This is a genomic window from Saccharopolyspora shandongensis (genome assembly GCF_900106995.1).
Lineage (GTDB): Bacteria > Actinomycetota > Actinomycetes > Mycobacteriales > Pseudonocardiaceae > Saccharopolyspora > Saccharopolyspora shandongensis.
On the sequence record NZ_FNOK01000030.1, the window covers coordinates 1 to 57671 of the forward strand.

General features: G+C 70.9%; 28 protein-coding genes and 1 pseudogene (1 of these 29 running past the window's edge). 20 read left to right on the forward strand and 9 right to left on the reverse strand.

Annotated elements, in window-relative coordinates:
• Nucleotides 1-378, forward strand: a pseudogene (locus BLW84_RS27220) (amino acid permease); the annotation flags it as partial.
• A gap of 58 nt (nt 379-436) precedes the next feature.
• On the opposite strand, the gene BLW84_RS27225 reads toward BLW84_RS27220, so the two are convergent.
• Both BLW84_RS27225 and BLW84_RS27230 read right to left on the reverse strand, forming a co-directional pair.
• Nucleotides 437-1546, reverse strand: a complete 1110-nt coding sequence (locus BLW84_RS27225; RefSeq protein ID WP_093270759.1) for an aldo/keto reductase — start codon at nt 1544-1546, stop codon at nt 437-439.
• Between the two features lie 38 nt (nt 1547-1584).
• On the reverse strand, nt 1585-1962 hold the full coding sequence (locus tag BLW84_RS27230) for a nuclear transport factor 2 family protein (protein WP_093270879.1): 378 nt from the start codon (nt 1960-1962) through the stop codon (nt 1585-1587).
• 133 nt (nt 1963-2095) lie between these two features.
• On the opposite strand from BLW84_RS27230, the gene BLW84_RS27235 reads away from it, so the two are divergent.
• The gene (locus tag BLW84_RS27235) at nt 2096-3058 is read left to right on the forward strand and encodes a quinone oxidoreductase family protein (RefSeq protein ID WP_093270762.1); all 963 of its coding nucleotides are present in this window, start codon (nt 2096-2098) and stop codon (nt 3056-3058) included.
• Nucleotides 3059-3142: 84 nt separating this feature from the next.
• Here BLW84_RS27235 and BLW84_RS27240 read toward each other — a convergent pair whose 3' ends face one another.
• The 4 genes from BLW84_RS27240 to BLW84_RS27255 all read right to left on the reverse strand — a co-directional run bounded on the left by BLW84_RS27240 (nt 3143) and on the right by BLW84_RS27255 (nt 7215).
• Complete coding sequence (locus BLW84_RS27240; protein ID WP_245761411.1) at nt 3143-3703, reverse strand: DUF6130 family protein; 561 nt, start codon at nt 3701-3703, stop codon at nt 3143-3145.
• Nucleotides 3704-4027: 324 nt separating this feature from the next.
• Nucleotides 4028-4621 carry a TetR/AcrR family transcriptional regulator gene (locus BLW84_RS27245; protein ID WP_093270882.1) on the reverse strand — a complete coding sequence of 198 codons (594 nt, stop codon included), beginning with the start codon at nt 4619-4621 and terminating at the stop codon, nt 4028-4030.
• Between the two features lie 120 nt (nt 4622-4741).
• Complete coding sequence (locus tag BLW84_RS27250; protein WP_093270768.1) at nt 4742-5446, reverse strand: alpha/beta fold hydrolase; 705 nt, start codon at nt 5444-5446, stop codon at nt 4742-4744.
• Nucleotides 5447-5577: 131 nt separating this feature from the next.
• Nucleotides 5578-7215: a DUF6351 family protein gene (locus BLW84_RS27255; RefSeq protein WP_093270771.1), complete on the reverse strand. Its 1638-nt coding sequence runs from the start codon at nt 7213-7215 to the stop codon at nt 5578-5580.
• Between the two features lie 418 nt (nt 7216-7633).
• Between BLW84_RS27255 and BLW84_RS27260 the strand changes: the two genes are divergently transcribed.
• Nucleotides 7634-10357: an ATP-binding protein gene (locus BLW84_RS27260; RefSeq protein WP_093270774.1), complete on the forward strand. Its 2724-nt coding sequence runs from the start codon at nt 7634-7636 to the stop codon at nt 10355-10357.
• Nucleotides 10358-10522: 165 nt separating this feature from the next.
• On the forward strand, nt 10523-11557 hold the full coding sequence (locus BLW84_RS27265; RefSeq protein WP_093270777.1) for an alpha/beta fold hydrolase: 1035 nt from the start codon (nt 10523-10525) through the stop codon (nt 11555-11557).
• A 177-nt stretch (nt 11558-11734) separates the two neighbouring features.
• Here BLW84_RS27265 and BLW84_RS27270 read toward each other — a convergent pair whose 3' ends face one another.
• Nucleotides 11735-12166, reverse strand: a complete 432-nt coding sequence (locus tag BLW84_RS27270) for an organic hydroperoxide resistance protein (protein WP_093270780.1) — start codon at nt 12164-12166, stop codon at nt 11735-11737.
• 287 nt (nt 12167-12453) lie between these two features.
• Nucleotides 12454-13209 carry an AfsR/SARP family transcriptional regulator gene (locus BLW84_RS27275; protein ID WP_093270783.1) on the reverse strand — a complete coding sequence of 252 codons (756 nt, stop codon included), beginning with the start codon at nt 13207-13209 and terminating at the stop codon, nt 12454-12456.
• A gap of 417 nt (nt 13210-13626) precedes the next feature.
• Here BLW84_RS27275 and BLW84_RS27280 point away from each other — a divergent pair, with 417 nt between their 5' ends.
• Both BLW84_RS27280 and BLW84_RS27285 read left to right on the forward strand, forming a co-directional pair.
• Nucleotides 13627-16095, forward strand: a complete 2469-nt coding sequence (locus BLW84_RS27280; protein ID WP_245761412.1) for an AfsR/SARP family transcriptional regulator — start codon at nt 13627-13629, stop codon at nt 16093-16095.
• Between the two features lie 527 nt (nt 16096-16622).
• The gene (locus BLW84_RS27285; RefSeq protein WP_093270786.1) at nt 16623-17414 is read left to right on the forward strand and encodes a helix-turn-helix transcriptional regulator; all 792 of its coding nucleotides are present in this window, start codon (nt 16623-16625) and stop codon (nt 17412-17414) included.
• A 142-nt stretch (nt 17415-17556) separates the two neighbouring features.
• On the opposite strand, the gene BLW84_RS27290 is transcribed toward BLW84_RS27285, so the two are convergent.
• A complete protein-coding gene (locus tag BLW84_RS27290) occupies nt 17557-18099 on the reverse strand; it encodes a TetR/AcrR family transcriptional regulator (protein ID WP_218157488.1) in 543 nt (180 codons plus the stop codon).
• 128 nt (nt 18100-18227) lie between these two features.
• Between BLW84_RS27290 and BLW84_RS27295 the strand changes: the two genes are divergently transcribed.
• From BLW84_RS27295 to BLW84_RS27360, 14 genes are all read left to right on the forward strand, one after another.
• Nucleotides 18228-19670: an aldehyde dehydrogenase gene (locus BLW84_RS27295; RefSeq protein ID WP_093270790.1), complete on the forward strand. Its 1443-nt coding sequence runs from the start codon at nt 18228-18230 to the stop codon at nt 19668-19670.
• The gene (locus tag BLW84_RS27300) at nt 19667-20809 is read left to right on the forward strand and encodes an aldo/keto reductase (RefSeq protein ID WP_245761413.1); all 1143 of its coding nucleotides are present in this window, start codon (nt 19667-19669) and stop codon (nt 20807-20809) included. Before BLW84_RS27295 ends, BLW84_RS27300 begins: the two co-directional genes overlap by 4 nt.
• A 328-nt stretch (nt 20810-21137) precedes the next feature.
• A complete protein-coding gene (locus tag BLW84_RS27305) occupies nt 21138-21452 on the forward strand; it encodes a WXG100 family type VII secretion target (RefSeq protein ID WP_281247454.1) in 315 nt (104 codons plus the stop codon).
• A gap of 33 nt (nt 21453-21485) precedes the next feature.
• Nucleotides 21486-21776 (forward strand): WXG100 family type VII secretion target, encoded by a 291-nt coding sequence (locus tag BLW84_RS27310; RefSeq protein WP_093270798.1) that lies wholly within the window; start codon nt 21486-21488, stop codon nt 21774-21776.
• 99 nt (nt 21777-21875) lie between these two features.
• Nucleotides 21876-22463 carry a hypothetical protein gene (locus BLW84_RS27315; RefSeq protein ID WP_093270801.1) on the forward strand — a complete coding sequence of 196 codons (588 nt, stop codon included), beginning with the start codon at nt 21876-21878 and terminating at the stop codon, nt 22461-22463.
• A gap of 87 nt (nt 22464-22550) precedes the next feature.
• Nucleotides 22551-25355, forward strand: coding sequence for a hypothetical protein (locus BLW84_RS27320; protein ID WP_093270804.1), 2805 nt, complete (start codon nt 22551-22553; stop codon nt 25353-25355).
• A gap of 37 nt (nt 25356-25392) precedes the next feature.
• Nucleotides 25393-29370, forward strand: a complete 3978-nt coding sequence (eccCa, locus tag BLW84_RS27325; RefSeq protein WP_093270807.1) for a type VII secretion protein EccCa — start codon at nt 25393-25395, stop codon at nt 29368-29370.
• Between the two features lie 37 nt (nt 29371-29407).
• A complete protein-coding gene (gene eccD, locus BLW84_RS27330) occupies nt 29408-30823 on the forward strand; it encodes a type VII secretion integral membrane protein EccD (RefSeq protein WP_093270809.1) in 1416 nt (471 codons plus the stop codon).
• Between the two features lie 7 nt (nt 30824-30830).
• The gene (eccB, locus tag BLW84_RS27335) at nt 30831-32168 is read left to right on the forward strand and encodes a type VII secretion protein EccB (protein ID WP_093270812.1); all 1338 of its coding nucleotides are present in this window, start codon (nt 30831-30833) and stop codon (nt 32166-32168) included.
• A gap of 5 nt (nt 32169-32173) precedes the next feature.
• Nucleotides 32174-34702 (forward strand): hypothetical protein, encoded by a 2529-nt coding sequence (locus BLW84_RS27340; protein WP_093270815.1) that lies wholly within the window; start codon nt 32174-32176, stop codon nt 34700-34702.
• Between the two features lie 16 nt (nt 34703-34718).
• Nucleotides 34719-38033 carry a right-handed parallel beta-helix repeat-containing protein gene (locus BLW84_RS27345; protein ID WP_093270887.1) on the forward strand — a complete coding sequence of 1105 codons (3315 nt, stop codon included), beginning with the start codon at nt 34719-34721 and terminating at the stop codon, nt 38031-38033.
• A 49-nt stretch (nt 38034-38082) separates the two neighbouring features.
• The gene (locus tag BLW84_RS27350) at nt 38083-38487 is read left to right on the forward strand and encodes a YbaB/EbfC family nucleoid-associated protein (RefSeq protein ID WP_093270817.1); all 405 of its coding nucleotides are present in this window, start codon (nt 38083-38085) and stop codon (nt 38485-38487) included.
• A gap of 7 nt (nt 38488-38494) precedes the next feature.
• Entirely contained in the window at nt 38495-38935 is a 441-nt protein-coding gene (locus BLW84_RS27355; RefSeq protein ID WP_093270820.1) for a hypothetical protein, read from the forward strand.
• A 96-nt stretch (nt 38936-39031) separates the two neighbouring features.
• Nucleotides 39032-57671: the beginning of a WXG100-like domain-containing protein gene (locus tag BLW84_RS27360; protein WP_143061119.1), read on the forward strand. The gene runs 25448 nt beyond the window's last position; 18640 of the gene's 44088 nt are visible here — the first part of the coding sequence; its start codon is at nt 39032-39034; the stop codon falls past the right edge of the window.

A 57671-nucleotide genomic window follows, 5' to 3' on the forward strand; every position in this document is an offset into this window, starting at 1 on the left:
CTCACAGGTGCGGTGTGCGTGCTCGGCGTCGGCCTCAACATCGTGGTGCCGGGTGATGCGTTCGAGATCGTGCTGAACTTCGCCGCGGTCGCCATCATCACCACCTGGTCCATGATCGTGTTGTGCCATCTGCTGTTCGTGCGCAAGGCGAAGTCGGGTGAGGTGGAGCGGCCGTCCTACCGGCTGCCGGGCGCGCCGGTCACGCAGATCGCGACTTTGGCGTTCCTGGCGTCGGTGGTGGTGCTGATGTGGTTCGACGTCCCGGCCGGGCGGCTGACGCTGCTGTGCGTGCCGGTGCTGGTCGTGGTGCTGGTGATCGGCTGGTTCGCAGTCCGCAAGCGCGTGGACACCACCAAGGCGCTCGGCGAGAAGGTCTGAGCAGTGACAGGAGCGGGAGCGGTCGAGGACCGCTCCCGCTCCTGCGTTTCGAGCCGGATCAGCGCTGGCTCTCCGGGACCCAGTTCCGCACGACCGGGTGGTATCCGGCCGGCTTGTCGCCGAGCTTGACGCCGGCGTTGATGATCCATGACTGGTACTCCGGCGTGAACATCACGTAGGGCTTGCCCGGCGGCACGGCGCTGGCGGCGTCGAGGTCGGCGCGCAGTTCCCCGGGAATTTCGAAATCCAGTGCCGCCAGCGAGGAACCGAGCTGCTCGGCGCTGCTCGCCCCCGCGATCGCCGAGGCGATCCCGGGCTGGGTCGCGACCCAGTTGAGCGCCACCTGCGCCATCGTGACGCCCAGCTCGTCCGCCACGGTCTCCAGCGTCTTCAGCAGCGCCCAGTGCCGGTCGGTCCACTCGTACCCGACACCGCCTTCGCCGCTGAGGCGCCCTTCGCCGGTCAATCCCTTGTCGGAGTTGCGGTACTTGCCGGTGAGGAAGCCGCTGCCGAGCGGGCTCCAGGCCGTGATGCCGAGGCCCAGGGCCTGGCCGGCCGCGACGTGCTCCGCCTCGATCGTCCGCTCCACCAGGGAGTAGGGCAGCTGCAGGGTGATCATCGGCACGAGGGAGTGGGCCTCGGCGAGGGTCTGCGCTCGGGCCGCGTACCAGGCGGGCACGTCGGACAGGCCCGCGTAGCGGATCTTCCCCGCCTTCGTGAGGTCGTCGAAGGTGCGCAACACCTCTTCGACCGGGGTGATCCGGTCCCACGTGTGCAGCAGGAACAGGTCGAGGTAGTCGGTGCGCAGGCGTCGCAGCGACGACTCCACCGCCCTGATCATGTGCTTGCGGCCGTTCCCGCCCGCGTTCGGGTCGCCCGGGTCGACGCTGTTGGTGAACTTGGTGCTGAGCACCATCCGGTCGCGGACCCCGGCTTCCGCGATGAGGTTGCCGAGGATCGCTTCGCTCTCGCCCGCGGTGTAGAAGTCCGCGGTGTCGATGAAGTTCCCGCCCGCTTCGACGTAGCGGCGGAAGATCGGCCGGGCCTCGTCCTCGGTCTTGCCGTACGAGGCGTGGAAACCGCCGGTGCCGAAGTTCATCGTGCCCAGCGACAGGCGGCTGACGCGGAGTCCGGACCGGCCGAGCAGGTAGTACTGGTCGAGTGACATGGATTCGTTGCTCCTGATCAGGTGGCGGGGCAGGGGATTCAGGCGGTGAGGAGTTCGCGGGCCTTGACCGGATTGGTGTAGTCGCGCCAGGCGATGATCCGGCCGTCCTCGATCTCGTAGACGGCCATGTTCATCACCGGGGCCAGCGGCCCGCCGGGCAGCGCGAGTCCGTGGATCTGCTCGGCGATCACGACGTCGCCGTTGACGGCCTGGTGGACGGTCTCGAACTCCACCCGCTCGAAGCTCTCGAAAACCCCCTTCCACAGGCCGACGACCGCATCGCGGCCGCGGACCTCGTCGTCGCCGTAGCTGTGGAAGACGACCTCGGGGTGGAGGTAGGGGGCGAGCTCGTCGGCGTTCTTGGTGTTGAAGGCCGCCAGGAAGCGGCGTACCAGGGTGTCGTTGTCATTGGCCATGCGGTTCAGGGTGGAGAACGAAAAATGGACCTGCAAGTACAGAAACGTCGGGTCCAAGTTTGTACTTGCCGGTCCATTTTCTGCTGTCTAGGCTCGCGCCGTCCACCGCGTCAGAAACGAGAGAAGGTTCCCGATGCACGCGATCTTCGTGCGCGAACACGGCGGCCCGGAGGTCATGAACTGGGCCGAATTCCCCGATCCCGCACCGGGTCCCGGCGAGGTCGGAGTGCGGCTGCGGGCGGCCGGGGTGAACTTCATGGACACCGGAGTCCGGAAGATGCCCGTCCCCACGTGGTCGCTGCCCGCGGTGCTGGGCGTCGAAGGTGTGGGCATCGTCACAGAGCTGGGCGAAGGCGTGCAGGACCTCTCCGTCGGCGACCGCGTCGCGTGGTACTACCACCAGGGGAGCTACGCCGAGCGGCTCGCCATTCCCGCGGAGTCGCTGGTGCGCGTGCCCGACGACGTCGACGACGAGGTCGCAGCCGCCGTCATGATGCAGGGGCTCACAGCCAACCACTTCACCACCGAGACGTACGCGATCCGGCCCGGCGACAGGGCCGTCGTGCACGCCGCCGCGGGCGGGGTCGGGTTGGCGCTGACCCAGCTGATCAAGGCCCGGGGCGGCAAGGTGATCGCCCTGGTGTCCCGCGAGGAGAAGGTGCCGGTGGCGGAGGAAGCCGGTGCCGATCACGTTCTCGTGTCCAGCGGAGGCGGTTTCGAAGACCGGGTGCGGGATCTCACCGGCGGTGAGGGCGCGCACGTCGTGTACGACGGCGGCGGCTCGGAGACGTTGCGCTCGTCGCAGCTCGCCCTCCGCCCGCACGGCGTCCACGCCTACTACGGCGTGCTGATCGGCAACCCGACGTTCCGCCCGATGGACATGCCGAACAGCATCCTGATGTCCTATCCGGCCGTCGGCGACCACGTGCCGACGCGCGAAGCCCTGGTCCGGCGGACGAACGAGCTCTTCGACTTCGTCCGGAAGGGGCAGTTCACGCCGCGCATCGGGCAGCGCTACGCCCTGGCCGACGCCGCGCAGGCGCACCGGGACATCGAATCCCGGCGCACCACGGGGAAATTGCTATTGCTGCCCTGATCCGTTCGGCCCCGCGGGTCTGCGGCGTACTTCGCGCGCCGCAGACCCGCGTCGATCTCGGTGACGTCCCACCAATGTGGACGGTCAGTGGTGGCCGCCCTGCGCGGTGATGACGAAGTCCACGGTCTTGCTGTCGATGACCTTGTGCGTGGGGTCGGCCAGTTGCACCAGCACCTTGTGCGGGCCCGGCGGCAGGCCCTGGATGATGAGCGGATCGCCGCTGCCGTCCGCCCAGTGCCACGGCGCGTCGTCGACCGTGACGTGGATGTGGCCGATCCGGGGCGAAACGTCGAGTGCGGCGGGCCCGTACACCGGAACGATCCGCAGGTTCTCCGCCCGGTAGCGGATCACCGCCAACCCCATCGCCAGCTGGTCGGGCAAGGGGGCGTCGACGGCGAGCGACGCGGGTGGTTGCGACGGCAGGGGAACGACCGGCGCCGGTTCCCAGCCTGCCGCACCGGCGGCCACCGGCGCTGGGGGCTCCGACGCCAGGGACGTCGGCGCCGATGAGGGAGCGCCGGTCGAGCAAGCGGTCGCGAGCGCGGCGAAGGTGGTGGCCGCGGCGCCGATCGCGATTCGGCGGATCCTGCGAGGCGCGGAGCGACGTCCCGATCGCGGAGAACGTGGCAGGTCGTGGTGAGGCATGGGGCCACGCTAGATTTCCGCCGGAAGCCCCGGCGACAGTCGGGCGACGCCATTGCCGTACGTCATCACCTGCCGCCTGCACGGCCAGGTTTCCCGGAGCGATCGCGAAGTGACCACTTCGGACGGCCCCGCGATCAGACGTTAGGGCCACCCGCCTTGAAGGCCGTCCCAGAGGTGCTCCGCCAGGCTGATCCGAAGGCGCCCGATGCCCAGCACCAGCGGCGGTTTCGCGCGAAACCGCCGCCTCGCCCTCACGGGGAATGGCGGTTTCGCGCGAAACCGGCGTTCGGCGTCTCACGCGTGTCCGCGCGAGTTCGAAACGGCTCAGGCGGGGCGCGCGGTTCGCAGGTAGTCGAGGCACAGGTCCAGCGCGGATTCCAGGTGTTCTGCGGAGCCCGTCGACATCAGGATCGTCACGCCGCCCTGGATCGCGGCGATCAGGGCGCCCGCCGTGCGCTCCGCATCGAGGTGGCGGCTGACCTGCCCGACTTCCTGCATGTGCTCGATGCCTGTCTGGACCTGGCGCTGCCACTGGCCGAGCAGCTGCGCGGTCACCGCCTGTGCGGCCTGGCTGTGCCGGCCGATCTCGGTGATCAGCACCCCCAGCGGGCAGTGCACGCCTTGCCCGCGGTACCGCTCGACCACGGCCTCGCGCCACCGCCGCCACGCCGCCCACGAGGTGAGCTGCCCGAGGTGCGGCTGCTGGTCGTCGAGCACCCGGTCGGCCTCGCGTTGCGCCACCGCCAGCAGCAGTTGTTCCTTGCCGTCGGGGAAGTAGTGGAACAGCTGGCTCTTGCCGGTGCCGCTGCGCCGGCCGATGTCGTCGAGCGTGGTCGTGCCCACGCCCCGCTCGCGGATTTCCGCCGCGGCCGCGTCGATAATCCGCTGGCGGGTTGCAGCGCCCTTCTTCGTGAGCACCGGTCCTCCCATGGCGTGCACCTCCACCGGGAGTGTACTCGGCGGTTCATTTTTTGCGAGGGCTCGCCGCTCGCCACCGGGAAAGCGGGATGCACCGCGCTTTCCCGGTGACGGGCGCCGTCAAGGAACTCGGATGCCGGCGACGGTGGCGAGGGTGAAGGTGACCTCGTCGATCGCGTCGGCGAGCTCGACGGGCCGGGCGAGGAACGGCGAATGGCCGCCGGGGAGGTGCCGGACGACGTCGGCGCTCTGCAGCGCCCGCTGGGTGAACAGCTCGGGCATGCTCCTGTCGTCGTCGCAGACGATCAGCGCCGACGGGATGGTTCGCCACGACGCTCGCGTCTGCTCGTCGAGGAAGACCCGCGCGCTTTGCGGCCTGAGCCGGGCCACCGCCTTGGCGGCCCACTCCGCGGGAACGTCGTGGTAGAAGGCTTCGTGCGGCGGCAGGTGCGGCGCGGTCTCAGCTTCCAGCGGGAACCACGGCCCGCCGAGGGACGAGGTCACCGCCTCGTCCGCCTCCAGCATGTGCGCCGCCAGGTAGACCAGCTGCCGCACGTTGGGCAGCGTGTCGGCGACCTCGCTGACCGGGACACCGCCGTAGGAATGCGCGAGGACGGTGACCGGGCCGTCGATGGACTCCAGGTGTTCCCGCACCGCCTGCGCGTCGTCGTGCATCCCGGTGCCCGGATTGCCCCACGTGCTGGGCAGGTCGACCGCGGACGTCGTCCAGCCGCGGCGCTCCAGCTCGGGTACGAGCCGCTCCCAGCACCAGGGGCCGTGCCAGGCGCCGTGCACGAGGACCAGGTGCCTCGGGCCAGCCAGCATGTCTTCCTCATCTCTGCGTGCGAGTCGACCCGAAGTGGACGGTCGACTCGACGGGGGCGGATTTCGGCCCCGTCATGGGAAAAGCGCCGTCTGCGCCGGACGGTCGTCGGCGCAGACGGCGATTCGGGGAATCAGTTGTTCGTGCAGCGGTAGCTGGAAGCGGCAGCGGGGTCGCCCGCTCCCGAGTACCGGGAAACCTGCGGGTGCGGGCAGAGGTCGCGGGTAGCGGTCCGGCCGCCGGCAACGGTCGACGCCGCCAGGGTCGCCGGGGCCTTGCCGTGCTCGACCCAGTCCACCAGGGCGCCCAGCGGGTTCTCCGGAACCGGGCCCGCGCCGCCGCCGCAGTGCTCCACGCCGGGCGCGAGGAACAGGCGGTAGAAGTCGTTCACGCGCTCGGCGCCGCCCATCCGCCGCTCCACCCGGTCGCGGTAGTCGAGCGTGCCGCCCGGCGGGATCAGCTGGTCGTCGGTGCCCACGAACGTGATCAGCTTGCCGCCGGAGCGCCGGAAGTCCGACAGGTCCGGGTTCGCGGTGCCGATGATCTCGTCGTACTCCTTCACCGACTGGCGGAAGAGCTCGGTGAACCGGCGGTAGGTGATCGTCGAGGTGTCGAAGCCGGGCTGCTTCGCCAGGAAGGACTGCACCCAGGCCACGGCCACCGGGAAGCCCGGCGCCGACAGGGTGCCGTCCGGATCGACCTTCGTTCCGGCCAGCCACACGGGGTCGGCTCCCTTCGGCAGGCCCGACCACAGGCTCCGGCCGCGTTCATCGGTCGGTCCGGCCCAGACCTTGCGCATGACCTCCGCGTCCGCGGGCGTCACGGTGAGTTCCTCGCCCTCGCAGAGCACCTTGGTGCCCACGAGGGTGCGCGGGTCGTAGCTGCATTCGTCCGGTCGGTCGACGATGCCGTTGGTGACGCCGTCGTCCGCGTCGCAGGCCGCGATCGCCGCCTGCCGGAACGCGTTGAGGACGCAGTTGCTCGGGAAGTGGTGGTCCTGGTTCATCACGACCTGCGGCCACAGGGTCGCGACCGCGAACCGGGTCCAGTCGACGGCGGGGGCGTTCGCCAGGATGCCGTCGAAGTCGCCGGGGTGGTTCTGGGCCTCGGAGTAGCCCTGGCGGCCGCCGGTCGAGCAGCCGTTCCAGTAGGAGTACGTGATCGACCGGCCGTAGAACTCCTGGGTCACGTCCTTGCCGATCAGGGCCTCTTCGTGCACCGAGCGCGTCGCGAAGTTGGTCACCAGCGGCGTGTTGATCTTCCCGTTGGCGGTCACCGCCCAACCGGTTTCGAGGGGGTTGTCAGAGGAGGGCACGCCGGCGTCGGTCGTCACGCCGCTGTAGCCATCCTTGACGGCCTGGACCAGCGGCGCGCCGAAGTTACCGGCGGCGTAGGCGCTGCCGCCGATGGCCTGGAGCCGGCCCGTCCACCCGGTCTCCGGCAGCGCCACCACGACCTTCACGTGGTCGTTCGCGCCCGGGTGGGTCACGGTGACGGTGATCTCGCAGTACGCGGGCACACCGGTGATTTCGGACGCGGGCGAGAACGGTGTCGCCGGGAAGGTGACGGTTCCGCCGGGCTTCCGGGCCGCCTGCACCGACTCGATCATCGAGCCGGGCGGTGCGTCGACGGGGACCGGGGAACACGTCGGCGCGGCCGTGCTCACCACCTGTGCCGGGTCGCCTGGACCCAGCTGTGCCGCGGCGATCCCGCCGAGGGGGATCAGCGCGAGCGGCGCGGCCGCCGCTACCAGTTTCGTCAAGAGCCGCATGGACTTCCTTCTCGCTGTTTCTCGCATTCGGATTCGCCCGCGAGCTCGTGGCGGTGCGCGATCGCGGCACCTGCCACGGCGAGCGACGAGCTCGCGACCCCGGCGGCGGAGGGAGGTTCCCGCGCAGGCCGGTCGTCGGCGCCTTCTTGGGCGCCGCGGGGTGAAAGTCGCGGAACCGACGGTACGGCGACGTCATTGACAAGCGATTTACGCCGAGTAGACGTGCTTCCCGGGCGAACTTCCACGCCAGGGCGCGGTTTCCGGACGAATCGGGCGCGGGCGACCTGCCGGAACGTCACTCGGTGTCGCCGGTGTGCAGGCGGGATTCGCCGCCCGGCCCTTCGGTAGGGTCGTGTCCGGGGGCTCGTGTACGGCCCGGCGAAATCGGCCGAGGGCACCCAGGGCAGGAGTGCGCACGATGCGACTTTTCGGGCGGGAAGCCGAGCTGAAGCTCCTGGCCGAGATCATCGACGGGCCGGGGGAGCGCGGCGGCGTCCTCCTGCACGGCGAGGCCGGCATCGGGAAGTCCGCGCTCGTGGCGGAGGCCGTTTCGGCGGCGTCGATCGCCGGCCTGCGGGTGCTGAAGACCACCGGCGTGGAGGCGGAGCAGAACCTCGCCTACGCCGGATTGCACCAGCTGCTGCACCCGGTCCGGGCGGGCGTGGACGCCCTCCCGGCCCCGCAGCGGGACGCCCTGCGAACGGCGCTGGGACTCGCCGGCGGCGGGGAACCCAGCACCTACCTGGTCGGCCTCGCCACGCTGAGCCTGCTGGCCGACGAAGCCGCCGACCGGCCGCTGCTGATCGTCGCGGAGGACGTGCACTGGCTCGACCGCGCGAGCGCGGACGTGCTCGCCTTCGTGGCGCGCCGGATCGAGTCCGATCCCGTCGTGCTGATCGCGACGCTGCGCACCGATGAGCGCTCGCCGCTGCAGGACGCCGGGCTGTCGCCGATGCTCGTCGACCGGCTCTCCGACCAGAGCGCCGGTGAGGTCCTGGACTCGATCGCGCCCGGCCTCGCGCCGGAACTCCGGGCGCAGCTGCTGGCGGAGGCGGCGGGCAATCCGCTGGCGTTGAGCGAATTGCCCGCGGCGACGGCGGATCTCGACGGGATCGACCCGGTGCTGCCGCTGGGCGACCGCCTCGAACGCGCTTTCACCGCCCGGGTCGCCGCCCTCGCCGCGCCCACCCGCACCGCCCTGCTGGTCGCGGCGCTCAACCAGACCGACTCGGTCGCCGAAACGCTCGCGGCCACCGGCCGGATCCTGGGCACGGCCGACCTGGAAGTCCTGGCACCGGCCGTCGAGGTCCGGTTGGTCGAGCTCGCCATCGACGCGGTGACGTTCCGGCATCCGCTGATGCGCTCGGCGATCGCGGCGGCTTCGACGCTGGCCGAGCGCAGGCAGGTCCACCTGGCGCTGGCCGAGACCCTGCTCGACAAGCCGGACCGCCGGGCGTGGCACCGGGCCGCCGCGACGGCCGGAGCCGACGAGGACGTGGCCGCCGAACTGGAACGGACGGCCGACCGGGCGCAACAGCGCGGCGGGCTCGCCGCCGCGATCGCGGCGTTGGAGCAGGCGGTCAGGCTGAGCGAGCGGCCGGACGGGCAGGCGGCCCGCCTGCTGCGTGCCGCCGAGCTGTCGGTCGAATCCGGCCGCCGCGACAAGGCCGAGCGCCTGGTGCGCGACGCGCGGGCCCTGGAACTCTCGCCACGTCAGCGCGCCACCGCCAGCTGGCTGCTCAGCGGCTTCGAGGACGGGGTGCGCGAGGACGTCTCCCGGGTGTCGGAGCTGGGCGAACTCGTCGAGGCGGTCGCCACGGACGGGCAGGTGGAGGCGGCCGTCCGGATCCTGCTGGGCGCCGCCATGCGCTGCTTCTGGTCCGAACCCGGCCCGGCCGCGCGCGGCTCGCTGCTGGGCGTGGCCGACCGGCTGCCCATCGACGCCGGCGATCCGCGGATGGTCGCCGTCGCCGCGTACGTCGCGCCGTTCGAGCGCGGCCACCGGGTGGTCGACGGGCTGCGCGAGCTGGCCGGGGTCGCCGGATCCAACCCGGAGGTGGACCGCTACCTGGGCAGCGCGGCCATGCAGGTCGGGGCCTTCGACCTGGCCGCCCGCTTCACCGCGGCGGCCGTGCCCGGGCTGCGCGCCCAGGGGCGGCTCGGGACGCTGCCCCGGGCGCTGACCGTGCAGGCGTGGAGCCGGGCCCGGCTCGGTGACCTGGCCACGGCCGTCCCGATCGCCGCCGAGGCCGCCGCGCTCGCCAGGGAAACCGGCCAGCCGTTCATGCACGGGCTGGCCACGGCCGTTCAGGCGGAGATCGCCGCGCTGCGGGGCGACCACGAGCAGGCCGGGGCGCTGGTGAACGAGGCCGAACGGATCGGCCTCGCCGCGGGCGCCCGGCCGGTGCTGGCCACCGTCCAGCTCACCCGCGGGCTGCTGGCCCTGAGCGAGGGCCGCTTCGACGACGCGTTCGCCGACCTGCGCCGGGTCCTCGATCCCGCGGATCCCGCCTATCAGTTCGGTCTGCGCGCGTACTTCGTCGCGGAGCTCACCGAGGCCGCGGTGCGGGCCGGGAAAGCGGACGCGATGCGGGACGTCCTGCGGGAGCTGGAACCGCTGGCGGCGTCGACGCCGTCGCCGGCGTTGCACATCGGGCTGCGCTACGCGCGCGCAGTGCTCGCTGCCAACGGCGAGGCGGAGGAGCTGTTCACGGCCGCGTTGCGGGCCGATCTGACCGGCTGGCCCGCGGAGCGCGGGCGGGTCCACCTGGCGTTCGGCGAGTGGCTGCGGCGGCAGCGCCGGGTGGTGGAGTCCCGGACGCACCTGCGCACGGCCCGGGATGCCTTCGACGCGCTCGGGATGGCCGCGTGGGGCGAGCGGGCCCGCCGGGAGTTGCGCAGCGCGGGGGAGTCGAGCCCGAACCGGGGCCCGGACGCGCGGGAACGGCTGACCCCGCACGAGCTGAGCATCGCGCAGCTGGCCGCAGACGGGCTGACGAACCGGGAGATCGGGCAGCGGCTCTACCTGTCGCACCGGACCGTCGGCACCCACCTGTACCGGATCTTCCCCAAGCTGGGCGTGAGTTCCCGGGCCGATCTGGTGGGAACGCTCAAGAAGCTCGAGGACGAGCCCGCCCGGTAGGGCCGATCGCCGGTGACTTACACCGTCGGCGTCATCCGACGGTCGCGAACGCCTCCGCGGGCTCCTTAGCGTCCTGGGCATGCCGGGAGGACCGTGGGGCTTCCCGGCGCGTCGCGGGAGAACACGCCCGCGCCCCGGTGGACGAGATTCGCGCAGGAGTTCCAGATGATCAGCAGAAGACGATTCACGCAGGCGTTCGCGGCGGGTGTGGCGGCGACGTCGCTGGCCGCCTGCTCGTCGAACGCTCCCGCCACCCCCGCCGCCGCTCCCGCGGGTGCAGATCTCCGGGTCGGATCGGGCGAGAACACCACGCTCGGCCCGATCAAGCAGATCGACGCCGGTGTGCTCAACATGGCTTACGCCGAGTTCGGCCCCGCCACCGGCCAGCCGGTGCTGCTGCTGCACGGCTGGCCCTACGACCCGTACAGCTACGCCGACGTCGCGCCGCAGCTCGCCGCCGCGGGCTACCGGGTGATCGTTCCGTTCCTGCGCGGCTGGGGCCAGACCAGGTTCCTGTCGCCGCAGGCGGTCCGCAACGGGCAGCAGTCGGCGGTGGCGCTCGACATCATCGCTTTGATGGACGCGCTGCGGATCGACAAGGCGGTTCTGGGCGGATTCGACTGGGGTGCGCGGACCGTCGCCATCATGGCCGCGCTCTGGCCCGAACGCTGCAAGGCGATCGTCTCGGTGAGCGGGTACATCATCACCAACCTCGAAGCGAACAAGCAGCCGCTGCCCCCGGCGGCCGAGCTGGGCTGGTGGTACCAGTACTACTTCGCGACCGAGCGCGGCGCCCTCGGCTACGACCGGAACCGGCACGACTTCAACAAGCTGATCTGGAAGATCGCGTCGCCGCAGTGGAACTTCGACGACGCCACCTACGACCGCAGCGCGGCGTCGTTCGACAACCCCGACCACGCCGACATCGTCGTCCACAACTACCGGTGGCGGCTGAGCCTGGCGCCCGGCGAGCCGCAGTACGACCAGTACGAGCAGCGGCTCGCCGCCGGGCCGGCCATCTCGGTGCCGTCGATCACGATCGGCAGCGACTTCGACGGCGCGGCCAAGAACGGCGCCGCCTACCGCGCCAAGTTCACCGGCAAGTACGAGCACCGGGTCTACGACGGGATCGGGCACAACGTCCCGCAGGAAGCCCCGCGCCCCTTCGCCCAGGCGATCATCGACGCGGACCGGCTCTGAACCACGCAGAACGCGCGCCCGGCGGCCCAATCGGCCACCGGGCGCGCGCCTGTTCATCGGAACAGGTTGTGAGGTAAGGACTTCCGGTGGTCGAACCCGGGTGAGCTCCGTGGACGGACTGGGCACGGCTTTGAGCCCGCCACCGGGCGGTGGCGGGCTCAAAGCGTCCGGGAGACGTCAGTCGACGGTGGCGTCGAGGGTGACCTCGATGTTGCCCCGGGTCGACTTCGAGTACGGGCACACCTGGTGCGCGCCCTGGACGAGCTCGTCCGCGGTCGCCTGGTCGATCCCCGACGCTTCCAGGTGCAGCGCGGCGCTGAGCTTGAACTCGTTCGCGTCGGTGTCGTGGTGCAGCGTGACCTCCGCGATCACGGCCAGGTCGGTCAGCTTGACCTTCTTCTCGCCGGCCACGCGGCGCACGGCGCCGACGAAGCAGGACGCCCAGCCCGCGGCGAACAGCTGCTCGGGGTTGGTGCCGCCGCCGGCACCGCCGAGCGCCTTCGGCACGGCGAGGCCGACGTCGAGCACGCCGTCGTCGGAGATCGCCCGCCCGCCGTTGCGGCCCTCCGCGGTGGAGGTGGCTACCGCGGTGTAGGTGGTTTCAGCCATGGCATTCCTTCTCGTCTTCGCGTTCTCACAGGGTGTTGCCGCGCCCGCCCCGGCCGGGCTCACCAGCCGACCGGGGCGGTCCAGGAGGCGGGGACGACCGTGCACCGCGCGACGGCGCGGATTTCTGCGCGGTGACGGCATTTGACGCTCGGGGGCTTTCCCCGCCTCGGTGTGCGGCCCGGCGTTCGTGAAGCACGACCACCGCGGCTCGGCACGACACCACGTTAAGAACCCGGCAAATGCCTTGGCGACAGTCGGATGACGTCATGCCCGTACGTCACCGGCGTTCAGACCAGCGAGGCGCCGACCGCCGTCCCGATCCTGGCGCGCATCCGCCGGAGACCGGGACCGGGTTCCAGCCCCAGATCGTCGGCCAGCAACCGGGCGATCCGCTGGTAGGCCGACACCGCCTCGTCGCGGCGGCCGTCCCGGTCGAAGGCCCAGATCAGCAGTTCCCACAGCCTCTCTCGATACGGCTCCGCCGTGGTCGCGAGCGTGAGCTCGGCGATCGCCTGGTCGCAGTGGCCCTGCTCGATGTCCAGCGCCCAGCGATCCTCCATGGCCGTCGCGCGCAGCCGTTCCAGCCAGGTGCGGCGGCCTTCGAAGAAGGCGCCGCCCAACCCGCCGAGTGCGGGCCCGCGCCACAGCGCCAGCGCGTCGCGCGACAGGCGGGACGCCTCCGCGAGTCGTCCCCGTTCGCGGGCCTCGCGCACGGCGGACGTGGTCTGGCGGAACACCGGCACGTCGACCGCGCGGGGCGCGACGACCAGCTGGTAGCCGCGGCCCGCCGAGCGGATCTCCGCCTCACCGCCCGCCAGGATCCGGCGCAGCCGGGAGACGTAGGTGCGGGTCGTGACAACGGCGCTGGGCGGAGCGTCCAGCCCCCACAGCGCGCGGACGATCTCGTCGACCGAGACCTGTCGCCCCTCGCTGAGCAGCAGCAGCGCGAGCACACCGCGCTGCTGCGGGGAGCCTGCCGCCAGCTCCCCGCCGCCGCTCCAGACCTTGATCGGGCCGAGCAGCCCGAAGCTCAAACCGGCCATCGTGGTTGGCGCTCCTCCCGTTGATCGCGACCTGCGGTGCCGCCCGGCCGTCGCCGATCCGCGCTGCCGGGGCCCGCCAGGACTGTGGGTGCAGCGTCGAACACACCGGCACACTTTAGGTTCCGCCGTTGCGCGCCGAACGCCGATGCCCCCTGTTACCGAACGTCTATCCGCTGTCTGCGCCGAGGCGCTAGGAAGGCTCCGGCACGAGAAGTCGTGGCGAGGTCACCGAAAGGACCGGGGCGGCGCGCCGAATCGCGCACGCCCGGTCGCATCGCTGCCCGAGGCGACGTACACCCTCGGCGTCGCTTGACGCACGCGATGGCGATCCGAGCCCGCCTACCTTCGGGCGTGCCCTGCTGCGGACCCGCGACCCGGGTCGGCCGCCGCGACTCTTGCGAAGGAAAGGCCCCACTGGTGATCGGACGAGCGTCCACCGACTCGCCTCCTTGCCGGTTCACCGTTCTCGGCCCGCCCGGCCTGAACTGCTACGGCACGGAGCTGGACCTCGGCTCGCCGCAGCAACAAGCCGTCCTGATGCTGCTGCTGGTCAACAGCGGCAGGTTCGTGCAGGTCGGCGAGCTGATCGACGGCCTGTGGGGAGACCGGGCGCCGGTCACCGGCGAAGCCGTCATCCGGACCTACATCTCCCGCCTGCGGCGGATGCTGTCCGGGCACGGGCTCGGCTCGGCGATCCGGTCCCAGGCCGGGGGATACCTGCTGGACCCGTCGCTGTTCGTGCTGGACGCGGCCGAGTTCGCCGACCTGGTCGAGAGCGCCAGGCGGGAGCACACGGCGGGGAACGTCTCGGCGGCGGCGGACCACCTGGCGGCCGCGCTCGACCTGTGGACCGGGACCGCGCTGGCCGGGGTTCCCGGCGACGCCGCCGAGCGGGAGCGGTCGCGGCTGGAACGGCTGAAGCTGACCGCCACCCAGGAGCTGCTGCGGACCCGCCTGGAGCTGGGGGAGCACGCCGAGGTGGTGGCCGAGGTGCCGTTGCTCATCGAGCAGAACCGGCTCGAAGAGCCGCTGTACGAGATCTACCTGCTCGCCCTGTACCGCAGCGGCCGGCGGGCCGAGGCCCTGGAGGTCTACCGGACGGTCTACGACCTGCTCAGCGAGGAGATGGGGGTCGGCCCGGGGCCGCTGCTGCAGGCGATCCACGAGAAGATCCTCCGGGCCGACGCGGATGTTCACGACGGGACGGCCGTCCCGCGAACCGGGTCGCACACGGCGCGTTCCGGCCAAGTGCCGGGCCGGGGCTTCGACCGGCAGTTCATCGGACGGGATGCGGAACGAGCGGTTTTCCGGGCGATGCTCGAAGGCCGCGAGCGCAGTGGTCCGCTGTTCGTCTGCGGTCCCGCCGGCATCGGAAAGTCGACGCTGCTGCGGAAGTTCGCGGACGACGCACGTGCTTCGGGCCGCCAGGTGTGGCATCTGCACGACCTGGATGCTTCGGAGCGCCGGGAACGCCTCGAACAAGTCGCCGACGAGCTCTCGACGGCTGTCGGCCCGGTGCTCCTCCTGGACTCCTTCGAGGAGTTCGGCGACCTCGAACACTGGTTGCGCGACGAGTACCTCTGGAAGCTGCGGGGCGCGGCGATCGTCGTGGTGGCGGGCCGGACCGGGCCGAGCGCCGGCTGGCTCATCGACCCGGCCTGGTCCGGGACGTTCACCCTCCGCTGCCTCGGAGCCCTCAGCGATGCGGAATCCGCCGCGCTGGTCGAGGCCCGCGGCGTCGCCCGGGAGCTCCGCGACTCCATTGTGGACTTCGCAGTGGGCAGTCCCCTCGCACTGTCGCTCGCGGCCGAGGTCGGCCGGAGCCTGCCGGTCGCCGGGAAGCCGTCGCGGCGCGACGCCGTGCGGTACGTGGTCGACAACGTCATCGCGCTGCTGGTAGGCCCCGCGCCGACCGCCGCGCACCGGTGGGCGCTGCACGTGTGCGCGCACGCCCGCTACACCACCGAGGACCTGCTCCGGGCGGTGGTTCCGGACGGCCAGGCGGAGGAGTTGTTCGACTGGCTCCGGGCTCAGCCGTTCGTCGAGACGGCCGCTCACGGCCTGGACATCAACGGCGTGCTGCGGGAATCGCTCGAATACCAGCTGCGGTGGCGCGACCCGGTCGGCTACGAGCAGATGCACCGGCGGATCCGCGAGTACGTCATGGGCGGCCTCCTGCGCGACGTCCGCGATCCACATGGGAGCGTGGCGGTGATGCGGACGATCGCCCATCTGCGCCGGCGGGGCGGGGTCGTGCCGCGGTACGTTTCAGGCACGGGCGACGAGGACTTGCAGGCGTCGACGGCGACCTCCGCGGACCACGGGGAACTTATCGCCATGGCGCGGGAGGACCACGGCGAGTCCGCGGCGGCCTCCGTCCGGTTCTGGCTGGAGCGCCAACCGAACGCGTTCCACCTGTTGCGGGACCGCAGGACGAAGCGGCTGCGAGCGTTCATGAGCTGGCTGCTCCTCACAGCACCGGCGCCGGAAGAACTCGCGGCAGACCCGATCGTCGAGGCGATCTGGCAGGACGTGAGCCGGCGGATGGAGCTGCCGGCCGGCGCGCACGTCTCGGTCGCGCGGCACCTCTTCTGCCCCGCAGGCGAAGCCGAACCGTCCTTCATCACGGACGCCTTCCAGGCGCGGTTGATGCGCGGCTGTCTGCACGAGCCCGGGCTGGCGGCCTCGTACCTGGTCCTGTCCAACGGGAAGTTCTGGCGCCCGTTGCTGGAGTACCTGGGCCACCACGAGGTGGAGACCGACCACCCGAACTCGATCTTCGGCCACGACTGGCTGGCGCCGCCACCCGGGGAGTGGCGGGATCGGCACCTGGACGAAGAGCTGTGGGCGCAGCGGCGCCTGAACCTGTTCGCCCGGCAGGGCTGAGCGTTGCGGTGTGCCGAACCGCGAATTCCTTCGGTGGCAACGCGATCACGCCGTCGAAGAACGTATACCGATCGTCGGCGTGCTTCGGAATAGCATCGTGGAGTTCCGCCTGGATCGTCGTCTCGCCACCCGAGCGAATGCCGCGACACCATCGCGAATCGCTCGGTGTGGCACGGGGGACGAGGCGCCCTAATCCCCCGGGGCGCCTCGTCCCGCCCCTCCGGAACGCGCGCCGGAGGGCGGCGACGTACACGGCTGACGTCACGCGACGGATGCCGGGCGGTGCGGTCGCTGATTAGCGTTGCGGTGTGGGCGAACACATCACGATCGAACGCCGCTGGATCCGCCCGGCGACAGCAACGCGCGGGCCCCGACGACATGCCGACCATGTCCACTTTGCACGAACTTCTGCTCGCAGGATCGCAGTGGCCGGGGACGTGCGCGATGGGGAGCGCGGGTGGTGGCCGCGAACTTCGTGGTGCCGAACGGCGTCGTCCCCGCGCTGTCGGCGAGATGTAGACAGCGCGGTGATCGACTTGGGTCCGAACTACCGCAGAGAAAGGGCGATCGTGGGCGTCGACGCGCGGACTGCGCTGGGAAATCCGGACTTGGTGGTCGGTCTGCTGCCGAGGGAGGGGCGCGGCGCGGGCAGCGGCGCGGCCGAAGCCCTCGGCGGGCACGCCGATGACGGGATCACCGTGTCGGTCTTCGCCGATGATCTCAGCGATGGGGTGCGCTTCCTGCGCGCCCTGAGCGAAGCACCCGAAGTCCGGGTGCTGCCGTTGAAGAGGCATGCGGAGGCGGACGTCGTGGTGGTGGTGGCCACCAGGGTCGACGACGCGCTCCTGCTGCAGATGGAGAAGGTCGCGGCGCAGGCGGAGAACTCGCGGCAGCGCATGGTGCTGATCTCCGACCCGATGCGGGAATCGCAGCTCTCCAGGATCGTGGGCTGCGGCGTGGTGAGCATCCTGCCGCGTGCGGCGATCGCGCCCCACCTGATCGTGCGGGCCGTGGTCGCCAGCGGCAGGGGTGAGGCGGTGATGCCCAAGAGGGTGGTCCGCCGGCTGCTGGAAGAGGCCAGGGAGTTCCACCAGGCCGCGCGCCGGGTGCCTCCGGTGCTCGTCGAGGCCGGGCTGACGGACCGGGAGCTGGACGTGCTCCGGATGTTCGCCGACGGGCACGACACGGGCTACGTCGCCGTCCAGCTCAGGCTCTCCGAGCGCACGATAAAGAAGATCGTCCAGGACCTGACGCGGCGCCTCGGGCTCCGCAATCGCACGCACGCGGTTTCCTACGCATTGCGGGCCGGTGTGATCTAGCGCCGTCAACGTTTCGTATTTCTTTTGTATGCGGCTCGCGTCCGCTGCCGGGAGGCCGGAGCCGACTGGGAACCTGATCCGTAGGACCGCTCGGCCGCGGCATTGCTCCAGCGGCGGACGGGACGGATCGCGATCGCTCGCGTCACGGCTCGCCGATCCCGCGCAGCAGAGTGTCGACGACCACGTCGGCAGCCTGCGCGGCATTGAGGTGAGGCAGCCGCTGAGAACCGAGGTGCATCAGCTGTGGAAGCAGTGAACTCGCCCATTCGTCCGGGAGGCCGGGGCGGAGCAGGCCCTCGTCTTCGGCGCGCCGAAGAAAGGCATCGACTTCTCGGCCCATGCGCTCGCGCCGTTCGCGGATCGTTTCCTCGGCCCGCATCCTGGTGAGCTCCACAGGCCACTTGCGGTTGACGGCGATGATCCCTTCGACGTACCGGTGCAGGGCGACGGCTACGGGGGCCTCGCGCAGCCTGGCGTCGGAGATGGCCTGCTCGATCGCTTCGAGACGGGCCTCGTAGATCGCCGCCAGCAGCTCCTCGCGGGAGGCGAATCGCCGGTAGACGGTGCGTCGGTCGACGCCGGCCTCCGCGGCGATGGCGCTGATACCCGCGGCCGGGTCGGCGGCGAGCATGCGTGCTCCGGTCGTAAGAACGGCTTCCAGGTTGCGCGCTGCATCGGCCCTCACGAGATGCAGCATAGAGCCCATGTGGAACCTACATCGTATACAGCATCACAGTTGCGGCAATTTTCCAAACAAGTGCTACATTAGTGTGACAGTTAGAGGAAATGCCTCTGTCTCCGAGGAGAGATCAAGTGATCACCTACGACCGGCTCTTCATCGCGGGCTCCTGGGCCGCGCCAAGCAGTCCTGAACTGCTCAACATCCTGTCCCCGCACGACCAGGCGGTCATCGGCCGCGCCGCCCAGGCCCAGCCCGCCGACGTGGATCGCGCCGTGCTCGCCGCCCGCGCCGCCTTCGACGAAGGCCCCTGGCCCAGCACGCCGCCGGCGGAGCGCATCGCCGTCATCCGGCGGTTCAATGCACTCCGCGAGGCCAACGCCGAGAAGATCGCCACCCTCATCGCCGCCGAGAACGGCTCGGCCCGGTGGTTCACGCTGGCCGGGCAGTCCGGACTCACCCGGCAGGCCAACGCCTACCTGAAGGCGGCGGAGGAGTTCGGCTGGGAGGAAGAGCTGGAGTCCTCCGACCCCGACTCGACCGCGCGCAGCCTGGTTCGCCGCGAGCCCGTCGGCGTCGTGGCCGCCGTCATCCCGTGGAACTCGCCCTACTCGGCCGCGTACGCCAAGATCATCCCCGCGCTCCTCGCCGGAAATGCGGTCATCCTCAAGGCATCCCCGGAGAACTCGCTGAGCATGGGATTGCTCGCCGACCTGCTGCAGCAGGTGGGTTTGCCGGAGGGGGTGATCAGCGTCCTGCCCGCGGACCGGGAGACCAGCGAACACCTGGTGTCGCACCCCGGTGTCGACAAGATCTCGTTCACCGGCTCGACCGCGGCCGGCCGCCGGATCGCCTCGATCGCGGGGGAGCAGCTGAAGCGCGTCAGCCTGGAACTGGGCGGCAAGTCCGCCGCGATCATCCTGCCCGACGCCGATCTGGACCGGGCCGTGCAGGGCCTGAAGTTCGCCTCCCTGCTCAACAACGGTGAGTCGTGCATCGCGCACACCCGGATCCTCGCGCCGCGCAGCCGGTACGAGGAAGTCGTCGCGGCTGTCCAGGAACTCGTGGAATCGCTTGAGGTCGGCGATCCGAACGCCGCCGGTACGTTCATCGGCCCGATGGTCCGCCGCGACCAGCAGCAGCGCGTCCGCGACTACATCGAGCTCGGCATCGCCGAGGGCGCCCGGCTGGTGACCGGCGGCCCCCAGGTGCCGCAAGGGCTCGAGAACGGCTACTACGTCACCCCGACCGTGTTCGCCGACGTCGACAACTCGATGAGGATCGCGCGGGAAGAGATCTTCGGGCCGGTTCTCGTCGTCATCGCCTACGACGACGAAGACGACGCCGTGCGCATCGCCAACGACTCCGAGTACGGGCTCTCGGGCGGGGTGTGGTCCGCCGACGAGGCCCACGCCCTCGCCATCGCGCGCCGGATGCGGACCGGCACGGTCACCGTGAACGGCGCATCGGTCGGCTTCGACGGTCCCTTCGGCGGTTTCAAGAACAGCGGCATCGGCCGCGAGTACGGCGCGGTCGGGCTGGCCCAGTACGTCGAGCACAAGACCATCACCCTGTGACCGCTTCGCAGCGAGCGGCACGCATCCCCGCGGCCTCCAATGGCCGCTCGGCATGGAAACTTGCTACGCAGAAGGGCGAACCGCACATGCAAAGCGTGGAGAAACGGTCACGAGTGGCGCGCGTCCGACTGGGGAACTCCGATCTGTCCGTGCGCCCGATCGGTCTCGGACTCATGGGGATGTCGCAGTTCTACGGTTCTGCCGATCCCGACGCCTCGGTCGCCACGATCCGCGATGCGATCGAGTGGGGCGTGGACTTCCTCGACACGTCCGACTACTACGGGGCGGGCAGCGCGACCCCAGGCCATCCGGTACCGGGATTCGGCCACAACGAAGGCTTGCTCGGCCGGGCTCTGAAGGGACGGCGGGAGAGGGTCGTCCTGGCGACCAAGTTCTCCGCACGCCCCACGCCCGAGGGCACGAGCGTCTTCGACGGGAGCCCCGGGTACGTGAAAGCCGCTTGCGAGGCCAGCCTGCGGCGCCTCGGGACGGACTGGATCGACCTGTACTACTACCATCGGCTGGATCCCCGCGTTCCCGTCGAAGACACCGTCGGAGCCATGGCGGAACTCGTCGCCGAGGGCAAGGTCAGGGCGCTGGGGCTGAGCGAGGTCGACTCGGAGGTCCTCCGGCGTGCCGCCGCGGTCCACCCGATCTCGGCGCTGCAGAGCGAATATTCGTTGTGGGAGCGGGGGATCGAGGCCGAGGTGCTGCCGCAGTGCCGCCGGCTGGGCATCACGCTCGTGCCCTACAGCCCCCTGGGGCGAGGCATGTTGGCGGGCGGCTTCCGCCGCGGCGCCGCGTTCGGTATCGACGACTTCCGTTCCACCCTGCCCAAGTTCCAGGGCGAGAACTTCGAACACAACATGCGGTTGGTCGATGCCCTCAGGGAATTCTGCGCCAGCAGGCAGCACACCCCGGGCCAGGTGGCGCTCGCCTGGTTGCTCGCCCAGCCGCACGACATCGTGCCGATCCCCGGCGCCAGGCGCATGGCGCGCGTCCGCGAGAACTCCGAAGCCACGTCCGTGCCGCTGAGCGCCGACGATGTCGCGTACCTCGCCGGGATCTTCGATCCTGCGCAGGTCAAGGGCGGCCGCTACGGCGCCTTGAACGTCGCTCGAACCGACAGCGAGTCGTAAGCGATCGAGCCACCCGTTCGGCGCAAGTCGGACGATTCGCCGTAGGCGCCCGCCTTCGTGATCCGGGTTCCCTGCGGTGGGGCCGATGCACTTAAGTGCTATCGGTAGCACTATTGGGAATTCCGCATTGCATGATCGACGCCGCCGTCGATATCGTCCGAACAGGTGAATCACCCATTGCTGGGAAATCGCGGTCATCTGATCCGTCTGCATCGGATGACTTCATCGGACTGCTCGTCCTTTCGCCATCGGCGTTGACCGCACTCCGCCGAAAATCGATCAGGGAGAACGCGAAGTGGGAATTGGCCAGGGTACGAATTCAGTCGACGTGGTTCGCATGCGTGAGGCCGCGGACCGAATGGATGTGTCCGCGGGGCGGGCGAAGGCGCAGAAGGCAGAGGTCGAGGATGCCGTCGGGCGGCTCAGCTCCTTCACCGGCACCGCCGCCGATGCCTACCGCGGCGCGATGACCGAGTGGTACCAGAACGCCGACACGGTCATCAACGAGCTCGAAGCCATGGCCCGCAAGATGCGCGACAGCGCCGACGACTACGAGCGCGGCCACCGCGACGCCACCAACGTGGCCGACGAGGCCGCCACCTTCATCCGCAGCCAGTCCGCCACCGGCCTCACCGGGCTCTGACCGGTCGACCGACCCGTTCGAAGGGATCACGAAATGGGACAGCCCACCTACACGTACAGCGCCGTCGACAACAACAGCGTCACCGACGCCATGCAGGACGCCGGGACCACCATCAAGAAGGAACTCGGCGACCTGGACGCCGAGGTGACCGAGCACCTCAACAACTGGACGGCGGACGCGAAGACGGCGTACGCGGCGGCCAAGGGCCGCTGGGACGCAGCCGCGGACACCATGCCGGTGTCCCTCAGCCACGCCGCCGAGAAGCTCGCCGAAATCACCCGCCGGCTCAACGCCGCGGACGACAGCGTCACGGGCATGTGGTGATGGTGCGGTCGCGAGTCACCGATCAGGCGGCGCGCCCGTCCGGCCGGCCGGGCGAATCCGCCCGGCCGGCCCCGGGGAATACCGAATGAGGCATGAGTAATGAGCATAATCGGCACCGACGACGACAAGGACGTCTCGCCGACCGACAACGGCGACAAGCCGCCGAAGCCGGACGGCAACTGGACGCCGGACACCGGCAACGCCGACGGCGGCGACCCGTGGGACGTCAACAAGGGCGCGTATCCGCCGTTCCCGGCCCCGCCGAAGGTTCCGGGCGGCAACGAGCACCCCGGCAAGGACGTCAACGTCATCGACGTCGAGGCGATCAAGGTCTACGCGAACAACATCGAGGCGCTGCTCCCGGTCATCACGACCGTGCTCAGGGAGCTGGACGACCTGGAGGCCAAGGGGTTCGGCCCGGGCAACTTCGGCGCCGGCAACAACCTCAAGGCGAAGGTGTTCGGCGGCGGCAGCCAGGAGGGCGGCGCATCCCTGCTCGCCTCGATCCGCACGGTCTACACCGAGGCGCAGACGATCATCAAGGAGGTCGTCGCCAGGTGCCGCGAGATCGCGAAGAAGTACAAGAACGCCCATGAGCTGAGCGAGTTCGACGCTCAGGAGTTCAAGCAGATGGTGAGTGGCGTGAAGGCGAAGGTCGACGGCCTCACGCTCGGCGCCACCGGTTGATGCACCCCGGCGACCGGGGATCGGCGGAGACGGGCAAGACGTAGCGGGCCGTTGGGGTGCCCTGCCCGAGTCACGGTATGGATGGCGATGGCTGACGACGACAAGTACAACAAGGACGGGTTCAAGCTCGGCCCGAAGGGCGGGGTCCTCGCGGACCCCGGCGCGAACCTGTCCGACAACAAGGACTTCGAGTCCTGGGACTGGAAGCAGATCAAGGCGGCCATCGTCGGCTACGCCGCCGTGCCCTCGGACGGCATCCCGCACAGCACGCCGTTTTCGGACCCCGACTCGCTCCGCTACGCCTCCGTCGTCATCAACCGCGCCCGCGCGGGGCTGGACTACCTCGCCGAAAACATCAAGATGCAGAGCGAGGCGCTCGCGGGGGAGAACGGTGCGTGGAAGAGCGGAGCCGCCGATGCGTTCCGCTCGATGACGCTGCTGTTCGCGGCGAAGCTGAAGTCCAAGGCCGAGCAGATCAACGGCGGCGAGGCCGTCGGCACGAACAACGTGCCGAGTCAACTGTGGACGAGCGGGAACTACCTCCAGTGGGCCAAGGACACGATCGACTGGATCGACGGCTACTACGCGAGCTGGGTCGCCACCAACGGCACCAAGATGGGCAACGGTCTCGCGCGGATCTCGGACTACCCCGAACTCGTGACGCAAATGGGCGACGACATGAAGAAGGTCGTCCGGATCCTCGCGGGCCAGTACATCCTCAACACCGACAAGGTCACGCCGCCGAACCCGGCCGACTTCGACTTCAAGAAGGACCCGAAGCTCGGCGACAACGACTCCGGCGGTTCCAAACCTCCGCCGAACCTGACGGACCCGCCTCCGGGCGGCGGCGACACGGCGAAGAAGCCGCCGTCCGTCGACGCGCCGCCGCCCGGGGGCGGCCCCAATAGTGGAGGAGGGCCTACCGGCGGAGGCGGCCCCAAGTCTCCACCGTCGGTGAACGCGCCCAAGCCCCCGGGCACCGGAGCGGGCAACTTCGCGGCGAAGCCGCCGTCCGTCGATGCGCCGCCCGGAACTGGTGGTTCCAACGTTCCGAAGCCGCCGTCGGTGAACGCACCGCCTGGAACTGGCGGTTCCAACGCGCCCAAACCGCCGTCGGTCAGCGTGCCCCCGCCGCCGGGTTCCGGTGGTTCCAACGCTCCGAAGCCGCCCTCGGTGAACGCACCGCCTGGAACCGGCGGTAACAACGCGCCCAAGCCGCCGTCGGTCAGCGTGCCCCCGCCGCCGGGTTCCGGTGGTTCCAACGCTCCGAAGCCGCCCTCGGTGAACGCACCGCCTGGAACCGGCGGTAACAACGCGCCCAAGCCCGTGAACGTGCCACCGCCCGTCAAGTCCGGTGGCGGCAGCGGTACCGGGACGGGGCTGAAGCCACCCGCGCCGCTGAACGTGTCCGCTCCTCCCGGCACCGAGGCGGGTGCCGGAAACCCGCACGGCAACGCGGTCAAGCCGCCGGTGCCCAACGGCGCCGAATGGCAGGCGCCGAGGAGCGGTTCCGGGACGGGCCAAAGTGGACCCGGCGTGCCGCCACCGGCGGCGCCGCCGGGCGCGGGCGGCGGTCAGCCCGCGGCGGCCGACCGCCCGGACGCGGCGGGCCTGCTCGGCGGGGAGACCGCGCCGTGGGAGGGTGTGACGCCGCCGTCCGTGGGCGGGCCCAGCGAGGTGCCGTCCGCTGCGGCGAAGCCGGAGGAATGGGCGGCGCCACCGGCGAACGCGCAGGGTGCGCCGGGGAATCAGGCTCCTGGTGCGGGTTTCCAGCCGCCGATGGTGCCGCCGGGTGCCGGTGGCGGTGGTCAGCCTTCGGCGGCCGACCGCCCGGACGCGGCGGGCCTGCTCGGTGGGGAGACCGAGCCGTGGCTTTCCGGTGCGGACGACGTCAGCGAGATCGACGCCGACTACGCGCCGTCGTCGAAGCCGGAGTCCTGGGCGAACGCCGCCGATCCCGTGCCCGCCGATGCGGAGGAAGAGGCCGTCACGCCAATGCTTTCCGCCCCGGTTGGGCCGCCGGTCACATCGGTGTCTGATGTGGACTCCGAGACCGAAGAGGACGCCGGTGAGCGGGCCACCGCGGCCCCGCGCGAGGCAGAGGTGAGTGCCGTCCCAGCGGCGCCGCCTGCGGGCTGGGCGGTCACGTCCGGCAACGAGCCGGGTGACGAACCCTGGGAGATCAGCCTTCCCCCGGCCGCCGCGCCCGAAGGATGGGCTGCGCGCTCCGATGTCGTTTCGCCGGACGCGAGCGCGCCGACGACCGCCGCGGCGCTCGTCGCCGGCGCAGCGACCGCGGCCGGCGCGATGACGCCTGCCGCCGCGCCGCGAAACGGTGCGAACTCCAGTGGTGACGCGCCGCGAACCCGGCCGCCCGAGCCGACCCCGGACCGGGACTCTGATCGTGCGTTCCCGGTGCCCGGCATCGACTCGGTGGTGGTGGTCCGGGCGGCGGAAGCCGTCCGGGACACCAAGGCGTGGGACACCGGCGCGAAAGACCTCGTGCTGCCCGCCGCGCCGCTGCCACCGGCCGTGGTGAGTTCCGGCCCGGCCGGCTGGGGCGACGACTTCCCGGCCGTCACGCCGAAGGCGGCCGAACCGGTCGGCCCGGAACCCGAGCCGACCGGGCACGCCACCTACCGGCGCAAGAAGCCGGGCGAGGCGACCACGATCGTCGACTCCTGGGAACCCCCGCCGTCGTGCGGCGACGAGTACTCGGTCCCGCCCGAGGAACGCGAGGCGTACCTGGCTTCGCTGCACGACGAACCCGAGGAAGAGGACGAAGAGACCGACGCCGAGCAGGCGGAGCGGTCCGCGGCCGACCTGCTCAACGCGAGCGATTCGTCGTGGGGCGGTTCCGGCGCCGCCCGGGCCACGGGAGTCCTCGAATGATCACCGAAATCGCGCTCCACCGGATGGAGATCGTCTGATGACGACCGTGACGGTCAAACGTCCCCCCAGGGCCACCGGGCCCGAGATGCCGCAGGGGCAGATCGAGCTGCAGGAGCCCCCGGTGCTCGCCGAGCCCGCGACCCGGGACTTCGCATCGATGCTGGGGTTCCTGCCGATGGGCATCGGCTCGCTGGTGACGGTCCTGGCGTTCTCGGGCGCCGGCGGCAGTTCGCCGTTCACCTACGTCATCGGCGGCGGCATGGGCGTCGCCATGATCAGCATGGGGCTCGGCCAGCTCGGCAGGGCCGCCGGCGAGCGCAAGCGCAAGATGGCCGCCGAGCGCCGCGACTACCTCCGCTACATCGGGCAGCTGCGCACCCGCACCCGCACCACTGCCGACGAGCAGCGGGCGGCGGTGCTCTGGAACAACCCCGAGCCGGGGTGGCTCTGGTACGTCGCGGGCGGCTCCCGGCTGTGGGAGCGCCGGGCGGGCCACGACGACTTCGGCCGCGTGCGCATCGGTCTCGGCGCCCAGCAGGCCGCGCTGGAACTGCTCCCGCCGACCACCAAGCCGATCGAGGACCTCGAACCGCTCGCGGCGATCTCGCTGCGCCGGTTCAGCGAGACCTACCGCACGGTGTCGGGCATCCCGGTCGCGGTCGGGCTGCGCAGCTTCACCAGCGTCGAGTTCGCGGGCGACGTCGACGGCGCGCTGGGGCTGGCGCGCGCCGCGATCGCGCAGCTCGTGACCTTCCACGCCCCGGACGAGTTGCGCATCGCGGTGCTCACCGCCGAGGACTGCCGGTCCGAATGGGACTGGGTCAAGTGGCTGCCGCACAACACGCACCACTCGGCGCGGGACGACGCGGGCCCGGTCCGGATGCTCGCGTGCGACCACGACGAGCTGATGGACCTGCTCGGCAAGGACGTCACCGACCGCGGCCCGCACGACAAGGCCACCGCGCCCAGCAACGCCGAGCCGTTCGTCGTGGTCATCGCCCACCTGGCGACCATCCCCGAGTCCTCGCGCCTGCTCGACGTGGGACTGCGCAACGTGGTCCTGCTGGACATCACCGGCATGCTGCCCGGTGGCGCCAAGGTGCTCCGCCTGACCGCGACCGAGGACGGGGTCGAGTTCCCCTCCGGGGACGGGACCGGTGTCGCCTCGCGCGACGAGTTGAGCCTGGTCGAGGCGGAGGTGCTGGCCCGGCGGCTCGCTCCCAAGCGGACCAGCGGCACCGTGGAACTGGTCGAGCGGCCGCTGGAATCCGACTTCGAGCTGACCACCCTGCTCGGGATCCGCGACGTGAACACCTTCGACGTCCAGCAGCTGTGGCGGCCCCGCAATGCCCAGCGGGCCCGCATGTCGGTGCCGATCGGCGTCACCGAGGAAGGCGAGGTCGTCGAGCTCGACCTCAAGGAGTCGGCGCAGGGCGGGATGGGCCCGCACGGCATGCTCATCGGCGCCACCGGTTCCGGCAAGAGCGAGCTGCTGCGGACCCTCGTGCTGGGCCTGGCCGCCACGCATTCGTCGGAGATCCTGAACTTCGTCCTGGTCGACTTCAAGGGCGGCGCGACGTTCCTCGGCATGGACCGGCTGCCGCACACCTCCGCGGTGATCACCAACCTGGCGGACGAGCTGCCGCTGGTCGACCGCATGCAGGACTCCCTCAACGGCGAGATGATCCGCCGCCAGGAACTTCTGCGGGAAAGCGGCTACCCGTCGCTGTTCGAGTACGAGAAGGCCAGGGCCGCGGGGGAGGCGCTCGCGCCGTTCCCGACGCTGTTCCTGGTCGTGGACGAGTTCTCCGAGCTGCTGGCGAGCAAGCCGGAGTTCATGGACCTGTTCGTCTCCGTCGGCCGGCTGGGGCGCAGCCTCGGCGTGCACCTGCTGCTCGCCTCCCAACGCCTCGACGAGGGCCGCATCCACCGGGTCGAGGGCCACCTGTCGTACCGGGTCGCACTGCGCACGTTCTCCTCGATGGAGTCGCGCAACGTCATCGGCGTGGCGAACGCCTACGAGCTGCCCACCGAGCCGGGCAACGGCTTCCTCAAGATCGACACGACGAACCTGGTCCGGTTCAAGGGCGCCTACGTGTCCGGCCCGGCGCCGCTGCCGAAGGTGGACGCGGCCGCCGGCGAATTCGAGAAGGCGGTCCAGGAAGTCGTCCCCTTCGTCACGCACGCGCGCCCGGTCCGCCAGCTCACCCCGGTGGACGACGTGGCGGAGGTCGTCGAGACCGACGCGCAGTCGAGCTCGATCAGCCTCGCCGAGGCGTTCATCGGCAGGCTGGCGGGCGCCGGGCCCGCCGCGCGCCAGGTGTGGCTGCCGCCGCTGGCGGAGTCGCCGAGCCTGGATTCCCTGCTGCCCAGCGTGCTGCCCGGCCAGTTCCGCGGCATGAACGTCGAGGATCCGGCCATGCAGGGCAGGCTGCGCGCCCCGATCGGCCTGATCGACCGGCCCTACGAGCAGGTGCGCGAGCTGCTGGTCGCGAACCTCTCCGCCGCCGACGGCCACGTCGCCGTCGTGGGCGCGCCGCAGTCCGGGAAGTCGACGCTGCTGCGGACCTTGGTGCTCTCCCTGGCGATGACCCACACGCCGTGGGAGGTGCAGTTCTACGGCCTCGACTTCGGGGGCGGCGGCATCATGTCGATCGCGGGGCTGCCGCACGTCGGATCCATCGCGACCCGCATGGAGCACGACCGCGTGGTCCGCACCATCGCGGAGCTGCTGCAGCTGATGGAGCACCGCGAGTCCGTGTTCGCCGCCCGCGGGCTGGAATCCATGGCGGCGTACCGGAACCTGCGGCGCACCGGGGAGATCACCGATCCGTATGGCGACGTCTTCCTGATCGTCGACGGCTGGTACACCATCCGCCAGGACTTCGGCGAGCTCGAGGCGCGCATCAACGAGCTGGCGGCGCGGGGCCTGTCCTTCGGCATCCACGTGGTGGTGGGCGCCGCCCGCTGGTCGGAGATCCGGCCGGCGCTGCGCGACGTCATCGGCAGCAAGTTCGAGCTGCGGCTGGGCGACCCGATGGAGTCCGAGATCGGCTCGCGCAAGGCGCAGACCGTGCCCGCTCAGCCCGGCCGCGGCCTCACCCTCAGCGGGATGCACTTCCTGGCCGCCCTGCCGCGGATGGACGGCAGCTCCGCCACGGACGACCTGGCATCCGCGACGAAGGCGCTGGCGGAGGAGGCCGCGACCTTCTGGCCGGGGCGCCCGGCGCCGCCCGTGCGGATGCTGCCCGCCGTAGTGCCGCTCGGTGAACTGCCCCGGCCGGAGCGCGACGTCCGGATCTGCATCGGCCTCGACGAACAACGGCTGCAGCCGGTCTGGCACGACTTCGAGCAGACGCCGCACCTGCTGGTGTTCGGGGACAGCGAGACGGGCAAGACCAACGCGCTCCGCGTGGTCCTGCAGTCGATCATGGCGCGCTACCGGCCGGACCAGGCGAAGATCCTGCTCGGCGACCCCAACCGGCAGCTCGACACGGCGGTGCCCGAGGCGTACCGGGTCGGCTACGCCATCACCGGCGACACGCTGAAGGACCTCACCGCGAAGGCCGCCATCTCGATGTCCCGCCGGGTGCCGGGCGAGGACATCGGCCTGGACCGGCTGCGCCGGCGCGACTGGTGGGAGGGGCCGCAGTTCTTCCTCGTCGTCGACGACTACGAGCTCTTCGGGCTGGGGATGGGGCAGTCGCCGCTGGACGCGCTGCTGCCGATGCTGGCCCAGGGCGTCCACATCGGACTCCACCTGATCGTCGCGCGCAGCACCTCCGGCGCGATGCGGGCGCTCAGCGACCCGGTGATCCGGCGGATGTGGGAACTCGGGACGCCCGGCGTCGTCTTCTCCTACCCCAAGGAGGAAGGCAAGTTCCTCGGCGAGGCGGTGCCGCGGAAGCTGGTCGCCGGCCGAGCGCAGCTGGTCACCCGCAAGGGCGTCCGCCTGGTCCAGATGGCGCACGCATCCGCGCCGGTCGCGTCGCAGCCCGGTGGCGCGACGCGGTGATCGAGACGAACAACAGCAATAGCAAGAGGAAACCGTTATGACCAGTGCGCAGACGGAGCTCTGCCGCATCACCGTGTTCGGCCCGGCGGGCCGGGCCGATCTCGCCGTCCCCGTCTCGGTCCCGGTGGCAGGACTCCTGCCGGTGCTGCTGGAGCACACGACGGCCGCGAGCGACCACGTCGTCTCCGGCGTCGAGGTGACCGGAGAGCGCTCCTGGGTGCTGCAGCGGCTCGGCGAGCCGCCGTTCGACCCCGAGGGAACCGCGGATAGCCTGGAATGGCTGGAGGGCGAGACGTTCTACCTCCGGCCCGCGGTCAACCGGTTGCCGGAGCTGGCGTTCGACGACGTCGCCGACGGGATGGCCACGGCGGTCGGCAGGCAGCGGGACCGCTGGCGCCCCGAGTTCAGCCGCTGGGCGTTCCTGGTCCTGGGCGTCGGCACGATCGCCCTGATGGCCGCGCTGGCCGTCGTGGCGGAATCCTCCGCGACATCCGCGATCACGTCGTCGGTGCTCGGCGTGTTGCTGGCGGGCGCCGCCGTGCCGATCTCGCGCAAGACTGCGGACCAGGCACTGGCGTTGGTGCTCGCGGTGCCGGGCCTGGTGCTGATCGGCTTCGCCGGAGCCATCGTTCCCGGCGGGGTCACCGCGGCGCTGGAGCTGCGCCCCGGTTCGGTCGCGGTGGGCGGCCTGGCCGCGGCCGTCGCGTCGGCCGCGCTCCTCGGCGCCGGCCGGCTCTGGTCGCCCGCGCTGCCGCTGGTGCCGATCGGGGTTCTGCTGGCCGGGGGATGCACCGCGTTCCTCACCATGCAGCTCCACCTCGGCCTGGCGATGGCGTCGGCGAGTACCGCGGGCGTCTGCTCGACGATCGCCCTGATCCTGCTGATCGGCGTGCCGCGGCTGGTGATCCGGATGGCGCGGCTGCGCGGCCCGCAGCTGCCGCGCACGGCCGGGGAGCTCCAGGACGACGTCGATCCGCTCGACGCGGAGCTGGTCGTCGAACGCACCAAGAACGCCGATCGCTACCTGACGGTGTTCACGGTCACCGCGGCGATGGTCTTCACCTTCGGCTACCCGGCGTTGTTCGGCGCGCCGGGCTGGGCGCCGACGACGCTCGGGTTGCTGGTCGCCACCTCCTCGCTGGTGCGGTGCGCCGGATTCCCGAGCGCCTGGCAGCGGATCGCGCTCGTCACGGCCGGCGCTCTCGGCTGGGCCCAGTTCTTCCTGACCTACGGCGGATCGCTGTCGTTGGGCTGGCGCATCGTCGCGCTCTCCGCGCTGGCGGTCACCCTGATCGCGCTGATCTTCGCCGTGCTGCGGCCGCCGACCAGGCGGCTCGTGCCGGTTTGGGTGCAACGTGCGCAGTGGACGGAGTCGATCGTCGCCGCAGCCACCATCCCGGTGCTGCTGCAGATCCTCGGCGTCTTCGCGTGGGCGCGCGGATTGGCCGGGTGAGCAGTCGATGCAGACGCAGAAGGACCACGTCCACGCCTACCAGTTCCTGATGCAGCGGATGACGACGGCGCTGCTGGTCGGCGATCCGAGCAACGCGGAACTGCCGACCCGGCGAGGCCGGACGGGGTTGATCGCCGGCGCCTTGATCGCGCTGCTGATGGTGATCGGTTTCGGCGTCTACGGGCTGATCGTGCCCGGCGGCAACACCGCGTGGCAGCAGAAGGGCGCCATCCTCGTCGAGCGGGAGTCCGGTTCCCGGTACGTCTTCCTCGGCGGCAGGCTGCTGCCGACGCCGAACCAGGCGTCGGCGATGCTGGTGCAGGGCCCCGGCTCGAAGATCACGTTGATCTCCCGCAGCTCGCTCGCCGAGCTGCCGCGCGGGCCCCAGGTGGGCATCGCGGGAGCCCCGGACACCGTGCCGAGGCCGGACGAGCTGATGCCCGGTCCGTGGCTGCTCTGCCCCAGCGCCGCCCCCGGCATGAGCGTGAACTTCGACTCCGCCGTGCCGAACGGCGCCGTGCCCGACGACTTCTACGCGCCGGTGCGGACGACCGACGGCAAGACCTTCCTGATCTGGCGAGGCGTCAAGCACCGGGTGTCCGATGTGGACTCCCTGGTGGTGCTCGGGCTCGGCTCGACGCTGCCGCTGACCGTGCCGGAGGTGTGGCTAGGCCTGGTCCCGGAGGGTCCAGCGCTCGTCGCGGCGGAGATCCCCGGGTCAGGCGGGCCGGGCCCGAAGGTGGCCGGGAGTCCACATCGGATCGGCGACCTGTTCGTCCACCAGCCCGGCAACGGGATCGAGCAGCACTACGTGCTGGTGAACGGCGGCTTGGTGCCGTTGTCCGCCACCGAGTTCGCCCTGCTGGAGGCTAAGTCGGGGAAGGCTCCGGTGACGATCGATGCCCAGTCGGTGCTGGCGGCGCCGTTCGCGCCCGACGACTCGATGCTGACCCGCCTCCCGGACCTCGCCGGGAAGCGGCCGCTGTCCGCGACCGAGGGGCAGGTGTGCCTCAAGCGGACCGGCCGCGGCGCGGAGATCACCACGTCGGTGGTCGCGGTGCCCGGCGCCGAGAAGTGGCCACCGGTCGCCGCGGCGGGGGCTCTGCTGCCGCCGAGCCACGGCGTGCTGGTGGCCGAGCTACCCGTGCCCAACGGGCAGGACGAGCCGACCAGGTACCTGATCAGCGACCGCGGCAAGCGGTTCCTGATCCCCGACAACGACTCTCTCCAGGCGCTCGGCCTGGGTGGTGTGCAGCCGGTACCGATGCGCACCGAGGTGCTGTCCACGATCCCGACGGGGCCGGTGCTGAGCCGCGCCGCTGTGGTCGTAGAGCAGGGAGGATGACGGCGATGGCGATCGCGACCCTGGGCAGGCCGGCCGGCGACGGCGCGGGCCTGGTCAGGCACACCATCGGGAACGCCCTGGTGGTCTACCCGGCGGGCAACATGACGAAGGCGGCGCGCAACCTCGCGATGACCGTGGCCCCGGACACCGAGAACGACCTCGTCGTGATCGACCTGCCCGCCAGCTCCCCGATCTCGATGTGGGAGTCGGTCGCGCGGGCGTTGCCCAGGAGCAGGCGCGGAGTGCGCCTGGTGATCGGCGCGCGGTCGCGCGAGACCACGGCCCTGGCCGGGCACTGGCTGGCGGAGCGGCTCAAGCGCACCGTGCTCGTTCCCGACGGCCTGGTCGTCCAGGGCGCGGGCGGTTCGCTGTTCGTGCATTCCGGGCAGGGCAGCGGGTGGGTGCGGTGCAGCCCCGGCCGCCCGCCGAAGTGGGAGGCGAAGCGCTTCCCCCGGCCCGCGTGGGACGGGGCCGTGGTCCCCGAGAACTTCCCGACCAGCGCGCGCGGTCTTGCCGAGCAGCTGCCGGGCGGCGTGTGGATCCGGCCCATCGGCGACGACCCGCAGCTGCGGGCGAACCGGGCCCGGCTGATCGAGACCATGCCGTGCCAGCCCGAGTACCTCACCGTGGTCCTCGGCAGCCCCGGTGGGGTGCCGCTCGGCCAGGACGACATCGCGCTGGTCTGGCGGGTGCTGCCGGAGAGCGTGCGGCGGCGGGTGCGCTTCGTCCAGTACGGGCCGATGTCGGTGCCGCGAGGCGTGCTGGGGCAGGTCATCGCCGACGCCGCCGGCCAGGAGGTCGTGTTCTACGCGGGCATGCCGGTCGGCCCCGCCGTCGCCCCCGAGATCTTCACCGTGCGCACGGACGGCAGCCCCGGCTGGCACACCTACGCCCGCGAGCTGGCCTACCGGCCGCGCGCGGCGGCGGACGCGCCGGTCGGGGCACCGACCGTGCTGAGCCACCGCGTGCCCGTCCTCGGCGGCCGGGAGGTTTCGCCCGGCGTCTACTGGCTTTCGGTCGACGCCGTGGTGGAGGTCGTCCAGGCCGGGCTGCTCGTCCGCCCGCCAGCCGAGACGGCCGGTCTCGACGCGATCCGGTCGATCCCGGCGGTCCCGGACGCCCATGTCCTGATGTTCGACGCGGAGTCCCAGGACGACCTGTCCCGCATGGAGTACCTCGCGGGCGAACTCGCGCAGCGGCTCAGCAACTCGGTGCGCCACCTGAGCCAGGTGATCGGCGCTCGGTCGTTGCTCGCCGAGACCCAGGTCAGACCGGCCCTCCCGCGGGCGGCGTCCGGTGTCGCGGACACCAAGCCGTCCAGCGAGCGCTTCGCGGAGGCGGCGACCGAGAAGATGCCGGTGCCGGTTGAGCCGGCGCCCGCGGCCGCCGAGATGACGGCGGTGATCCGCCCGGTGGCGGGCCCGGCGGTGCGGCCGTCGGCGGAGGAGTCGCCGTCGCACCAACAGGACGTCCGGCTGGCCGCGGAACCGGTCGTCGTCACCGGGCCCGCAGTGCCGGATTCGCTTGCGCCGGTGGAACTTCCGGCGCCATCAGCCCTTCCGGCCGACGAGTCTGCTTCTCCCGCCGAAGCGCCGGCTCCGGTCGACGCGCCGCTGCCGACCTTCGCGTCCGCTCCTGCGGCGCCGAACGAGCCGCTGCCAGCCGCCGACACCGCCGAACCGGCGGAAGAGCCCGTGGCCGCACAAGAGGTTCCCGAGCCGCTGCCGGCCGTCGCGCGGCTGCAGCCCGTGCCGACGCCCGATGCGACCGGCTCGTTGCCCGAGCGCGGTATCGAGGACGAACGCGCGTGGCTGCGCCGCACGCTGAACGCCGAGTTCGGCACGATGTCGAACTCCGTCGCTCGCGTCCTGTCCGAGCACCCGGGCTTCCAGGGAGCCCTGACGCGATCCTCGGCCGACGTGCTCACCGACGCGGTCGCCGTGCAGCTCTACCTGACCGCCCGCGGCAAGGCCGTCGACGACGCGCTGCGCACCGCGGAGGTCGGCCCGCACGTCCCGCTGGCCCGCTGCGTCGTGTCCGGGCTGAGCAGGCTGCCCACGCATCGCGGCCCCGCCGTGTTCACCGCGACACCCACGCCCGGCCAGTGGGAGCTCTTCCGCAGCCACAAGCTGGTCACGGAATGGGGATTCCTGCACGCGCTGACCGAACCACCCGCAGGCGGCGAGGACACCGCGGACGTTCTGGTGTGGTCGATGACCGGTCGGCGCACGCGGCTGCTGGAAACCGACGGCGGCGTCGCCGAGCGCGTGCTGTTCGTGCCCGGCAGCAGTTTCAAGGTGCTGGAGCTGGCCGAGCCCGAGCAGGACGGCGCCCGGGGCCGGATCCTGCTGCGGGAGCTGGCCGCGGCCGAGATCGACGCCGACGGCCGGGTGGATCCGAACCGGATCTCGCTCGACGAGCTCGCGCTGAACTCCCTGCGCAGGCAGCTGGAGCAGTGGGCGGGCGGCGGATCGCAGGTCCAGGTCGACGCCGCCGCGGCGGATCGCTTCGGCGCACTGCCCGGCCTGGCGTGAGGGGATGGGTGAACCGATGAATCGTCAGCTGCTCACCGTTGCCGGGGACAAGCCCGGCGCGTTCGCGTCTATCGGCGCCGCGCTCGGCAGCGCCCTCCCCGGCGCGATGATCACCATCGCGCCGGGCCGCTACGAGGAGAACCTCGTCATCAGCAAGCTCGTCACGCTCAGCGCCGAGGCCGGCGCGGGCACCGTCGAGGTGGTGGCGAAGCAGGGCAGCGTGCTCGTCGCGAGCGCGGAGGCCGTGCAGCTCAACGGACTCGACCTGACCAGCGAGGACACCGACCTCGCCGCGGTCGACGTGGTGCGCGGCGAGGTGGCCTTCGACCATTGCGAGGTCGGCGGCGCGTCGTGGGCGACGATCTACGCGCGCGGCACCGGAGCGGTCGCGTTGCGCGGCTGCAGGGTGACCAGCCGCGCGGGCGCGGCCGTCGTGACGACCTCGCCTTCGGTCAGCACGATCGAGGACACCGAGATCGCCGATGCCGGGTCCTCCGCGGTGGTCGCGACCGACCGCGGGTCCGTGGTGCTGCGCCGCTGCGCGATCACCCGGCCGCAGGGCAACGGGATATGCGTCAACGGCACCGGCTCGGTCCAGGCCGAGCAATGCGGCATCACCGGCGCCGCGAAACCGGCCGTCGTGGCCGAGCAGCAGGGCAACCTGTCGCTGTCCCAGCTCACCGTGACCGGCAGCGAGAACGTCGACCTGTACCTCATGAGCCAGGGCGAGGTGTCCATCTCGGATTCGGAGTTCCACGGCGCGGCGGTGCAGTCCGCCCACATCGCCGGTGCTTCCGAACCGGTGTTCACCGGCTGCGTGTTCCGCGGCGTCGGGCGCAACGCGATCCAGGTCAACGGGGCTTCCGCGCCGCGGTTCGCGGACTGCGAGATCGGTGAGTCGCCGGTCGGCATCGCCGTGGACGAGGGGAGCTCGCCGCGGTTCGACCGGACCGCGCTGACCGGGATCACCCAGACCGGCGTGCACGTGGCGGCGGAGTCCAAGCCGGTGTTCACCGGATTGCGGGCGGCGGGGAGCTCCGCGCCCGGCCTCGTCGTCGTGGGCAAGAGCGTGATCCGGTTGTCCGACACCGAGATCGACTCGGCCGCGCACCCGGCCCTGGACGCGTCCGGGGAATCCACTGTGGAGTCCTCGGACATGCGGATCGCCTCCACGGCGGAGGCGGCGATCGTGTTCGACGGCGGCGTGCACGCCACCTTGACGTCGCTGCTCATGCGCGGCGGCGGCCTGCGCCTGTCGGATTCCCGGCTTTCCATGCAGGATAGCGAGATCGTCGGCGCCGAGGGCCACGGCGTGGACCTGCGCTCCGGGGTGGTGGCGGCGCTCACCAGGTGCCGGGTGCGGTCCGCGAAGCGCACGGGCGTGAACTTCGCCGCCGGGGCCGGCGGCACGCTGACGGCCTGCGAGGTGGTGGGCAGCGCGGAGGACGGCATCAGCCTGGACACCGCCGAGCCGGTGCTGCTCAGCCGGTGCACCGCGCAGGACAACCGGGGCGTCGACATCCGCCGCTTCGGCGCGGACCGGGTCACGATCGAGGAACCGGCTGCGGTGCGCGACGAGCGGCCCGCGTCCGTCGCCGCCGCGGTCGGGGAACGCGCGGCCGACCGCAGCGCGGCGGAACCCGCCCCGCAGCAGGAGGCCGCGCCGGACGAGGCGCTGTCGGGCCCGCTGGCGGAGCTGAGCGGCCTGGTCGGCCTCGCCGGGGTCAAGCAGGAAGTCACCGCGCTGATCAACCTCATCAAGATGTCCCAGCTTCGCAAGGAGATGGGACTGCCGATGCCGCCGATGAGCAGGCACCTGGTGTTCGCCGGCCCGCCCGGCACCGGCAAGACCACCGTCGCCCGGCTCTACGGCACCGTGCTCGCCGAACTCGGCGTGCTGAGCAAGGGCCACATGATCGAGGTGGCGCGGGCGGACCTCGTCGGGCAGTACGTCGGTTCGACGGCGATCAAGACCACCGAGGTGGTCACGAAGGCCATCGGCGGAGTGCTGTTCATCGACGAGGCGTACACGCTGTCGGCCCAGACCGGCGGGTCCGGCCCGGACTTCGGGCAGGAGGCCATCGACGCGCTGATGAAGATCATGGAGGACCACCGCGACGAACTGGTGGTCATCGTGGCGGGCTACTCCGAGCAGATCGGGCAGTTCCTGGACTCCAACCCCGGCCTCGCGTCCCGGTTCACCCGCACCATCGAGTTCCCGAACTACAGCGTCGACGAGCTGGTCACGATCACCACCAACCTGTGCCGCAAGCACTACTACGAGCTCACCGAGGACGGGCTGCAGGCGCTCACCGAGTACTTCGACCGGGTGCCGAAGAACTCGACCTTCGGCAACGGCCGCGTGGCGCGCAAGCTGTTCGAGGCGATGGTGAACAACCAGGCGTCCAGGCTGGCCATCGCACCGCCGTCGAAGGAATCCGAGATGAACCGCCTGACCGCGGCCGATCTCGAAGCCGAAATCGACCAGCTCCGGTCGAACTCCGGCGGCGCACCTGCGGTCGCCCGCGACGAGCTGGATCCCGCGACGGCCGTGCAGGCCGGTCTCGGCTGGAAGCGTTTGCAGGAGCTGATCGGCCAGGCGGTGGTCCGGGAGGCGGCGGGCTCGAACCTGGTGCGCCTGATGACCGCCAAGCGGAACAACCAGGCGCTCGGTGCCGCGGCGAACGTCGTGATCGGCGGCACACGCGGCAGCGGCCGCTCCGCGATCGCCCGGTTGTACGCACAGGCGCTGTCGGAACTCCAGCTGGTGCGGGTCGGGCACGTGGTCCGGACGTCGGCGGCCACCGATCTGCTGCCGCACTGGCCGGGGCAGGCGGAAAGCCTGGTGCGGACCGCGTTCGAGGACGCCGAGGGCGGCGTTCTCGTCATCGACGTCGACGGCGACCTGGAACCCGACCACGCAACCGAGGTCGCGGAGGCGATGGTCGCCCTGATGCAGCGCCAGGCGGGGGATCCCGCGGTCGTCCTGATCGGCGAACCCGACCGGCTCGTGCCGCTGTTCCAGCAGGTTCGGCCGCTCGCGGACTGCTTCCTGCAGGGATGGGACCTCGAACCGTACTCAGTGGACGAACTGGCCGGGCTCGCCGTGCGCGACCTCCTCAGGCGCGGCCACGAAGTGCCCGACGAGGTGCGCGAAGCGGTGGCCGCGCGATTGGCCGGCACCGCCGATCGCGACACCGTCCACCCGGCGCGCGAGCTCGCCCGCAGGCTGGCCCGGACGGCCGCGTCCCGCACGCTCGCCGTGGCGGACCTGCCGCCGGCCGCGGTGCGGGGAACCCAGGCCGACCAGGGGTTGGTTTCCGTGGGTTGACCGGCGGCACGTCCATCAGCATCCGACCAGTTCCCGATGAGGAATCCCCATGTCCTTCCAAGACAAGCTCGAACAGGTACTCGCCGACTACCGGCGCAACCGCGAGAACCTGCAGTCCCTGCAGGAGAAGATGACCGAGAAGTCGTCGACGGCCACCGCGCCGCGCAATGCCGTCTCGGCGACCGTCGACATCCACGGCCAGGTGACCGCGATCGCGTTCCCGACCAACGCCTACAAGAACATGGCTCCCGCGGAACTCGCGAACGCGGTGCGCGACACCGTCAGGAAGGCCCAGCAGCAGGCGCGGGAGGAGATGATCGGCCTGGTGGAACCGATGATGCCCGAGGGCATGTCGATGCGCGGCGCGGAACCCGGCAAGATCGACGTGGACCGGTTCTTCCCCGACGACCCCGAGGACAGCGTCTTCCTCCGCGCGCTGAACGAGGGGAAGTGAGCCGTCGATGAGCGACGTGTCGTGGGTGAACCAGCCCGGCCTGAAACTGGCCGCCGAGCAGCTCAGGGCGCAGGCCCGCCGGCAGGAGCAGGTCTTCGCGCGGATGTACGACCTGGTCGGCAACCTGACCGACCCCGCGGTGTTCGGCGATGACAAGAACGGCCGCGAGTTCTTCGCCAAGTGGTCCAAGGACGTCGGCGACTGGGAGGACGGCGCCCGGGACATCCCGGCCAACACCTGGACCACCGCGAACGCCGTGGACGTCATGGCGGCCATCTACCGGGCTGCGCACAAAGATGCCGAGGACATCGCGAATTCGGTCGGCAACTCCGTGAAGAACATGACGCCCAACGGTTTCGGGAAGGTCGACGGCCCGTCCGCAGACGGCCCGAACACCTCGTCCGGCGGCGGGGGCAACGGCGGCGGCAACCACCACGGTCGCCGGTAGCGAAGGGATCGATGTCGTGAGTTGTGCGGGAGCCCGGTTGGGGCTGTTGTCCCGGCCGGGCTCCTGCAGCCCCGCTGGGGGTGACCGGCGTTGGCGGTGACGGGGAATCTGCGCTTCCCGGAGGAGCTGAACTGGGTTCTCTGGATCATCGCGGGCAGTGACTGGCCACCCGGCCTCGAAGGGGACGTGTGGAAGATCGCGGAGGCCCTGGACGAGGCCGCCGACGATCTCGAGGGTGTCGTCGACGGCCTTGTCGCCGCGCTGAACGAGGTGACGCGGAACGTCGACGAGACCGTGGGCCGCGCTTTCTGGCGCTACGGCGAGAAGCTGGCGGAACAGCCTGCCTTCTACGCGGGCGGCGCGCGCGATCTGGCGGCGATGGCGCGGGACTACTCGCTGAACATCCAGGCCGCGAAGCTGTCGATCATCGTGCAGTGCGCCTTCGCGGGCGCGGAGATCGCCCGCATGTGGGGCGACCCGTTCGAGTGGCCGCTGATCGGGCCGTTCATCGGGATGATGCGCGGGATCATCCAGCTGATCTTCGCCCGGCTCGGGCAGGCGATCGCGAAGGCGTTGCAGACCGTCATCAAGGTGGGTTCGGGCTTCGCGGGCAAGCAGCTGGACTCGGCCGCGCTGGCCACGGGAACCGGGATCGCCGGTGCCGTGGTGGCCGGCATGACGAAGCAGGCCATCGACGAGGGCCTGGAGGAGGTCTTCCAGGACGGGATCGTCCAGACGTGGCAGAAGTTCGAGAGCGACAAGGAGTGGGACTGGCAGGACACGGCCAACTCGTTCAAGTACGGCGCCGCGGCGGGGGCCTTCGCCGACGCCCTCGGCTCGGCGGTGAAGCACCTCAAGCCGGGCTGGCAAGGCAAGGCGCTGACCGCGGGCGCCATCGAGATGCTGACCGAGGGGTTCGTCGGCGCCATCACGGTGCCGGAAGGCGGCGATCCGGGCGACATCTGGAAGGGCATGCTCAACGGCGCCGTGATGGGCACCGGCGAGAGGGCCCTGCACAACTGGAAGCATTCCCGCCAGGGGGGTTTCAAGGGCGAGAAGCTCGCCGCGCCGGGCAGCCCGAACGTCGATGTGAGCCCACCGGATACGTCCGCCGTGCCGGGTGGAGATGCCGGGGCGGATTCGCAGTTCGATGGCGCGGGTGCCCCGCCGCCGGGGTCGTTGTCGCAGGACTCGCCGAGTGGCGCCACGAATCCCGGCGCTGATGGCGCGGCTCACGGCACCCCGAACGGCACGACGACGGACCGGCCGGGCGGCAGCGGCTCGGATCACGGTGGCGGCACCGCGGGCCAGGGCACCGAAACCTCGCCAGGCGTCGGCGATTCCGGGGAGAATGCGCCGGGATCCGGCGTTTCCGACGACCAGCCGGGCGCGCCGAAGACCGGCGATCCCGGCACCTCGGGCGGTGCTGACACCGCGCCGGCGGGCCCGACGGCTCCCGCGCGACCGAACCACCTCTCGCCGGAGGTGCCGTCGGCGGCACCTCCGTCCTCGGTGCCGGAGACGACCTCGTCGGCAGGCCCGGCCCTGGCGGCTCCGGCCGCACCAGCCCCGGCTGGAACATCTGCGGCCGCATCGTCCGCTGGATCGTCGCCGGCGAACTCCGCTGGTACGAACACCACAACCGCGCCAAAGCCGGATTCCGCCGCAGGTTCGCCGATGCCGTCGCAGAACGCGCAGCCCTCGCCCGGCGCGATGGCTGCGGACACCGGCTCGCCCGGGCCGGTACCGCCGTCGACCGCGGTCGAAGCGCCGGACCTGTCGTCGAATGCACCGCTGGCGGCCGACTCGTCGACGCTGAGCGCTCCGCAACCGGCCGGGTCGCCGAATGCTGAAACCACGACAGCTCCGCCGAACCCGGCCGCCACGCCCGGTGTCAGCCCGGCCGCCACGCCCGGTGTGAGCCAGACCGCTGCACCCGGTGCGAGCCCGACCGCAACGGCCGGTGTCAGCCCGGCCGCCACGCCCGGTACGAGCGCGACCGCCACACCAGGTGCGAACCCGACCACGCAGCAGGCCACGGCACCAGGCACGCAGTCCACGGCGCCGTCCAGCACCGGACAGCCGCCCGCAAGTCAGTCCACTGTGGCGCAATCGAGAACCTTTGTTCAGCAGGATTCTGCGCTGAGCCAGGGGAGTGCCACCAGCGGCAGGAGTGCGGGACCGAAGGACGACGCCGGGCGGATCGGCACGACACCGCCGCCCACCGAGGTGGCTGCGCCGCCGGTCGCGCGAGCGACCGATGCCGACACGGCGGTGCTCGCCGAGCTCAACTCCCAGCTGCGGCGGTGGCAGTGGCCGGGCGGCGAGGTCGACGCCGAGAAGTTGGTGCAACTGCGGGAATCCGAGGCGGCCCGGGACGTCGTGCTGTCCGAGGATTCGGCCGGGGCCGGTAGGCAGCTGGCCGAGGTGCTGGTGTCGGGTGGCCCCGTCCGGCAGCGCGGCGGGGGCATCGGCGACTTCCTGAAGTCGGTCCGCGACGGTGCGGGTTCCACTTCGGCGAAACCCGATGCCGCCCCGGTGGTGATCCAGCTGGGCGCGCTGAGCCTGCCCGCGGTTCGGGTCGGCGATTTCTACCGGGTGCGGGGATTCCCGCTGTTCGTCGCGGCGTCGGTCGTGGACGGCGACGCCACCGGCGGGAAGCGGGCGCTGACCGACCAGGTGTCGGCGTACCTGGGCGATGGACTGGTGCTGCACCGCGGCCTGCCGAGCTGGGATCGGAGGTGGCGCGACGTTCAGGACGGCGCGATCACGTCGCTCGGCGTGGACGCGCACCCGGATCTAGGCATCCCGGGCACGAACGTCGTCGCGTTCACGACGGACGCCGACGCGGCCAGGACCGACGCCACCGCGCCGACCGGTCCGGAGGACGGGGACGAAATCCGGTTCGTCGCGGGCTACGACCCGCGCGACGAAGCCTTCCCGGTCGGCACGCTGCTGACCACGAAGGTGTCCGCTGCGGAAGGCACGACGCTCGTGCTGACCGGCAGCGGCGAAGTCCAGGTGGCCGGTCCAGTACCGGATTTCGGCGGGATCACCTACTTCATGAGCACCCCGCTGCGCGACATCGATGGCGGCGATTCGGTCCTGGGCTCGGTGATGCCGCCTGCCCCGAGCCCTGCCGAGATCGCGGATTACGTTGCCGAGCACGGTGGTCTGCGCCCGGCACCCACGCCGGATTCGAAGGGCAAGGAGCGCGCCACCGAGCCGACACGGCCAGCCCTGCGCACGGAAAGCGCCGCCCCCGCGCTCCCGGACCCGGTCAGCGCCGACGTGAATCCGGACGATGACGCGAGCGTGTACAGCCAGGACTCCGGCGACGATGACGCGAGTGTGTACAGCCAGGATTCCCGCGACGATGGCGTGAGCGTCTACAGCCAGGAATCCGTCGACGAGGTGGAACTGGGCGCGTTCGTGGCGGAGGAGCCGACTGGTGAGGCCCGCGACCACGCGGCGATCCTCGCTCGTCTCGACCCGTCGAACTTCTCCGGCAAGGCGGAGTGGAACGTGGCGTGGGACCGGGTGCTCGCCGACGCGACTCACGAACTGGCGCTGCTCCCGAAGGACGAATCCGATGCGCTGCTCGGCGCCGCCTACCGCGCCGTCGGCATCCCGCGGCAGACCTGGGCGGCGGGCGATGGAGCGTTCGGAGCCCACGGCGAGGCCGAGCTCGATCGGCTGCGGGGCGTGATGGCGATGGTCGCCTTGCACCTGAAGGAAGCCGGGAGCAGCACCGAGAATGCGTTCGACCTCGCACGGCGGCTGGTGATCGCGCGGCGCACCGCTTCGTGGGGAGTTCCGCTGCCCGCCCAGCACGCTTCCGAGTCGCTGGAAATCCCACCCGGCGTCGACCAGGCCGACGCGGTCGCGGAGGCCGTTGGCATCCTGGACGACATCCGCCGTCGCTACGGGGTGGTGGCGGATTCCGCCAGGGGAGTGCGCGCGATGCCCACGCGCTTCTCGCCCGCACCCGCCCACGACATCGCGGCGATCCGGACGCGACCTTGGCAGCTCGACGAGCTGCGCGGCCTGCGAGCGGCTCTCTCGCACTTCGCCCACATCCTCGGCCCGCAGCGCGCCCAGTCCGATCGTGCGGGCATCGCCCAGGAGGTCAAGGCGGTCTCCGCGGTCACCTTCGGGCTCTCGCCGGAGGGCGTCGACATCACGGCGAACGGGCAGTACTTCGAGCAAGAGGGGGTGTTCAACCTCTACGGCGGCGCGCTCGCGCTGGGCGGTTTCGGGGGCGGCCCGAAGTCGATCGAAGCGGTCGCGACCCACGAGCTGACCCACGGCCTGCTCGACCACGCCCTCGATTCCTTCCGCGACGCGGTCGGCACCTGGGACTCCGTCGGCTACCCCGTGCTCGTGGACAGCGCCGAGTTCCCGCACGACGACGCTCCGACCGCGCTGGCGGACTTCGCCGAGTCCATCCGGGCGGCCCTCACCGACATGGCGGATCTCCGCGCCCGATCGCCGCGGCACGCGGCCGCGGTCGAGGACATCTTGCGGCGCCACCCCGAATACTCCGATCCCCCGGCGAGGCCGGACGACGCTCGAGTCATCGCCGATGCGCTGATCGACGAGCTGCCCACGTTCAACGAAGCCGTCGGTGCGTGGACGGCGGAGAATCGGCCGAACTTCAAGGGCGAGCAGCCCATCACGCCGTACGGCGCGACCAATCCTTCGGAGGACTTCGCCGAAGCGGTCATGTACCACTTCCTCGACCCGCGTGCGCTGCGGGCGGAAGCTCCGCTGCGGGCCGCTCACCTGGACGACCTGTTCGCGGATGGCGGTTTGGAGCACCGGTTGGAGGCCCGGTACTTCTCGGGTGGCGGGCCGGCGCATCGGCCGGAGCACCGGTACTTCTCGGATGTCGTCGCGGACGAGCACAAGTGGCTGTTCATCATCAACCCGATCGACCACCAGGATGCCGTCGAACGGTATCCCGAGGATCCCGCGTCGATGTATGACGAGGACAAGTCGCCGGGGTTCAAGCAATCGTTGTTCGAGGCGTTCGCGCAGGTGCTCGACGGTGACCATGTGCGTATCTCGGAGATGGGCTGGGCGCAGTACGCCGAGTTGCACCGGCTGGTCACCCGGCGCACCGAAGGTAACTTCGGGGTCGTCGGCGTGGGTGGCAACTCGGTGTCCTATGGCCTGGGGAAGTCCGAGCCCGCTGATGAGGTTCTGAACCTGCGGTTTGCGGGCAGGCCCCTGATGTCGAGCGGGGCGGACTACGCGGAGGCGGAGTACGAGGGCGGTCCGCTGCCGTTCACCGCTTACGGCATGGAAGACGGCGCTCTCAAGGTGCACACCATGTACGACGCCGGGGACATCCCGCCCGTGGTCGACGGGATGTTCGAGGAGTTCCGCGCCGCCGTCGACCGTGCCCAGGACGTTCAGGCGACGCTCGCGGCGATCGGGCATCTTGTGCGGAACCTACACATGCTCCACCCGTTCACGGACGGCAGTGGCCGCCTCAACGTGTTCCTGCTGCTCCAGTTGCTCCTGCTGGAGCATGGATTCCGGCCTGTCGTCGATAAGCGGTTGAACAGCCTCTTCAACGGTGGCTTCTCCGCTGCGGAGATCGCCGACGTGCTGTCGAAGGCGCAGGACGTGGACCTCGCCGAGTACGTGGCGGGCCTGGCGCCGGTTGCCGAGTCCGCTGGTGATTTCCGGATTCCGAGCCCGCCGCCCAGCGATTCGGACCAAGCCGAGGACAGCGACGACGAGTCCGCCGGCGATTTCCGGATTCCGACGCCGACGGGAGACTGGCCCATCCGTGACATGGCCACGTTCTCCTCGGACGACACCGTGCCGGACGACGGTGACAGCGATGCCGGAGAGGACCTTGGTTTCCGGATTCCGACACCGGCGCCGGAGGATTCGGATGGGCGTGATTTCGCGGCGATCTTCGCGGACCTGCAGCCGTCGAGATTCCGGAACAGGGCGGAATGGGACGCCGCGTGGGATGTCCGGTTCGAGGAGGCGCGCAACGATCTCGCCGCATTGCCTGCTGAGGAGGCCGAACGTCTGCGGGTCGCCGCGCACGTCGCGACGGAGATCGATCAGGAGGCCGTGTCAGAGGACAACGGTGATGAAAGCCCCACTGCGGAGATCAACCGGATCAGGGTCCGGGGTCTCATAGCGCTTGTCGGGTTGCAGCTGAAGGAGGACGAGAACACATCGCCCGAGGAGCGCAACCAGGCCGCGTACGACCTGTCGCGCTGGGTGGTGATCAATCGGCGGCTGGCTTTCTGGAGCACCGCCCTGCCGGGGTGGTCTGCCGAGCAGGTGGACGTCTCGGCTGGTGTCGACGCCATCGCGGACGAGGCCGCCGAGATCGCCGTCGAGATCGAGCGGGAATACGGCGTGCAGCTCAATTCCAGGCTCGGTGCGAGGCATCAGACCGGGCGGTACCCGGACGCGCCGCCGATCGAGGCGGAGGCGGTGCAACCGCGTCCGTGGAAGCTGGACGAACTCCGCGGTGTCCGGGCCGCGCTTAAGCACTTCGCGCCGATCCTCGGGGCCCGCCGCGCGAGCTCCGCGCGGGCCGGCGAGGCGCAGGAGGTTCGTTCGGTCGGTGCGGTCACCTTCAGCCTGGATCCCGACGGGGTCGATTTCTCCGCGCAGGGGCAGTACTTCCGCGACGTCCAGGCGTTCACCTTGTTCTCCGGTGGGGCGGTCGACTTCGGTGGCGGCGAGCGCGGTGTGGAGGCGCTGGCGACCCACGAACTGACCCATGGCCTGGCCCGCTACGCCCTCCCCGATTACGCGGGTGCGTTTGGCACGTGGGGGGCTGACGGGCGGCCGATCCTGGTGGACGGCGCCGAGTCGCCGTACGCGGGCGCGGAGTCCGCGGAGGACGACCTCATCGCGTCCATCGAGGCGGCGCGCGACGACCTGGACGCTTTCCGCGCCGTGGCGCCCCGGCATGCCGATGCGATAGTCGGCATCTGGGAGCGGAACCGGGAGTTGTTCGACGATGAGGCGGACGCCGAGGTGATCGCGGAGTTCCTGGACGACGACGAGCAGGTGGCGTTCAACGAGGCGGTCGGCGCGTGGACGGCGGATGACTGGCCGAACTTCAAGGACGAGCCGCCGATCACCTTGTACGGCGCGACGAATGCTTCGGAAGACCTGTCCGAAGCGGTGATGTATTACTTCGTCGAGCCGGAGACGTTGCGGGAGAAGGCGCCGCTTCGCGCCGCCTACCTGGACGACCTGATCGCGGAGTGGTCCCGCGCGCCCGAGAACACGGCCGGGTTCTTCTCGGGTGACTCTCCGGCGCATCGGTCGGAGCACCGGTATTTCTCGGATGTCGTGGCGGAGGAGCACAAGTGGTTGTTCGTCATCAATCCGCTCGATCATCAGGATGCTTTTGATCGGTTTCCTGAGGATCCCGCGTCGATGTATGACGAGGACAAGTCGCCGGGGTTCAAGGACTCCATGCTCGAGGCGTTCGCGAAGGTGCTCGATGGTGACCATGTGCGCATCTCGCAGATGGGCTGGGCGCAGTACGTGGAGCTGTTCGGGATGGTCACCCGGCGCACCGAAGGCGACTTCGAGATCATGGGTGTGGATGGGAGCTCGGTGTCCTTCGGCCTGGGGGCGTCCAAGCCCGATGGCGAGGTATTGAGACTGCGGGTGGCCGGCAGGCCTTTGATGTCGAGCATGGACGAATACGGGATGGCGGAGGAGGAAGGCCGTCCGCTGCCGCTCACCGTTCACCAGCACGACGAGTACGGCGTTCCCATGGTGCACACCATGTACGACGCCGATGACATGCCGGCGCTGGTCGACGGGATGTTCGAGGAGTTCCGCGCCGCCGTCGACCGTGCCCAGGGCGATCAGGCGAAGACCCTCGAGGAGATCGGGAAACTCGTGCGGAGCCTTCACGTGCTCCATCTGTTCGCGGACGGCAATGGGCGTCTGAACGTGTTCCTGCTGCTCCAGTTGCTCCTGCTGGAGCACGGGTTCCGGCCTGTCGTCGATCAGCGGCTGAACAAGCTCTTCAACGGCGGCTTCTCCGTCGCGAAGATCGCCGACGTGCTGTCGAGGGCGCAGCACGTGGACCTCGCCGAGTACGTGGCCGACCTGCGCCCGGATGACGACTCCGCCGATCACTTCCGGATTCCGACCCCGCCGCCCGACGGCGAGTCCGCCGGTGATTTCCGGATTCCGACGCCGACGCACGACTGGCCAACCCGCGACATGGCCACGTTCTCGTCGGACGAAGGCGGCGAGCGGCTGGTGGGCCTGGATGCGAAGGGCGAGCAGCGCTACTTCACCGGCGACCGAGTCCAGATGACGCCGCTGGTGGACGGCGGCCGGCGTGCCGTCGGAGTCGCCTTCGCGGACGCGTCCGACTCGGCCAGCAGCTTGCTCCAGCAGTACCTGAGCGGCCCCGCTCAGTCGTTCCTCTACGCGACCACGAACGAAAGCGATGAACACCCGGCAGACGTCACCGAGTTGCTCCGGATCCCCGCATCGCAGATCGAGCCGGGGCAGCTGGGCGAGTCTTTCACGCTCGCCGCCCACGGGAACGCTCCGGAGTTCGGGCGTGGCCTCGCCAGGATCATGGTCGGCGGGGGAGAGCCGACAGCCTGGCGGGAGGTCGAGGTACGGGGTTCCGAGCTGGCAAGGATCATGATGCGCTCGCCGGAATTCCAGGCGATGGCCGCCCTCGGCCGGCTGCGCACGATCAACCTCATGGTCTGCCACGCGGCCCGGGACCCCGAATCGGGTGTCGCGGCCGAGTTCTACCGGGAGGTGCGTTCGCGATTCCCCGGAGTCGTCGTCAACGCGTCGACCCACGCGATCGGGACCATCGAGGTCGGCAGCCTCAGCGTTCCGACGGTGGCCAGCGGCGGATCCCTGATCACCCTGGGCGGCCAGTCACCGGGGCACGATCCGACGCTCGACGAAGTCCTCGAGTCGCTCCGGAGCTGGCACACCGTGCGCGAGGCGGAGCGCACGCACTACGCGGCGCAGCTCCCGCTGTTCGATGCGGTGAATCGCGCGTACGTGATCCGCCAGGCCCTGCTGCCTGACATGCGCATCCACCGGATGCTGAACCTGCTCAGCGTGCACGGGCTGGCCGAAGCCGATGCCGGCGCGGAGAACGCGGGGATCGCGTGGGCCGCTGCGCTGGAGTCCATGCGCCTCGATCCGCAGCTGCGGCCGGTCCGTTCGGTGATAACCGGCCTGATCGACCCGGCGACCGGCAGCTTCGTGCCTGTGCCGGTGCCACCTGATGCGGCACGGCTGGTGGCGGTCGGCCCCGAGGTGGACGGCCCGGACGGGCACGTCGTCCGCATGGCCAGGTGGGCGACGGAGCCGAACGCGGCTTCCTCACGGACCATCGATGCCACGCCTGGCGATCGCCCCACGAGCTCGAACCTCGCGACGTTCAGCGCGAACCCGGCCGTGGACGACGGCGATGCCGAGGACGACGGTGGTTTCCGGATCCCGACGCCGCCGCCGGAGGATTCGGACGAGCGCGACTTCGCGGCGATCTTCGCGGACCTGAACCCGTCGAACTTCCGGAACAGGGCGGAATGGGACGCCGCGTGGGACGTCCGGCTCGAAACGGCGCGGAACAACCTCGCCGCACTGCCCGCCGCGGAGGCCGAACGGCTGCGGATCGCCGCGCACGTCGCGACGGGGATCGACCAGGACGCCTTGGCCGAGGACAGCGATGACGACAATCCCGCCGCGGAGACCAACCGGATCAGGATCCGGGGCCTCATAGCGCTTGTCGGGTTGCAGCTGAAGGAGGACGAGCACGCCGCGCCCGAGGACCGCAACCAGGCCGGCTACGACCTGTCGCGCTGGGTGGTGATCAACCGGCGGCTGGCTTCCTGGGGCACCGGCCTGCCGGGGTGGCGGGCCGAACAGGTCGACGTCGAGGAGGGCGTCGACGCCACGGCCCTGGCGCTTGAGGCCGCTGAGATCGCCCGCGAGATCGAGCGGGATTACGGCGTCGTGCTCAATTCCCGCCTCGGCGCGAGGTACCAGGCCGACAGGCACCCGGATGCTCCGCAGATCGAGGCCGATGCTGTGCGGCCGCGCCCGTGGAAGCTCGACGAACTCCGCGGTATCCGGGCCGCGCTCAAGCACTTCGCACCGATCCTCGGGGCCCGCCGCGCGAGCTCCGCGCGCGGCGGCGAAGCGCAGGAGGTTCGTTCGGTCGGCGCGGTCACCTTCAGCCTCGACGCCGACGGGGCCGACTTCACCGCTCAGGGCGAGTACTTCGACGAGACCGGAACGTTCAACCTGTTCTCCGGCGGGACGGTCGGACTCGAAGACCCCGAACGCGGGGTGGAGAAGCTGGCGACCCACGAACTGGCCCACGGCCTGGTCGATTACGCCGTCCCCGGTTACGCGCGCGCGTTCGGGACGTGGGGAGCCGACGGGCGGCCGATCCTCGTGGACGACGCCGAGCCGCCGCACGAGGGCGCGACGACCGCCAAGGACGACCTCATCGCGTCCATCGAGGCGGCGCGCAACGACCTGGACGGCTTCCGCGCCGTGGCGCCCCGGCACGCTGACGCGATCGTCGACATCTGGCAGCGGAACCAGGAGCTGTTCGCGGACGAGGACGACGCCGAGATGATCGCGGAATCCCTGGAGCGCGAGGACCGGGTGGCGTTCAACGAAGCTGTCGGCGCGTGGACCGGGGACGACTGGCCGAACTTCGAGGGCGAGCCGCCGATCACCCTGTATGGCGCGACGAATGCTTCGGAAGACCTGTCCGAAGCGGTGATGTACTACTTCGTTGAGCCGGACGCGTTGCGGGAGAAGGCGCCGCTTCGCGCCGCCTACCTGGATGACCTGATCGCGGAGTGGTCGCGCGCGCCCGAGAACACGGCCGCGTTCTGGCACGCCGGCCCGCACGGCGAGCAGCAGACCGGACCGACCCAGGATCCGTACCGATCGGCCGGGGAACTGCTGGCCGATCTGCAGGCGGCGGCCGTCACCACGGACCTGCCCGTGCCGACGTTCGATCCCGGCAGCCTGCTGCTGGATGCCCCGAACTCGGGGCCGGACGTGTTCGAGCTCCGCAACGCACCTGACGCGCCGGAATTCCTGTCCGGCCGGGATTATTCGGCTCTGGATGGCGCCGGCTCGGTGGAATTCCTGCGCGCGCTGGACATGGCGGCGGGCACGCGGCCCACGCGCGAGGACATGGCGCCGGAGCGGTTCGCCGCGGCCGACGCACGGTTGTCGGTCGTCGTCGAGCCGAGCGCCGATGCCAGGGAGAACTGGGCGTTCGAGCCGGATCTGCCGCCGCTGCCGGAGAAACTGGACTTCTCGCGGCTGATGAGTGGCATCTGGTTGGGCGGCCCGTTGCGCGATTCGGGCACCATGCAGGCGTTCCGCGAGAACTTCGGTGCGGCCGCGACCCGCAACGCCGGGAAGGTCCAGGCGGTGCTGTGGACGGACGTGCCGCGCCAGGTGTTCGAGGACGCCGCCGCGGGCAAGACCGGCTTCGCCGGCCTGATCTCCTACGACGATGTGCGGTCCATGGCTCAATGGGCCCGGGAGCACAACATCGTCCTGGCGAACGTGGGCGAGGTGTTCAACAGCTCCGCACCGATGGAACTGCAGGAGTTCTACTCGGTCGAGATGGCGAAGCAGACCGGCCCCGGGTACGCCGCCGCCAGCGACATCCTCCGCCTGGAGATCCTTCGGCGCTTCGGCGGCATCTACACCGATGGCGACAACGCCGTCGGCGATCTGCCGGCGAAGGCTGACTTCCTGAAGACGCGCCTGGCCTTCGCGATGCCGGAGAGCTATTGGGGCAACAGCGCTTTCGCGATGCCGAAGGGCCACCCCCTCGCGCAGATCTACCTCGACGAGATCCGGCGCGCCTACCGCAGGCCCGACGACCTGATGATGGCCTTCGCCCCGAAGGCCCACCAGGGGGACCGCGAGACCTTCAAGACCGCCATTCGGCGCAGGTCCGTGATGTACCGGACCGGGCCGAACCTGCTCGAACAAGTCGCCGAAACGGTCGGCCTCACGGAGAACATCGGGCAGATACCCAAGATGGACTACATCTCCGTGGGCGAGGGCGTCAGCTGGCTCAAGGAGCAACCGCGCCCCACGCCCGCCTCGGTGCCGCGCGCCACGACGCTGGATCTCACGAAACGGGTCGTGCAGACGCTCGTCCGCGACCTGGTCAAGCGCAAGGGTGATCTGAACCTGGCCGGCGTGGCCGACGCCGTGATGCGGCACCCCCAGCCGGGGCTGGTCTGGAATGCGGCGGTCGAGTTCATCGCCTCGGTGCCGGCGTTCGCGGGCCAGGTGCGCTCGGTGACCGACGGTTGGTACGTCCGGGAGGTCCTCAGCGAGCGCCCCGCCCGCCACGGCTCCCACCTGGACTTCCAGGTGCGGCTGCCGGATCGCGCGCGGGAGTTCCTCGACTACGACCCGGCGCGGCGGAAGTTCGAGCACGGCCGGTACCGGGCGCCGGGCCGCCTGCGCACCCCGGAGGAGGTGGGCGACGCCGGGATCGGCGGGTCGACCGACGCGGAGATCGTCCGGCAGGAGATTCCTGCGATCACCCAGGGCCCCGCGTACTTCGGGGTGGATCCCGGTCCGACGGCGCACTCCGATGGGCTCCCGCCGAGCGACTCGCCGCCGGCACCGGACGACGGTGACAGCGATGCCGAGGACGCTGGTGGTTTCCGGATTCCGTCGCCGGCGCCGGAGGAGTCGGATGGGCGTGATTTCGCGGCGATCTTCGCGGACCTGGATCCGTCGAACTTCGGAGGCCGGGCGGATTGGGGCGCGGCGTGGGATGTGCGGTTCGCGATGGCGCGGGACGATCTTGCTGCGTTGCCGCTGGAAGAGGCTGAGCGTCTGCGGGTCGCCGCGCATGTGGTGACGGGGATTGATCAGGATGCTTTGGCCGAGGACAGCGACGAAGGGCCTGCCGCGGCGATCAACCGGAGCAGGATCCGGGGTCTGATAGCGCTTGTCGGGTTGCAGTTGAAGGAGGACGCGCACGTTTCGCCCGAGGATCGGAATCGGGCTGCGTATGACCTGTCGCGTTGGGTGGTGATCAACCGGCGGCTGGCTTCGTGGGGTACCAACTTGCCGGGGTGGCGTGACGAGCAGGTCGATGCCGAGGAGGGTGTCGACGCCACTGCCCTGGTGGATGAGGCTGCCGGGATCGCCAGCGAGATCGAGCGGGAATACGGCGTCGTGCTCAATTCCAGGCTCGGCGCGAGGTACCAGGCCGGCAGGCGCCCAGAGGCGCCGCAGGTCGAGGCGGAGGCGGTGCAGCCGCGCCCGTGGAAGTTGGGCGAGCTCCGCGGCGTCCGGGCAGCGCTCGAGCACTTCGCGCCGATCCTCGGGGACCGCCGCGCGAGCTCCTCGCGCGGCGGCGAGGCGCAGGAGGTTCGTTCGGTCGGTGCGGTCACCTTCAGCCTCAATCCCGACGGGGTCGACTTCACCTGTAAGGGCGAGTACCTCGAGGAGGCCGGGACGTTCAACTTGTTCCGCGGCGGGGCGGTCGGGCTCGATGACCCCGAACGCGGGGTGGAGGCGCTGGCGACCCACGAGCTGGCCCACGGCCTGGTCTATTACGCCCTCCCCGAATACACGCGCGCGTTCGGCACGTGGGGTGCCGACGGGCGGCCGGTCCTGGTGGACGGCGCGGAGCCGCCGTACGCGGGCGCGGCGACCGCGAAGGCCGACTTCATCGCGTCCATCAAGGCGGCGCGTGGCGACTTGGACGGTTTCCGTGCCGTGGCGCCCCGGCACGCTGAGGCGATCGCCGGTATCTGGAGGCGGAACCCGAAGTTGTTCGCGGACGAGGGCGACGCCGAGATGATCGCGGAATCCCTGGAGCGCGAGGACCGGGTGGCGTTCAACGAGGCTGTCGGCGCGTGGACTGCGGACGACTGGCCGAACTTCGCGGGCGAGCCGCCGATCACCCTGTATGGGGCGACGAATGCTTGGGAGGACTTGTCCGAAGCGGTGAAGTATTACTTCGTCAAGCCGGAGGCGTTGCGGGAGACGGCGCCGTTGCGGGCCGCTTTCCTGGATGGCCTGATCGCGGAGTGGTCGCGTTCGCCGGTGGGTGAGGTGGGTGACGCCGGGATCGGTGGGTCGACCGACGCGGAGATCGTCCGGCAGGAGACTCCCGTCGCCGCCCAGGGCCCCGCGTACTTCGGGGCGGATCCCGGTCCGACGGCGCACTCCGATGGGCTCCCGCTGAGCGACTCGGCGCCGTCACCGGACGAGCACGCTCTCGACGATTCGTCTCGGTCCGAAACGACCCTTGCCGCACCAGAGGATTCCACTTCGGACGGTGCGCTTCCCACCGCGACCAGTGAAGGCCCCTCGTACCGAGCTCCGCACGGCATCGGGCAGGGGCGTGGCTCGGTCGAGTTCCACGACGAAGCGGCCACCCTCCGGCGGATCGCCGGGGCGATCGCGGCCGAGGTCAACGACCGGCACCGCACATTGCAGCCCCGGAAGACGTTCCTGGACAAGGTGATCTCGGCGATCAGGGCGGCCGTCCGCGCGGCGACGGCCACGCGATCGGAACCGGTGAGCACCGCCGAGTTCAACGAGCGGGCGATCGCGGACCTGTTCGGCCCGGATGCCGACAGGTCGCCGAAGAGCGCGCTGGACGCCATGCTCAACGGCGGGCTGACCGCGCGCGTGCAGGTGCGGACCCCGCTGGGCGTCGTCGGGCAGGACGTCGTCGTGCGGGCGACCCTCGGCCACGGTGCCTACCAGGGCGCCCGGCGCGGGATCCGGCAACCCGCGCCGACCCCGCTGAGCTGGTTCACCAGGCTCGCCGCGGGGATGCTCGCGTCGAGCTCAGACCTCAGCACCACTGCGGATGCCGAGGTCGCGACCGAGGAACTGGCGGAGTTCAGCCACGACCTGCGGATCACCCTGCACGCGCCGGAAGGCGAGTTCAGCCGCGAGGTGGTCGTCCCCGGCGCGGTCGACTCCACTGTCGCGGCAGCGGAGGCGCTCCCAGCACCGGCCGTGGACGAACCGGTGCGCGTCGAGCCGAAGTCGCTCCGCAAGGCACGTGCGGGAGCCGGGATCAGGCCGTCCGCCCACATCACGGCTACCCCGGCACCCGCCGTGGAACTGCACCGAACGCTGAACCGGATCTTCTACCCGGCGGACCCGCCCGGCCGCGACGGCAGGACCCGGCCGCCGGCCGGAGCGCAGAGCATCCGCCGCGCGATGGACGCCACCGATCCTGGCCGGTTGTGGCAGCACCTGCGGGAGGCCCTGTCGGCACGGGGCTACGTCATCGCGGGCAAGGGCGCGCTGTCCGAACTGGCGGTCAAGGTCGACCTCCACGACCGGCAGCTGCTCGGATCGTTCGAGGCCCCGGATGGGAGCACCCGCTACCGCGTGCGAGCCACGCCCACCTGGGAGGTCACGCCGTCCTACAAGTCCTGGCCGGACAACGCGAAGTGGTCCACGACGCTGCGCAGCGACCCGGACCAGCCGGTCGAGCTGGAGGTCGATGAGGAAGGGCTCGTCGACCTCGGACTCGCCGAGACGACGGATTCCGGCGAGGTGAGTCCGGTCGCGGACGTCCTGCGCGGCATGCCGGACTACCTCGCCGACGGCGAGGGGCTGGGCGAAGCCGTCCAGTACCTCCCGGTCGACGGGATCGACGTGGGCACGGCGTTCCGCAGCATGCTGCCGCCGCGGCCGCGGAAGCTGACCAAGCCGGCACCCGCCGGGGGCGGGACGCACCGGCTCCGGGGCCTGCGGCACGTCCAGCGGGCGATGCGGAACGAGGTGGCGAGCCTGCTCGGCGACGGCCGCCGGTTCGGCGTGAAGGTCGACGGCAGGCCCCACGAGCTGATCGTCCGGGCCCGCCTAGACTGGGACGAAGCCGTTTCCCTGGAAGGAAAACCGCGCTGGACCTATCCGCCGGAGACCCGCTACCGGCGCTTTCACGAGGCGCGTTCCGAGTACTCGGCGGAACCGTCGGCCACGGTGCCGGTGCTGATGACGGCGTCGCCGCCGATGGTGTTCCTGGCGACGTTGTCGGGCACCACCAACGTCAACCGCCAGACCCAGCGGGACGTTTCCGAGGAGCACAAGCGGGCCGCGCTCGTGCTGGACCTGGACGTGCGCAAGTCCGAGGCGCACGTGTCCTACGAGCTGGAGCTGCGCGACGCCCGAGGCTCGGTCGTCGGCACGACGGGGCACGGGGAGCAGCCCGGGCTGCGCGGCAGGTTCCGGTTCGGGCATCCCAAGACTGCGAGGCCCAGCTCGGGGCAGGGGCTCAAGCCCGTCGTGTCGGCGCCGCCGAAGGACTTCGCGCTCGAAGAGCTGCTCGTCGACACCCCGGCCGACTCGTCGTTCTTCGACCAGGTGGCGCGGATGCTCCCGGAGCACGTGACCGCGATCGGCGCGCCGGGACGCGAGGCGCTGCAGGAGTTCCTGCACCGGACGAACATCAAGGCCGAGCTGACGGGCATGGTCGCGGCGGACCCGGTCGGGTCCCCGGACAGCGGCTGGCGGCGGTCTCAGCCGCTGCTCGCCGGGCCGGACAGCCCGCCGGTGGACCAGCTGCGCAACGGGTCGGTGGTCGAGATGCGCGCGGTGCCGAGCCGCGTGGAGATCATCGAGGAGACCGACGACGCGCCGTACCTGCTCGACTGGGACAACACGAAGACCGCCCGCACCGACGGCAAGAAGGCCAAGCACCGCAGCGGTTTCAGCCTGTTCTACGGCGGCTTCATGACCATCGGCGCCTTCCTGGTGACCCTGGGCGGCGCGATCGACTTCAGCCACCAGCGCATCTTCGGCAGCCGGTTCAAGCGGGAGACCGGCATCCGCTTCGAGCACGACTTCACCGGCCGGCTGGTCCGCTACCGGACCGTCTACCGGCTGCAGGTCCGGGTGATCGGCCGGCCGCCGGTGTTCCTGGAGGGCGATCTCAACGGCTACCAGTGGGCCACCCGCGAGCGGGCGCTGGCCTCGGGCCTCATCGACCCGGCCGGACCGGACGAGCACGCACCCGAGTACCGGCCGAAGGACGCGCGCGAGCGGTACGCGCCCGCGCACCTGGAATCCGGCCTGTCGACCGCGGGCGCCAAGATCCACGCGTTCCGGGGCCGGGACCGGATCTACGCGGCGATCGCCGACACGTTGCGCAAGGTCCCCGACCACCGCCTCTACCACTTCAGCTCGTCGGAGTTCATCAAGCACTTCGACGACCCGGACCTGGCCGCGGGCCTGAAGCCGCTGATCAACGACATCTCCCGGCGGCAGCGCAAGGCCAAGTCCCGGCTGTCGGACAAGCAGCTGATGCAGCTCGTCGACCGGATGCTCGGGCCTGGCCTGGTCATCCCGCTGGTCAAGCAGGGGACCTTCACCGACACCGTGGTCACCGTCCGGCTCAAGGCCACGATGCGGGACCTCGTCGACGGCGACCTCCAGATCGGCGTGCACGGCTCCACGACGGAGACCAGGACCAAGGAGTACGAGACCCGCGGGTTCTCCGCGAACAGGTCGACCAGCGCGGGCATCGGGCCGCACGGCCGGCTCACCAACCTGCTCGGCACGGCCACGAACATCCTGATGGCCACCGTCCGCTTCGGCCGGACCTGGTCGAGCGCGGCGGACGTCGGCAACGACACCGGGAAGGTCACCGAGCACAAGCACGGCGGCATCACCTTCGGCCCGACCGGTGGTCAGGGCGAGACGCCGCTGCGCCACTTCAAGGCCGACCTGGTGATCACCCCCGAACTGGACTCGCACACGCGCACCACCAAGCTCCTGCGCCGCCTCACCCCCGGCCGCCCGGGACGGCACCGGCTCGACGTCCGGCCGGTTCGCCTGGTGGGGGAGCACCGCGGCCTGGGGCCGGACCACGAGCAGCAGGTGCCGGTCGAGCTGCTGGTGCCCGACCACCTGACCACCGCCGAGGCGCCCGCCGAGTTGGTGGTCGAGCCTGCCGCGGTCGAACCGCTGCCGACCGGCACGCTGATCGACGAGCTCCCGAAGGGCGATCGCGCGCTGGAGGGGGCCGACGTGCTGACCGTCGCTGGCACCGAGCACCTCGTCGACGCCGCCTACCGGGTGCTCAGGCAGGCCACCGGCGACGACGTGTTCCTGGACCGCGTGGGGTCGAACGCCGAGCTGATCGAGGAGAAGCTGTCGCCGGAGGCGTTCCGCAAGGATCCGCGGATGTTCGGCAGGCTCACCATCGAGGGGCTGCACCACGACCGCCGCCGCGCCGACACCCACGCCCGGATCGGCGTGACGCTCAAGCCGATCCGGCCGCGCAGGCTCGGGCCCGAGGAGTACCAGCGCACCAAGAACACCACGGTCGGCGGCACCTCGGTGGCGGCGTCGAAGGGCGGCCAGGTCTCGTTCGAACCCGACGTGACGAACTTCGACCTGATCAGCGGCGATGCCGCCCAGCTCGCGGACGACGTCAAGGGCGCGCCGTCGGGGGTGTTCATCTTCCGGTTCTCGCCGTGGAACGCGCGGTGGGGCAGCCAACGCGCCCTGGCCCTCCGCGGCACGTCGAAGACGCACTTCACCCCGCTGCCGTCGAGGCGGTTCCTGTACTCGGTCGGCGTCGAAGCGTCGGTGGTGGCCGAGTCGCAGGTCCGCGGCAACGTGGACACCTTCGAATTCGTGGACCGCGAACCGGTGAGCTCGGCGGGCGAGCGGTTCGAGCTGGCCGACTCCGTGCTGCTGT

What these genes read in the sequence shown, in the direction of transcription:
- BLW84_RS27225 (WP_093270759.1), bottom strand. Translation starts at nt 1,546, where the DNA reads ATGTCACTCGACCAGTACTACCTGCTCGGCCGGTCCGGACTCCGCGTC.
- BLW84_RS27230 (WP_093270879.1), bottom strand. Translation starts at nt 1,962, where the DNA reads ATGGCCAATGACAACGACACCCTGGTACGCCGCTTCCTGGCGGCCTTC.
- BLW84_RS27235 (WP_093270762.1), top strand. Translation starts at nt 2,096, where the DNA reads ATGCACGCGATCTTCGTGCGCGAACACGGCGGCCCGGAGGTCATGAAC.
- BLW84_RS27240 (WP_245761411.1), bottom strand. Translation starts at nt 3,703, where the DNA reads ATGCCTCACCACGACCTGCCACGTTCTCCGCGATCGGGACGTCGCTCC.
- BLW84_RS27250 (WP_093270768.1), bottom strand. Translation starts at nt 5,446, where the DNA reads ATGCTGGCTGGCCCGAGGCACCTGGTCCTCGTGCACGGCGCCTGGCAC.
- BLW84_RS27255 (WP_093270771.1), bottom strand. Translation starts at nt 7,215, where the DNA reads ATGCGGCTCTTGACGAAACTGGTAGCGGCGGCCGCGCCGCTCGCGCTG.
- BLW84_RS27260 (WP_093270774.1), top strand. Translation starts at nt 7,634, where the DNA reads ATGCGACTTTTCGGGCGGGAAGCCGAGCTGAAGCTCCTGGCCGAGATC.
- BLW84_RS27265 (WP_093270777.1), top strand. Translation starts at nt 10,523, where the DNA reads ATGATCAGCAGAAGACGATTCACGCAGGCGTTCGCGGCGGGTGTGGCG.
- BLW84_RS27270 (WP_093270780.1), bottom strand. Translation starts at nt 12,166, where the DNA reads ATGGCTGAAACCACCTACACCGCGGTAGCCACCTCCACCGCGGAGGGC.
- BLW84_RS27275 (WP_093270783.1), bottom strand. Translation starts at nt 13,209, where the DNA reads ATGGCCGGTTTGAGCTTCGGGCTGCTCGGCCCGATCAAGGTCTGGAGC.
- BLW84_RS27310 (WP_093270798.1), top strand. Translation starts at nt 21,486, where the DNA reads ATGGGACAGCCCACCTACACGTACAGCGCCGTCGACAACAACAGCGTC.
- BLW84_RS27315 (WP_093270801.1), top strand. Translation starts at nt 21,876, where the DNA reads ATGAGCATAATCGGCACCGACGACGACAAGGACGTCTCGCCGACCGAC.
- BLW84_RS27320 (WP_093270804.1), top strand. Translation starts at nt 22,551, where the DNA reads ATGGCTGACGACGACAAGTACAACAAGGACGGGTTCAAGCTCGGCCCG.
- eccCa (WP_093270807.1), top strand. Translation starts at nt 25,393, where the DNA reads ATGACGACCGTGACGGTCAAACGTCCCCCCAGGGCCACCGGGCCCGAG.
- eccD (WP_093270809.1), top strand. Translation starts at nt 29,408, where the DNA reads ATGACCAGTGCGCAGACGGAGCTCTGCCGCATCACCGTGTTCGGCCCG.
- eccB (WP_093270812.1), top strand. Translation starts at nt 30,831, where the DNA reads ATGCAGACGCAGAAGGACCACGTCCACGCCTACCAGTTCCTGATGCAG.
- BLW84_RS27340 (WP_093270815.1), top strand. Translation starts at nt 32,174, where the DNA reads ATGGCGATCGCGACCCTGGGCAGGCCGGCCGGCGACGGCGCGGGCCTG.
- BLW84_RS27345 (WP_093270887.1), top strand. Translation starts at nt 34,719, where the DNA reads ATGAATCGTCAGCTGCTCACCGTTGCCGGGGACAAGCCCGGCGCGTTC.
- BLW84_RS27350 (WP_093270817.1), top strand. Translation starts at nt 38,083, where the DNA reads ATGTCCTTCCAAGACAAGCTCGAACAGGTACTCGCCGACTACCGGCGC.
- BLW84_RS27355 (WP_093270820.1), top strand. Translation starts at nt 38,495, where the DNA reads ATGAGCGACGTGTCGTGGGTGAACCAGCCCGGCCTGAAACTGGCCGCC.